General features: G+C 59.5%; 46 protein-coding genes. 22 read left to right on the forward strand and 24 right to left on the reverse strand.

The features are described 5' to 3' along the window. Positions 1-119: 119 nt before the first annotated feature. Positions 120-377 (reverse strand): hypothetical protein, encoded by a 258-nt coding sequence (locus HMPREF2692_RS06455; RefSeq protein WP_061920320.1) that lies wholly within the window; start codon positions 375-377, stop codon positions 120-122. Positions 378-921: 544 nt separating this feature from the next. Between HMPREF2692_RS06455 and HMPREF2692_RS13250 the strand changes: the two genes are divergently transcribed. Next, positions 922-1,560, forward strand: coding sequence for a phospholipase A2 family protein (locus tag HMPREF2692_RS13250; protein ID WP_201040627.1), 639 nt, complete (start codon positions 922-924; stop codon positions 1,558-1,560). 32 nt (positions 1,561-1,592) lie between these two features. Then, complete coding sequence (locus HMPREF2692_RS06470) at positions 1,593-1,907, forward strand: hypothetical protein (RefSeq protein WP_062042456.1); 315 nt, start codon at positions 1,593-1,595, stop codon at positions 1,905-1,907. Positions 1,908-2,322: 415 nt separating this feature from the next. On the opposite strand, the gene HMPREF2692_RS13355 is transcribed toward HMPREF2692_RS06470, so the two are convergent. From HMPREF2692_RS13355 to HMPREF2692_RS06480, 3 genes are read right to left on the reverse strand one after another with little or no spacing between them, the layout of a single operon-like run. After that, complete coding sequence (locus tag HMPREF2692_RS13355; RefSeq protein ID WP_160330552.1) at positions 2,323-2,442, reverse strand: SDR family oxidoreductase; 120 nt, start codon at positions 2,440-2,442, stop codon at positions 2,323-2,325. Then, a complete protein-coding gene (locus HMPREF2692_RS12645) occupies positions 2,420-2,875 on the reverse strand; it encodes an SDR family NAD(P)-dependent oxidoreductase (protein ID WP_082778537.1) in 456 nt (151 codons plus the stop codon). The genes HMPREF2692_RS13355 and HMPREF2692_RS12645 overlap by 23 nt, the downstream gene beginning before the upstream one ends. Positions 2,876-2,895: 20 nt before the next feature. Further along, positions 2,896-4,023: a YihY/virulence factor BrkB family protein gene (locus HMPREF2692_RS06480; protein WP_061920296.1), complete on the reverse strand. Its 1,128-nt coding sequence runs from the start codon at positions 4,021-4,023 to the stop codon at positions 2,896-2,898. A gap of 80 nt (positions 4,024-4,103) precedes the next feature. On the opposite strand from HMPREF2692_RS06480, the gene HMPREF2692_RS06485 reads away from it, so the two are divergent. After that, positions 4,104-4,565, forward strand: a complete 462-nt coding sequence (locus tag HMPREF2692_RS06485) for an S-ribosylhomocysteine lyase (RefSeq protein WP_062036065.1) — start codon at positions 4,104-4,106, stop codon at positions 4,563-4,565. 16 nt (positions 4,566-4,581) lie between these two features. On the opposite strand, the gene HMPREF2692_RS06490 is transcribed toward HMPREF2692_RS06485, so the two are convergent. From HMPREF2692_RS06490 to HMPREF2692_RS06500, 3 genes are all read right to left on the reverse strand, one after another. Then, positions 4,582-5,493, reverse strand: coding sequence for an aldo/keto reductase (locus tag HMPREF2692_RS06490; RefSeq protein ID WP_070518601.1), 912 nt, complete (start codon positions 5,491-5,493; stop codon positions 4,582-4,584). A 120-nt stretch (positions 5,494-5,613) separates the two neighbouring features. After that, positions 5,614-6,459 (reverse strand): PDDEXK family nuclease, encoded by an 846-nt coding sequence (locus tag HMPREF2692_RS06495; RefSeq protein WP_061920290.1) that lies wholly within the window; start codon positions 6,457-6,459, stop codon positions 5,614-5,616. Positions 6,460-6,587: 128 nt separating this feature from the next. Continuing rightward, the gene (locus HMPREF2692_RS06500) at positions 6,588-7,697 is read right to left on the reverse strand and encodes a UDP-N-acetylmuramate dehydrogenase (protein ID WP_070432511.1); all 1,110 of its coding nucleotides are present in this window, start codon (positions 7,695-7,697) and stop codon (positions 6,588-6,590) included. Between the two features lie 24 nt (positions 7,698-7,721). Here HMPREF2692_RS06500 and HMPREF2692_RS06505 point away from each other — a divergent pair, with 24 nt between their 5' ends. The 3 genes from HMPREF2692_RS06505 to HMPREF2692_RS06515 are packed head-to-tail and all read left to right on the forward strand — an operon-like array spanning position 7,722 to position 9,918. Continuing rightward, positions 7,722-8,213 (forward strand): DUF2505 domain-containing protein, encoded by a 492-nt coding sequence (locus HMPREF2692_RS06505; protein ID WP_061920287.1) that lies wholly within the window; start codon positions 7,722-7,724, stop codon positions 8,211-8,213. Positions 8,214-8,231: 18 nt separating this feature from the next. Next, positions 8,232-9,044 (forward strand): class I SAM-dependent methyltransferase, encoded by an 813-nt coding sequence (locus HMPREF2692_RS06510; RefSeq protein WP_061920285.1) that lies wholly within the window; start codon positions 8,232-8,234, stop codon positions 9,042-9,044. A 52-nt stretch (positions 9,045-9,096) separates the two neighbouring features. Next, the gene (locus HMPREF2692_RS06515) at positions 9,097-9,918 is read left to right on the forward strand and encodes an LmeA family phospholipid-binding protein (protein WP_062042475.1); all 822 of its coding nucleotides are present in this window, start codon (positions 9,097-9,099) and stop codon (positions 9,916-9,918) included. An 18-nt stretch (positions 9,919-9,936) separates the two neighbouring features. Here the strand turns inward: HMPREF2692_RS06515 and HMPREF2692_RS06520 are convergent, their stop codons facing one another. From HMPREF2692_RS06520 to HMPREF2692_RS06555, 8 genes are all read right to left on the reverse strand, one after another. Beyond that, positions 9,937-10,407 (reverse strand): hypothetical protein, encoded by a 471-nt coding sequence (locus HMPREF2692_RS06520; RefSeq protein WP_062036078.1) that lies wholly within the window; start codon positions 10,405-10,407, stop codon positions 9,937-9,939. 1 nt (position 10,408) lies between these two features. Further along, on the reverse strand, positions 10,409-10,699 hold the full coding sequence (locus HMPREF2692_RS06525) for a DUF2516 family protein (protein WP_062036080.1): 291 nt from the start codon (positions 10,697-10,699) through the stop codon (positions 10,409-10,411). 12 nt (positions 10,700-10,711) lie between these two features. Further along, positions 10,712-11,092 carry a hypothetical protein gene (locus HMPREF2692_RS06530; protein ID WP_062036082.1) on the reverse strand — a complete coding sequence of 127 codons (381 nt, stop codon included), beginning with the start codon at positions 11,090-11,092 and terminating at the stop codon, positions 10,712-10,714. A 12-nt stretch (positions 11,093-11,104) separates the two neighbouring features. After that, positions 11,105-12,391, reverse strand: a complete 1,287-nt coding sequence (locus HMPREF2692_RS06535; RefSeq protein WP_070496988.1) for a DUF445 domain-containing protein — start codon at positions 12,389-12,391, stop codon at positions 11,105-11,107. 156 nt (positions 12,392-12,547) lie between these two features. Then, a complete protein-coding gene (locus tag HMPREF2692_RS06540; protein WP_062036087.1) occupies positions 12,548-12,919 on the reverse strand; it encodes a hypothetical protein in 372 nt (123 codons plus the stop codon). 47 nt (positions 12,920-12,966) lie between these two features. Continuing rightward, positions 12,967-13,716 carry a succinate dehydrogenase/fumarate reductase iron-sulfur subunit gene (locus HMPREF2692_RS06545; RefSeq protein WP_061920270.1) on the reverse strand — a complete coding sequence of 250 codons (750 nt, stop codon included), beginning with the start codon at positions 13,714-13,716 and terminating at the stop codon, positions 12,967-12,969. After that, positions 13,716-15,731, reverse strand: coding sequence for a fumarate reductase/succinate dehydrogenase flavoprotein subunit (locus HMPREF2692_RS06550; protein WP_062036090.1), 2,016 nt, complete (start codon positions 15,729-15,731; stop codon positions 13,716-13,718). Before HMPREF2692_RS06550 ends, HMPREF2692_RS06545 begins: the two co-directional genes overlap by 1 nt. Before the next feature lie 16 nt (positions 15,732-15,747). Continuing rightward, the gene (locus HMPREF2692_RS06555) at positions 15,748-16,503 is read right to left on the reverse strand and encodes a succinate dehydrogenase cytochrome b subunit (RefSeq protein ID WP_070432506.1); all 756 of its coding nucleotides are present in this window, start codon (positions 16,501-16,503) and stop codon (positions 15,748-15,750) included. 391 nt (positions 16,504-16,894) lie between these two features. Here HMPREF2692_RS06555 and ramB point away from each other — a divergent pair, with 391 nt between their 5' ends. The 6 genes from ramB (at position 16,895) to HMPREF2692_RS06585 (ending at position 21,413) form a co-directional block, all read left to right on the forward strand. Next, positions 16,895-18,301, forward strand: a complete 1,407-nt coding sequence (ramB, locus tag HMPREF2692_RS06560) for an acetate metabolism transcriptional regulator RamB (protein WP_070456770.1) — start codon at positions 16,895-16,897, stop codon at positions 18,299-18,301. Positions 18,302-18,490: 189 nt separating this feature from the next. After that, the gene (locus HMPREF2692_RS06565) at positions 18,491-19,675 is read left to right on the forward strand and encodes an Nramp family divalent metal transporter (RefSeq protein ID WP_011272788.1); all 1,185 of its coding nucleotides are present in this window, start codon (positions 18,491-18,493) and stop codon (positions 19,673-19,675) included. Between the two features lie 20 nt (positions 19,676-19,695). Next, positions 19,696-20,085, forward strand: a complete 390-nt coding sequence (locus HMPREF2692_RS06570; protein ID WP_005292595.1) for an NUDIX hydrolase — start codon at positions 19,696-19,698, stop codon at positions 20,083-20,085. Between the two features lie 62 nt (positions 20,086-20,147). Next, the gene (locus HMPREF2692_RS06575; RefSeq protein WP_005292598.1) at positions 20,148-20,723 is read left to right on the forward strand and encodes a TetR/AcrR family transcriptional regulator; all 576 of its coding nucleotides are present in this window, start codon (positions 20,148-20,150) and stop codon (positions 20,721-20,723) included. Continuing rightward, positions 20,720-21,082, forward strand: coding sequence for a DoxX family protein (locus HMPREF2692_RS06580; RefSeq protein ID WP_005292602.1), 363 nt, complete (start codon positions 20,720-20,722; stop codon positions 21,080-21,082). The genes HMPREF2692_RS06575 and HMPREF2692_RS06580 overlap by 4 nt, the downstream gene beginning before the upstream one ends. Positions 21,083-21,170: 88 nt before the next feature. Next, complete coding sequence (locus HMPREF2692_RS06585; RefSeq protein WP_005292604.1) at positions 21,171-21,413, forward strand: YlcI/YnfO family protein; 243 nt, start codon at positions 21,171-21,173, stop codon at positions 21,411-21,413. A 203-nt stretch (positions 21,414-21,616) separates the two neighbouring features. On the opposite strand, the gene lpdA is transcribed toward HMPREF2692_RS06585, so the two are convergent. Beyond that, complete coding sequence (gene lpdA, locus HMPREF2692_RS06590) at positions 21,617-23,029, reverse strand: dihydrolipoyl dehydrogenase (RefSeq protein ID WP_061920262.1); 1,413 nt, start codon at positions 23,027-23,029, stop codon at positions 21,617-21,619. A 598-nt stretch (positions 23,030-23,627) separates the two neighbouring features. On the opposite strand from lpdA, the gene HMPREF2692_RS06595 reads away from it, so the two are divergent. From HMPREF2692_RS06595 to rfbA, 7 genes are all read left to right on the forward strand, one after another. Then, positions 23,628-25,040, forward strand: coding sequence for an alpha/beta hydrolase (locus tag HMPREF2692_RS06595; protein WP_070823083.1), 1,413 nt, complete (start codon positions 23,628-23,630; stop codon positions 25,038-25,040). Between the two features lie 39 nt (positions 25,041-25,079). Next, positions 25,080-26,165 carry an alpha/beta hydrolase gene (locus HMPREF2692_RS06600; protein WP_070823086.1) on the forward strand — a complete coding sequence of 362 codons (1,086 nt, stop codon included), beginning with the start codon at positions 25,080-25,082 and terminating at the stop codon, positions 26,163-26,165. Between the two features lie 61 nt (positions 26,166-26,226). Next, entirely contained in the window at positions 26,227-27,579 is a 1,353-nt protein-coding gene (locus tag HMPREF2692_RS06605) for a M1 family metallopeptidase (RefSeq protein ID WP_070823088.1), read from the forward strand. A gap of 109 nt (positions 27,580-27,688) precedes the next feature. After that, complete coding sequence (locus HMPREF2692_RS06610; protein WP_070823090.1) at positions 27,689-29,119, forward strand: HNH endonuclease signature motif containing protein; 1,431 nt, start codon at positions 27,689-27,691, stop codon at positions 29,117-29,119. Between the two features lie 100 nt (positions 29,120-29,219). Then, the gene (gene rfbB / locus HMPREF2692_RS06615; RefSeq protein ID WP_201040630.1) at positions 29,220-30,218 is read left to right on the forward strand and encodes a dTDP-glucose 4,6-dehydratase; all 999 of its coding nucleotides are present in this window, start codon (positions 29,220-29,222) and stop codon (positions 30,216-30,218) included. Positions 30,219-30,271: 53 nt separating this feature from the next. Continuing rightward, positions 30,272-31,615: a dTDP-4-dehydrorhamnose reductase gene (gene rfbD / locus HMPREF2692_RS06620; RefSeq protein WP_061920254.1), complete on the forward strand. Its 1,344-nt coding sequence runs from the start codon at positions 30,272-30,274 to the stop codon at positions 31,613-31,615. A gap of 10 nt (positions 31,616-31,625) precedes the next feature. Further along, on the forward strand, positions 31,626-32,492 hold the full coding sequence (gene rfbA, locus HMPREF2692_RS06625) for a glucose-1-phosphate thymidylyltransferase RfbA (protein ID WP_070823092.1): 867 nt from the start codon (positions 31,626-31,628) through the stop codon (positions 32,490-32,492). 27 nt (positions 32,493-32,519) lie between these two features. Here rfbA and HMPREF2692_RS06630 read toward each other — a convergent pair whose 3' ends face one another. From HMPREF2692_RS06630 to HMPREF2692_RS06640, 3 genes are all read right to left on the reverse strand, one after another. Further along, positions 32,520-33,140 carry an MBL fold metallo-hydrolase gene (locus HMPREF2692_RS06630; RefSeq protein ID WP_049146096.1) on the reverse strand — a complete coding sequence of 207 codons (621 nt, stop codon included), beginning with the start codon at positions 33,138-33,140 and terminating at the stop codon, positions 32,520-32,522. A 19-nt stretch (positions 33,141-33,159) separates the two neighbouring features. Next, entirely contained in the window at positions 33,160-34,275 is a 1,116-nt protein-coding gene (locus HMPREF2692_RS06635; RefSeq protein ID WP_061920252.1) for an S-(hydroxymethyl)mycothiol dehydrogenase, read from the reverse strand. Between the two features lie 110 nt (positions 34,276-34,385). Next, positions 34,386-35,198, reverse strand: a complete 813-nt coding sequence (locus HMPREF2692_RS06640) for a GDSL-type esterase/lipase family protein (RefSeq protein ID WP_062036107.1) — start codon at positions 35,196-35,198, stop codon at positions 34,386-34,388. A 232-nt stretch (positions 35,199-35,430) separates the two neighbouring features. Here HMPREF2692_RS06640 and HMPREF2692_RS06645 point away from each other — a divergent pair, with 232 nt between their 5' ends. Further along, positions 35,431-37,080 (forward strand): AMP-binding protein, encoded by a 1,650-nt coding sequence (locus HMPREF2692_RS06645; protein WP_070823093.1) that lies wholly within the window; start codon positions 35,431-35,433, stop codon positions 37,078-37,080. A gap of 141 nt (positions 37,081-37,221) precedes the next feature. Here HMPREF2692_RS06645 and nagE read toward each other — a convergent pair whose 3' ends face one another. From nagE to HMPREF2692_RS13360, 5 genes are all read right to left on the reverse strand, one after another. Then, positions 37,222-39,357 carry an N-acetylglucosamine-specific PTS transporter subunit IIBC gene (gene nagE, locus HMPREF2692_RS06650; RefSeq protein WP_070823095.1) on the reverse strand — a complete coding sequence of 712 codons (2,136 nt, stop codon included), beginning with the start codon at positions 39,355-39,357 and terminating at the stop codon, positions 37,222-37,224. A gap of 53 nt (positions 39,358-39,410) precedes the next feature. After that, the gene (nagB, locus tag HMPREF2692_RS06655; RefSeq protein WP_070518615.1) at positions 39,411-40,175 is read right to left on the reverse strand and encodes a glucosamine-6-phosphate deaminase; all 765 of its coding nucleotides are present in this window, start codon (positions 40,173-40,175) and stop codon (positions 39,411-39,413) included. A 33-nt stretch (positions 40,176-40,208) separates the two neighbouring features. Further along, positions 40,209-41,366: an N-acetylglucosamine-6-phosphate deacetylase gene (locus HMPREF2692_RS06660; RefSeq protein ID WP_070823098.1), complete on the reverse strand. Its 1,158-nt coding sequence runs from the start codon at positions 41,364-41,366 to the stop codon at positions 40,209-40,211. Between the two features lie 177 nt (positions 41,367-41,543). Then, complete coding sequence (locus HMPREF2692_RS06665; RefSeq protein ID WP_235590987.1) at positions 41,544-42,227, reverse strand: alpha/beta hydrolase family protein; 684 nt, start codon at positions 42,225-42,227, stop codon at positions 41,544-41,546. Next, positions 42,206-42,421, reverse strand: coding sequence for a hypothetical protein (locus HMPREF2692_RS13360; RefSeq protein ID WP_235590986.1), 216 nt, complete (start codon positions 42,419-42,421; stop codon positions 42,206-42,208). The genes HMPREF2692_RS06665 and HMPREF2692_RS13360 overlap by 22 nt, the downstream gene beginning before the upstream one ends. Positions 42,422-42,667: 246 nt before the next feature. On the opposite strand from HMPREF2692_RS13360, the gene HMPREF2692_RS06670 reads away from it, so the two are divergent. Both HMPREF2692_RS06670 and HMPREF2692_RS06675 read left to right on the forward strand, forming a co-directional pair. Next, positions 42,668-43,906, forward strand: coding sequence for an MFS transporter (locus tag HMPREF2692_RS06670; RefSeq protein WP_061920243.1), 1,239 nt, complete (start codon positions 42,668-42,670; stop codon positions 43,904-43,906). 136 nt (positions 43,907-44,042) lie between these two features. Continuing rightward, positions 44,043-44,624, forward strand: coding sequence for a hypothetical protein (locus HMPREF2692_RS06675; protein ID WP_080986250.1), 582 nt, complete (start codon positions 44,043-44,045; stop codon positions 44,622-44,624). The last annotated feature ends 477 nt before the right edge of the window (positions 44,625-45,101 follow it).

Consider the following 45,101-nt stretch of genomic DNA (forward strand, 5'->3'; position numbering starts at 1 on the left):
AGGCGAAGAACCTGGTGTGGCTGCGTTCGCCGCTCGACCTGGGGGCCGCTGGCCGTCCGGTCAAGGCCGCCGCCTGCCGCACGCCGACACCAAAGTGATGATTGACGGCTACGTTTCAGCTAACGCTCGACCAACTTTTGCTTCTCAGGGTCATAAACGACGGAAACGATATCGCCAGTCTGAATCATCTGAATCGCTTGATTGATCACCGGAAGCAGCGCGACGAACCACTCATGTGGATTGTAGGTGCGCCCATCGATCCCAACCTGAGACACCTTCAACCGCACGACCACAAATACCTTGTGCAAGAGGTTTTCCAATGCCGAAGAGCGCAAGTTGTAAACACGATAATCAGCCCCAATCTCTACTGGGGCCATAAGCTAGGTCGGTTCTCTCAATGCAATCGCAACCCGCTGTTTCACCGGATCGCTGATCAATAAGGCCTTCGATGACACGAATGTTCCGTACCAACCCCTCGTAGAGGATTCATGGCGACTAAACAGTCAGGATTCACAAAGTCGCATGGATACAGCGCTACGCCTCTATCGCAAGCGAGACGCTACGACCGCTGACAAACGAGCGGCCTGCACAAACCTGGCGTACATTCTTGGGGATAAGAGACAATTGTTGAAGACCCATCTGCTCACTAACGGCGAAGCCGCCCCCTTCCAACGTGCAAGGTCCCATATAAGTTTGATATTCGACACAGCAATGACCCAAACAAGGTGATCATGATGGAGCATTTCGCGATTGGGTTTTGGTGGTATCGCGCCACGGTACAGCTCATCGAACGGCTGCTGGAACGATAAAGCAACACACTACAAGACAAAAGTTCATGAAAATTTGGGTAAAAGTATTGCCATCTCTTGAATTCTTCAGTAATTTCCTCAACAAAACCAGATTGACAAGAGAATTAAGGAAATGAAGTTGAAGAATACATTCCAAAAAGTCTTTCCCGTTCTTGTTGTAGCCGCAACAATATTCGCTACCCCCACCGGAAGTTTTGCTCTGGAGACCACCCCAACAGTATCCGCCGCATCCCCAGCTGATAGCACGCAAGACAAAAACTTAGTTGGCAATCAAGCTTTAGCAATCCCTGCAAGCGAGGTATCAGAGTCAACAGATTTTGATACTGCGATGGCCACACTGTCTCACTACCTCGTATATCGGGCGGACGGACAACGCCATTTCGACACCGAAAAAGCCAAAGAAGAAAATGCGTCGCATTATTTACTCGTCGCAGGAGAAAACCTCAACCGCGTAGCCGACAATAACGAGGTCATGATATACAGCCTTGAAACGCGCGACATGCCTGGGTATGGAAACTGGTGCGGCCCAGGGCACAGTGGTCCGGGTGCCCCAATCAATACTCTCGACTCTCTCTGCCAAAAGCATGATAAATGCTATGGCTCGCGAGGATACTTCGCTTGCTCATGCGACAGGGAGCTGGTTCAAGGAATTCGTAAAAACCGGGGCAAATTCAATGGAGTCGGAGAAAACGCGATGGCCCTTGCTATTGCTACATATTTCAATTCCGCCCTGTGCAATCCATTAGCATAGTGGATCCCCAACGGTCCGGGAAGGAGAAAGAAATGAACAGGCACAAAAGCAACAAGAGCCTAAAGTTAAGTAAACTTCTCTCAGCTTTACTCTCAACAACTGCGATTGCGTTCCCGTATCTTTTTCCTTCCATTTTTCCGGAAGGGACCATGCCGTATTTCATCATTACCGTACCCATAGGTGTAGCAGCTGGAGTCCTTGCATACAAAAGCCAATCGTGGTTGCTGGTTGCATTCTCTATTCTTTCCGGATTATCCCCTCTACTGTTCGCTTGGATAATTTGGGGTGTTATCAAGATCATATATTTCGTCACGGGCGGTCGCTTACCCGGCGCTGAATGGCTCTAAAGAATTCAGAGCCGCAGCACACCCTCGGCAAACAAAATATGCATGAAATTTCCAGATCCCGCGCCCCCTACTGCGGTGCGGGCTTTCCGCAGCTTTAACCGTAAAGGTGTCAAAGTGAACTACTCCCCATAATCCGGACTGAAAATCAGAAACCAGATTGTGGGGAGTTTTTCTATGCATCCAGCAGCAAGTTAAGCCAGGCTCAGCGTGAACAAGCAGTGGAACTATTTGAGCAGGGGGCTATGGCGCTAGAGCGGTCTCTAATCCTCTCGTCTCATACGCTTCGCTAGGTCTATCCTCCCCGGACGCGGCTGCCCTACTTTCGCCCTCATCACCAAGCTCTGGCGAACAGCACATGTCATGTCAGCGCACCTAAGTTTTCCAACGATCATTTCACTGATAGTCGACCTGCGTTTTAGTGGAAGACCATGCCGCCGTCGACGATGATGGTCTGGCCGGTGATGTAGTCAGAGTCGGAACCAGCGAGGAAGCCGATGATCTTGGCAACATCCTCAGACTCGGAAAGGCGTCCCAAGGAAGTGTCCTTGGTGAACTGCTCCCAGCCCCACCTCGGCGGGCTTGCCAGCGTTTTCTGCGAGTTCCTCAGCAAGACCCTTCATGAGCGGAGTCTTTACGATACCCGGCGCGTAGGCGTTGACGGTGATGCCGTCGTCCGCAAGGTCACGGGCGGTGACCTGGGTCAGGCCGCGCACGGCGAACTTGGGGGAGCTGTAGAGTGGAATGCCCTTGTTGCCCTTGATGCCGGCCTGGGAGGTGGCGTTGATGATCTTGCCGCCGTGACCGAGCTCCTTGAACTTCTTGGCCGCAGCCTGCGTGCCCCACAGGACACCCTTGTAGTTGACGTTGAAGATCTTGTCGACTTCTTCTTCGGTGATGTCCTCGAGCGGGATCTGCGGAGCGATGCCGGCGTTGTTGACGATGACGTCGAAGCCGCCCGCCTCGGCCAGGACGGCATCTACCCCGCGGTTTAGTCCTCGGCGTCGCCGCCGTCCTCAGCACCGTGTCTGAGGATGGCGTCGCCTCGCGCCTCAAGGTTTTTCTGGGTCTTAGCCTGGGCGCGCGCGGCGACGTCAGAACGCGGCGCTGCCTGGATGTAGTGCTGCGACTCGAGGCCTATCTGCAGCTCCTTCGCCCGCAGAACCTCGGCGTCGAGCTTGAGCCCCAAGATCAGCACGGTATTCATAATCCAGACTGCAACGAACAAAGCCAGCACGGTGCTCAGCGCGCCATAGGCGCTCACGCCTGCAAAATGGCTCAGGTAGAGACCGAAGAGCCACCACACCACGACGTTGACAAGCAGCGTCACCACAGAGCCCAAGGTGATCCAACGGAAGCGCGGTGGGCGCACGTTCGGGGCATAGTGATAGAGAACCGCAATCAGCACCATGACCATCACCACCGTCACCGGAAAGCGCAGCCAGTTCCACACAGGAAGGAAAATGCGCAGCAAGAAATCCACGGCGGATTCCAGATGCAGCGGACGCGAGACGGGTTCAATAAGCCCAGTGATGACGGTATCGCGCAGCAGGTTAGCAAAGACCAAAATCACCGCGCCGACCACCAAGAAGATGGTGAGAACCCACATCATCGCCCAGGTACGCAACAGCCCGCGGCCCTCCACGCGGCCATAGACCATGTTGGCGGTGCGCGAAAAAGCGCGGACGTAACCAGAGGCCGAGAACAAGGAAACCAGCACGGATAAAACCAGCGCTATGGTGCCCTTTGCACTCGAGCCAACGATGGTATTCACGATGTCCGTAGCCTGCGCCGAAACGTCCTGCGGCAGATAATCTTGAATGAGCTGCTCAGTCAGCTGCTCCACCTCTTGCTTCCGATTGGCAAAAAGCAAAGTGGCAATCGAATAAACGGCCAGGACGGTCGGGGCAAAAGCCATAAGCGTGAAATAGGTCATCGCCGCGCCGCGGTCGCCCAGCCCCTCAAGGAAATAGTCCGACCATGTCCGACGCAGCACAAGACCCCAGCTCTCCTTGCGCAGGCGGTTTTTACGCGAGAGCGGGTTTCTCTCCGTTTGGTCGATGTCCAGCACCTCAGTGCTGTGCGGGGGAAGAATCTTGGAAGGCTCCTGCTGGCTCATTTCGCCAGACTAAGCACATTCAGCTAGCTGCCAGAGAAGTGACACCCGTGGCACGCCAAGTAGATACTAGGCTGTTATATATGACTGAACGCAGCAATGTTGAATCCTTCGAGCTGGACCACCGCAACGTCAAGGCCCCTTATGTCCGCGTGGCCGGCCGTACCCCGCTGGGAGGCGGCGCCGAGATCATCAAGTACGACCTGCGCTTCTGCCAGCCCAATGAGGCTCACCTCGAAATGCCCACTGTGCACTCCATCGAGCACATGATGGCCAACTTCATGCGCGATTACACCGATAAACTCATCGGTTTTGCGCCGATGGGCTGCCAGACCGGCTTTTATGCCATCACCAACGGCATGGAGCAAGAGGAGCTGCTCAACGCACTCGAGCACGGCCTCGAGGATATCCTCCACGCCACCGAGGTTCCCGCCGCCAACGAGCGCCAATGCGGCTGGGGCGCCAGCCACTCCCTCGAAGGCGCACAGGCAGCCGCCCGCGAGTTCTTGTCCAAGAAGGACGAGTGGCTCGAGGTTATGGCCTAACCTTTATCCGCGGGCCTTATCTACGGCCCTTATCCACGAAGCCTTCATGCTGTTGCGTCAACCGCGCGCCCTGCACGGGCTTTCGGCTTAGTACCTCGTCAACGGCCTCGCACTCCTGCGCGCTCAGCGCAGTGACTGCGAGGTTTTCTTTGATCCGTGCGAGGTTCGTCGAACCGGCAATCGGCACCACGTCCTTGGCCAGCAACCAGCCCAGCGCTATCTCGGAGACGTTGCGGTCAGACACTGCTGCCGCCACTTCCTGCGCCAGCTGCTTGTTGGCCGCGAAGTTCGCAGAGTGCAAACGCGGCGAGGAAGAATCATCATCTGGCTCGCTGCGGCCTGCCAAAAGCCCCTTCGCCAGCGGTGAATAGGCCATAAACTCCGCGCCCAATTCGCGGGCTAGCGGGATGATTTCTTCTTCTACGTCGCGGCTGAAGATGGAGTATTCATACTCCAGATACGTCACCGGGCAGACCTTGTTCGCGCGGCGAATGGTCTCCGGGCTTGCCTCGCACAGCCCGAAAGCGGCCACGTCACCTGCATCGATAAGTTCTTTTACTGTGCCCGCTACTTCCTCAATGGGCACGTCTTGGTCCACGCGATGCTGCATATACACGTCCAAGCGCTCCCGTTTTAGTCGGCGTAACGAACCATGGGCGCTCGCGCGAATAACCTCCGGGCGCGAGTTCAAAGCGCCGGTGGGCTTTCCTTCCTTAATCTCCCATCCGAACTTGGTGAGGACGCGGGCGCGGTTGCCCAGGGCGTCGCCAAGCATTTCTTCGCCCGTGAAGGGCCCCTGGATTTCAGAGGTGTCGAAGAGCTCTACGCCTGCCTCCACCGCGCCACGCAGGACATCGACCATCTCGGCGCGACGCGGGGAATCGGGATAGGAGTGCGGAGTCATTGAGGTACAGCCAAGCGCAATCATGGACACCACCGTAGCTGCTTCCCTCGTGTGCGTGTACCTCCCTGTGTAAATAGCCCCCTCAAACCGGCCCTATTTCCTGCACTAAATACACACAGAAGTACGGTGCCGCGGGCACAGCGCTCACCGCCACACGTTCTCGTAGCGGAAATAGTGATGCCACTTCCACGCTGGCGGCAGCAACTGCCCTCCCCCGCGGGCCACGGCGATGACCTGGTCGATGGCAACCTGCAGATGATGCTCAATCATCCCCGCCGTGAAGTGCAGCGGCTTCCACCCGCGCTGCACCGCGTCGTTGAGCTTCTGGCGGTCCAGCTCGAAACGTTGGATGCGCTCACCTTTGTGGTACTCGTAGCCATCTATCTCGATTGCGACCTTCTCCTTGGCCAGCACGATATCCCAGTAATACGGCCCGATGCGTTGGTTGTTGGCCACTGCGAGGCAGGCATCGGCAAGGGCTTGGGTGAGAAGACGCTCGTATTTGCTATCACTGCCGATGACGCTACGCTGCATAATCCGCCGCGTGCGCGAGGGAAAGCGCTGGAAATCCTCCTTATAAAAGGCCAGCCGTTGGTGGCCATCCTTGCCGTTGCAGAAACGCTCCAAGAACTCGATGGCTTTGTCTTCTTCCACAACCTCCAGCGCTTGCAGCGGATTGCACGCGTTTAGGCCGTTGACCATATATGGGCCCTTGGGCATGGCGCGCCGCGTGGAGAAATACGCGCAGGTGCGAGCGTGACGTGCCGCCATGAGCTGCAGCGGAAACTCCAGCTTGCGCTCTGTATAGACCGCAACGGCCGAGCCTCCATCCAGCACGGTGCCAGGATAACGCTCGTTCAAAATCCCCGCGAGTTCGCGCGGGGTGGGTTGGCGCGGCAACGCCAGGCCCGGCGTGATGCGCACGGCTTTGCCCTTCGCCACGAGACGGTCAATGGTGCGCGAGTGTTTCCCCCGAATTGGTTGCAGCATCCTCTACTTCCCCCAAGTGTGCGTGCTCCCCCAAGCACACGGATACCTCTCAATGTAAATAGGCCCTCCAATTCGCGCAATTGGAAGGCCGTATTTTCACACAGCGGTACGTCCTGGGGCAGGACGCCCTAAATGGACACCCCAATCCAGACCGGCTCCGGCACGAGCTCTACGCCGAAGCGCTTGGCGACGCCCGCGCGAATCTCGCGCGCCAACGCCACGATGTCGGAGGCCGTCGCGGCCCCACGGTTCGTCAGCGCGAGAGTGTGCTTCGTGGACAAGGTAGCCGGACCAGCACCCGGATAGCCCTTGGCGAACCCGGCGCGCTCGATGAGCCAGGCGGCCGAGAGCTTTATTTCCTCGCCGTCCGAGCCTGCGAGGACGGCGTGGCGCGGCATGCGGTCTGCGTCCTCGGCGCCGCGTTCGGTGCGCACGATTTCCTGGATGTTATCGGCAACCGCAGAGTCCACGATGGGATTGGTAAAGAAGGAGCCGGCGGACCAAGTGTCGTTGTCGGTTGGGTCCAAGACCATGCCCTTGCCGCGGCGCAGCTGCAGCACCTGCGAGCGCACCTCCGCGACGGGACGGCGCTCGCCCGGGGTCTGTGTGAGCTGGCCAAAGCGCAGCGGCTTGGAAAGCCCATCCGTAGAAAGCTGCAGTTCCACCTCGAGCACGACTGCACGGTGGGTGAACTTCAGGTTGGAGTAGCGATAAGCCAGGTCCAGGTCGGAGGCGGGAACCCACTCATCGGCACCGGTCTCGCGGGTATACAGGCGCACGCGGTTAAGCACGTCCGAGATTTCTGCGCCATACGCACCCACGTTTTGTACCGGCACAGCGCCCGCGGTTCCCGGGATTCCGGACAGGCACTCGATGCCGCCGAGGCCCGCCTCCACGGAAGCGGCAACCACTTCGTCCCAGTTCGCGCCGGCTTCCGCGCGGACCACGCCAGTCTCCGCGTCCACGCTCACCTCAGCGAAGTCGAGGACGAGTGCTACGACATCGATGCCCTCATCGGCGACCAAGAGATTAGAACCGCCGCCCACCACGACGAAAGGAATAGAAGCTTGATCCAGTGCCTTGACAGCGGAAATGGCGGCGTCGGCAAGCGTGGCCCGCAAACACAGCTCAGGTTTGCCGCCTACGCGCAGGGTGGTCAGGTCTGCGAAGGTGGTCTCCGTGTCGAGGACGAGGCCGTCGATCGCGGAGAGCTTCTGGGTCATAAATTCATCAAGCACGTCTACCAAGGTAGTCTGTAAAGCATGTCAACCCGTAGCGAAAACACCGTAACGATCAATCAGCCCATCGAAAAGGTTCACCAGGCGCTGCTCACGCAGGGTTACTGGGAGCACATTGTTGCTAACCTTTCTCCGGATCCGGGCCAGGTTCATGATTTCACCAACAACGTAGCCATCCTCTTCGAGGTGCTGCCAACCACCCTGCTGCCTGAAGCTGTCCGCGCCATGGTTTCTCAGGACCTGAAGGTCAAGCGTGTCGTCACCATTGGTGAGCTCAACGGCAATGCTGCCGATGTTAAATACACCGCAGACGTCAAGGGAACCCCTGTTGACTTCGGCGGCGACATCGCCCTGACCGGCGAGGGTGATACCACCACCCTGTCCTACGTCAACGAGATCTCCGTGAAGATCCCGATGATGGGCGCTGCCATCGAGCCGAAAGTTGCCGATGCCCTAGGTGAGCTCTTCAATAACGAGGGCAAGCTGACCGAGCAGTGGATCGCTGACAACCTCTAAACGCTACTTTTAACAGAAATGGCCGATCACGCACATAACCTGCGCGCAAGCGCGAGTGCGGGTCGGCCTTTCGGCGTTATTACCCGCGGTACCACCAATCAAAACAGGCTTCGTCGCTGCGATAGGTGGGTCGCCGCACACCCCTCCATCACGGCTTTGCTGCGGTCCGTGGAGGAGCCGCTGGCTCTCGACGTCGGCTATGGCGCGTCCCATTTCACCACCGTGGAATGGGCGGGCTGGCTGCGGCGGGTCAATCCCCGTGTGCGGGTGACCGGCCTGGAGATTGCGCCGGAGCGCGTGCTGCCGCCTCGCGACGGCGTGACCTTCGAGCTGGGAGGCTTCGAGCTGGCGGGGTATCGCCCGCAGCTGGTGCGTGCTTTCAATGTGCTGCGCCAATACGATGTCTCCCAGGTTCCCGAGGCATGGGAAGAGGTTACCTCGCGCTTGGCCCCTGGTGGTTTCTTCGTGGAAGGCACCTGCGATGAGCTGGGCAGGCTATCCACCTGGATCCTGCTCAACCGCGAAGGCCCGCAGAGCCTGCATTTGGCATGGGATCCCTTCAACGTGGAGCGTCCCTCTGACTTAGCGGAACGCCTGCCCAAGATACTTATCCACCGCAACATTCCGGGCGAGCCGATTCATGAGCTTTTGCAGGCCGCCGACCGCGCATGGGATCACGCCGCGGGGTGGGCTCCCCACGGGCCTCGTGTGCGCTGGCGAATGGCGCAACAGGCGATGATTGATGCGGGGCTGCCCGTGCATCCGGTGCGCAGGAGAATGCGCGATAGCGTCTTGAGCGTTAACTGGGAAGTCGTTGCGCCAAAGCTGTGAAGCAGGTTGCCCTCATTGGCGCTGTGAGTTCACATAAGTAACACTGGTAGGTATGGCTCAAAAGAAGACGTCTCTGGCTTGGAAAATACTCATCGGAGTGCTCGTGGCATTCCTCGTTCTCATTTTGCTGGCGGAGTTCGGCCTGCGCTGGTTCATGGGCAACCAAATGAAAGACCAGTTCGCCCAGGCCGCCAAGGACCAAGGAATTGAGTCCCAGGAGGATCCGAACATTAGCTTCGGCACCACTCCTATCCTGCTTGGACTATTCGGTGGCAAGCTCAGCGAAATGAACATGGAAACGCCGTCCACGCTGCAGATCGACGGCACCGAGATCAAGGGCCAGCCGGCTACCAACGTCCACATCGAAGACATGACGCTGTCCGATGACCCGGTGGCAGGCTCCCTCCGAGCTTCCACCAAGGTTCCAGATGATTACCTGTTGGCCACCTTCCAGAAGGGCATCGCAGACGAGTCCGGTAGCGAACAGGTCGGCAACTTGGTGGTCACCAACATCACGGCTAACGACGCCGAGAATCTTCTCGACGTCGAGTTCGCTGGCGGCCTCGCCAATCTCGCGTTGGAGCCGAAGGCGCAGGACGGAAACCTGTCGATCACGGCAAAGAACGCCTCCCTGCTGGGCTTTGACCTGCCAAAGGAGGCAACCGACGCCATCTCTACTGCGCTGCAGAAAGGCATGAAGGATCAGTTCATCGGCGAGGGCTTGAGCGTCGACGAGGTGGATGTGGCAGACGGCGAGCTCAACCTCACCATCACCGGCCAAGACGTGCCGATGAGCGAGCTGGGCAGCGCCGCCAATGCGGCGGGCAAAGGCGCGAAGGAAGGCACCCCAGCACCCGCGCAACAAGGCCGTTAAAAGGCGTTTGCACTTAGGCTAGCTCGCGGGCCAGACCTCGGCAGGCAACAAACCTGCCGGCTGGCCCGTGAGCTTTTCTTGTAATTGCTCGGCTTGGGCAGGCGAGGAATAGACGAGCTTATCGAAGCCCGCCTGCGCTGCCGCTTGCGCCGCGGCGAGAGCATTCTCGCTCGCGGGAAGGATAAGCCCAAGCTGGGCCGGCTGCGGGCAGGCCTCGCGGACGGTGATGAGATCGGTGAGCAAGCTGGTGGCGTCGCCAAGCAGGGCGTCTACCGCGACCCATACCTCCGCGGCGCCAGACTGCACCGCCAGGCGCGCCTCGGAGGCCTTGATGAGGCTGTGGTGGCGGCCGGTGGGATAGCCGGCGACGGTGACCACGTGGGCGGCGCCCTGTGCAGCCAGCACGTGCGTGGGCGCGACGAGCAGGGCCTCATCCGGCTGCGCGGCGGCGCGGACGTCGTCGAGAGCAGCGTTTAAGAGATTGCGCATCTTAGTAGCTGTAATCGCCGTTGACGATGGCCTTGAGCTGCGGGCGGACGTCGAACCAGTAGACGCCGGTCACGACTGCGCCAATCCACGGCAGGAAAGAAAACGGCAAGTTCAGCGCCAGCGCGGAAGCTGCCAGCATGCCCACCCAGGTCCACTTGCTCTTGCGGTCGCCGGCACGGTAGGCATCCTCGCGAGTGGTGGCGGCGAGGATGGCGCCAACAATGGCGAAGATGCTCAAGATGGTAAAGAACCACCCGGCTGCGTGGTTGAGAAGGTAAATGATGATGTCCATAGGTATCCCAGCCTAGCGGGCCGGGCCAAACGGATTTTCTTCGCCTTCTGCAATGACCTCGCCGTCGATGATGTTGCCGTTTGCCGAGGTGGAGCCGGAGCGCTTTTCCTTCACGCTGGAAATCGCACTCTCGACGCCCTCGCGGCCTTCCTCATAGGCCGCATTAAAGTCCTTGCGAGCGCGGGCAAAAGCCTCGGAGTCACGCACCTCACCGGCGGCGTTGCTGACGCTTTTTCCAAGGCCGCGGGCGGTGCCGGTGACCTTGTCGAGGAAAGAGCCTTCCGGTTTCGGCTGCTGCGCGTGCTCTGCCTTCACGCGGCTAGAAAAATCCTTGGCGGCTTCCAAGCCAGAAGCGCCCGCGGTCTTCAAAGAATTAACGAAGGAATTAGCCATTATTTTTCTCCTTTAAGCACCAAAGACGAGGTGATTTACGGTGTAGATCACCAATCCTGCCAGTGTTCCCACAACCGTGCCATTCAGGCGGATAAATTGCAGATCCTTGCCCACCAAAAGCTCGATATTTTCGGCGGCTTCGGTGGCGTCCCAGCGCTTGATGGTCTCCGGGATGATGCTGATGATGTCTCCGGCGAAATTCTCCGCCGCCCAGCGCGCGGCCTTATCCACGATTTCATTCGCCTTGTCACGAAAACGCGGGTCCTGCTGAATGCGCACGCCGAAGTTCTGTGCTTCGGTCGCAATTTTGGTGCGCAGGAAGGATTGCGGTTCGCTCGCCTGCTTGGCGACGCCCGCCCTAAAGGCCTCCCACGCCGCCCCCGGCATGGCTTGTACCTGCTCGGAGTTCATCATCTCCTGCTTGATGCCCTCAACGCGGGCGACCATCTCGGGGTCGTCCTGCAAGCGCCGTGCAAACAGCTCCAGGTTGCGACGGATAGACTGCCGCACAGCATGGTTCTTGTCATACTTGACCTCGGAGGCCCACTCCACGATGGCGACGTAAACCTTGTCACCGGCCATGCCGCGGGCGAAGCGGGGAAGCCAAGCCGGCATCTTTTCGTCGACAAGCTCGATGACTTCGGTTTCAAGGGTGAGGACTTTGGCATGCGCCCAGTCAATGAGGTCGTCGACAAGCGGCTCTGCCTTGCCATCGGCGATGTAGCCTTCCAGCAAACGTCCCACCGGCGGGCCCCACTCGGGCTCCAGCATGCGGTCGAGGATTTGGGTGCGGATGAGGTCCTCGGCCTCGGCGGAATCGAAGCTATTGACAGCGCGTGCCAGGATATCGGCCGCCTTCTGCGCGGCTAGCTGCGAGTTAGGCTCCTGGGCCAGCCAGGCGCCGGCCTTTTCGGGAATGTTGTTTTCCGAAATCTTCGCCGAGAGGGCGTCCGGGGTGAGGAACTGCTCCTCCACGAAGGTGCTTAAGGCCTCGCCGACCTGATCCTTCTTCTTTGGGATGAGCGCCGTGTGCGGAATCGGAATGCCCATGGGGTGGCGGAAGATGGCGGTAACCGCGAACCAGTCAGCCAAGCCGCCGACCATGCCGGCCTCCGCGCCCGCGCGCACAAACCCCACCCAAGCCGGAGCATTCGCGTCCTGATGCTGCCACCAGGAACATGCGAAGAAGATGACGGCAGCCAAGATCAAAAGGCCGGTGACACCCCACTGGTACTTGCGTAGCGTGCGGCGACGCTCGGCGACGTCGGCGGGATTGGGGCCTGGTACGGCAATGCTCATGTTGGCTGTGACTCCTTTTGTTGCTCCGTATAACTGTACTAACGGATTCAGCGCGCGGCCTCTTCCCTGGTGCAGATAGGCAAATGAAAAGCGCCCCTAGCCTCCATCGAGGATGGCTAGGGGCGCTTGTGGCAGGAATGCTAAGTTCGCACCAGCTTAGTTGATACGACCGGTCTCAGAACGGTACTGACGATAGTAACGACGACCGTAGTGGATGAGACCAACGCAAGCGACAGCAATGACGACGAGCAGGGCAGCACCGACGATGATGGAAATCTTGGAGCTTTCCTGGCCCACGCCGTACTGGAAGGCACCAGCGCCGAGGCCCCAAATCAGGGTGCCGGCTGCCGGCAGCAGAGAAAGGATCAGGCCCATGCCGACCCAGGTGGAGGTGCGCAGCAAAGAAGAGTGCGGTGCGCCGAAGGATACTGGGTCGTATCCCTCAATGTAAGAGTCCTGGATCTTGCCGGAGAACTCCGGGTAGGTCTCACTTGCGTGATCAGCAACTGCGTGGGTGTTGTCGCTCATGGCTGAAACTTTCTCTCGTTCCTGTTATTCCTGTGAATGACTATATCTTAGTCGTCCTTGCCGCGGAAAGCAGCACGTGCACGTTCGCGGGTAACTGCGGACACAGCGGTCAGCGGAACGCCTGCTGGGCAGACGTCAGCGCATTCGCCGTAAAGGGAGCAGTGACCGAAGTTCTGCTCGAGGTCATCGACCATGTTGCGTGCACGACGGCCACGCTCTTCCTTGCCCAGCGGCATGAGGGAAAGGTGAACCAGCTTCGCGCCGGTGAACAGGTGAGCTGCACCGTTCGGGCAGGATGCCACGCAGGCACCGCAGCCGATGCAGGCCGCGTGGTCGAGGGAGTACTCGGCGGTCTCGTGGTTGAGGTGCAGGGTATCGGCATCCGGAGCGGTGCCGGCGTCCATGGAGACGTAGCCACCCTGCTCCATGACGTGGTCCAGCTTGGAGCGGTCCACGATCATGTCCTTGATAACCGGGTATGCGGCAGAGCGGAATGGCTCCAGCTTGATCTTGTCGCCATCCTTGAACTGGAACAGGCGCTGCTGGCAAGCCGGGGTGTTCTGGCCTGGGCCGTGTGGGCGGCCGTTGACCAGCAAACCACAGGTGCCGCAGATGCCCTCACGGCAGTCAGATGCGAATGCGAAAGGCTCGTTGCCAGCCTCGACCATGCCCTCGTTGACGTGGTCGAGCAGCTCCAGGATGGACATCTGCTCGGCGGCGTCGTCAACCTGCACGGTCTCGAACTTGCCTTCTTGCGTCGGTCCGGCTTGACGCCAGATCTCAAGTGTCAGTTTCATTACTTGTAGTTCCTTGTCATCAGCGGGATCGAATCAAAGTACAGCGGCTCTGCGTGGCGAATGAACTCACCAGCGTTTGCGCCTGGCTCCCAGGCAGAAACGAAGCACCAGTTCTCATCGTCACGCTCAGCCTCGCCATCCTCGGAGAGGTGGTCGTCACGGAAGTGCGCACCACAGGACTCGTCACGGTCCAGGGCGTCAACACACATGAGCTCGCCCAGGTCGATGTAGTCAGCAACGCGCAGACCGTACTCGAGGACCTGGTTCATGTCGTTGGCGTTGCCGGTGATGCGGACGTTAGCCCAGAATTCCTCGCGCAGATCGCGAATCTTCTGGATAGCGACCTTGAGGTCCTCGACGTTACGGGAAACGCCGCAGCCCCAGTAGAGAATCTCACCGAGCAGACGGTGGTAGTGAGCTGGGCCGTGCGGGTCATTGCCACGCACTCCCATCAGACGGTCGATGCGATCTTGTGCGCGCGCAACAGCCTTCTGTGCCTCGGCCGAATCCTCAGCCAGCTTGTCCTCACCGAGGTGCTTAGCCAGGTAGTTAGGAACCGTAAATGGCAGGGTGAACCAGCCGTCGACGGATGCGGACAGCAGGGAGTTAGCGCCCAGGCGGTTCGCACCGTGGTAGGTCCAAGAGCACTCACCGGCGGCGAACAGGCCGTCGATAGCGGTCATCTCGTTGAAGTCGGTCCACAGGCCACCCATGGTGAAGTGGCAGGTCGGTGCGATACGCATCGGGGTCTCGTATGCGGACTCGCCGATTGCCTCTTCGTACATCTCGATGAGGTTGGAGTAACGCTCACGGATCTTGTCCTTACCCAGACGCTGAATTGCATCGCGGAAGTCCAGATAAACGGAGTTGTGCAGTGGTCCGACGCCCAGGCCCTTGTTGATCTGCTGGGAGATCGCACGGGATGCAACGTCACGCGGAACGAGGTTGCCGAAGGCCGGGTAACGGCGCTCCAGGAAGTAGTCGCGCTCCTCCTCCGGAATCTCGTTGGCGGGGCGGTCGTCGCCTTCCTTGATCGGGGACCAAATGCGGCCGTCGTTACGCAGCGACTCGGACATGAGGATGGTCTTGGACTGCCACTCGGAGTTGACCGGAAGACCCGTCGGGTGGAACTGGATGAATGCCGGGGAAGCCAGGTATGCGCCGTGCTCGTAAGCACGCATCATGGCGCCAGCATTGGAGTTCTTAGCCAGGGTGGACATGTGGTAGACGTTGCCGTAGCCGCCGGTACCGAGGATTACTGCGTGGCCGGTGAAGGCCTTCAGCTCGCCGGTAATCAGGTTACGGGTAACGATGCCGCCCGCGCGCTTCACACCATTGTCGTTGTAGGTGATGATGTCCTGCATGTCGTGGTGAGCGAACAGCTCCACGTTGCCCAGGCCAATCTGGCGGTACAGCGCCGAGGTGGTGGACAGCTGCAGCTGCTGGCCTGTTTGACCACGGGTGTAGTAGGTACGGGAAACCTGAACACCACCGAAGGAGCGGGTTGCCAGGGTGCCGCCGTACTCGCGGGCGAAAGGAGCACCAATGGCGTTCATGTGGTCGATAACGCGCACGGACTCATATGCCAGGCGCCAGCAGTCGGACTCGCGGCAGCGGTAGTCGCCGCCCTTCACGGTGTCCTTGGTGTGGCGGTATGCAGAGTCGTTGTCCACCTTCTTGTGGCGGGAGGAGTTGACGCCGCCCTGCGCAGCGATGGAGTGCGCACGACGTGGGGAATCGTGGTAGGTAAAGACCTTCACGTTGTAGCCCAGCTCGCCGAGGGCGGCAGCTGCGGAACCGGCCGCCAGACCGGTACCAACAACAACGATCTCGAACTTGCGGCGGTTAAGCGGGGAGACCAGATCCATATGATCCTTCTGGTAGCTCCACATTTCCTTCATCGGAACGCCGTGCGGCTCGTGGGACTCCAGGATGCGACCTGCGGTGACGCCCGGGACAATCGACGTCGGGTGCGAGAACTTCGGATGCTCGCGCTTGAGTTCAGTGTTAGTCATTTTTTAAAAAGCTCCTTTAGCTGACCCAACCCAGGGCGACGGACAGCGGCATAACGATGTTTGCGATGCAAACTACAGCCGGGATGATGTAGGCCAGAATCACGAAGACCTGACGCCACTTCGCACCGGTGATACCCAGGTCAGAAGCAGCCAGACGGATGCCGTGGGTCAGGTGCAGGAACAGGCAGCACATCGCCAGAACGTAGAAGATGGTGACTGGCCAGCGGCTGAAGGTGGCAATCATGTTTGCCTTGACCTCGCCGTGCACGAATGCCTCAGGCGCAACCGGCTGCACACCCATGGTGAGGTCCAGCAGGTGGAAGACGATGAACAGCAGCAGGACTGCACCGGTGACCAGCATGGTCTTGGTTGCAAAGGAGTCGAGGCCACCCATCAGATTGGTGCGCTTGAATTTGCCGCGGGACTGCTTGGAGCGAGCGGTAAGTGCGAATGCACCGTAAATATGTGCAATAACGCAAGCCAGCAAAACAATGCGGATCATCCACAGCAGGTGGCCGTGCGGGATGAGCGGTGCGCCCAGATCACGCAGGAACTCGCCGTAGATATCGAGTGCTTCGTCGCCGTCGTGCGCCGGCAAGTAAAGCTTCAGGTTGCCGGCCATGTGGCCGACTACGAAAAGCGCAAAGAACAGGCCGGTGATGGCCATCGTAATCTTCAGTGCCCAGGTGGGTACGGAAGGCTTAGTACGAATCGTTTCGTTAGTGATGCGGCCGTGAGCGATTGCCTCACGGTCAGGATTTTTTACAGACATGACACCTCCATAGTCGCTATTACCTTACGCAGCCTTATCCGCTGGCAACTAGTCAAATTCGGGCCAAAGCAGTCTCTTCTTAAGGGCCTAAGCAGTCCGTAGAAATTTCATTAGGTAAGGATCGCCTAAAACGGAGTATTCGAAAAGCCGTTTACCTTGCACGCTGCTTTTTACGCAATACTCACGTTGCGAAATTCCCAGCGTCTATGAGGTTCGTCACAGCTAATTTTCGGAGTGACTAGCTCACCCCTTTATGTGTCAAACTTTCGCAGGAGTCACACCGCCCACACTCCACACATTTTTACCCCTATTCGCAGGGAGGTTAAGAACCTTCACACAGTCTTTGCAAAAATCCTGTTACAGGATGGCAGGGGCCGGTAATCTTTTTCACATGAGTAAGACTTACGTGGGTTCACGCCTGCGCCAATTGCGGCGCGAACGGGATCTAAGCCAAGCCTCTCTAGCCTCTACGCTGGGGCTTTCGGCTAGCTATGTCAATCAGATCGAACACGACGTCCGCCCTTTAACTGTACCGGTACTGCTGCGCATTACTGAGGTATTTGGCGTCGACGCCACCTTCTTCTCCCGCGATGATGACTCCCGCCTACTGGCTGAAATCCAGGATGTCATCCAGGACAAGGAGCTATGCCCCTCCCCCGTTGAACTGCAAGAATTGTCCGAGTTGGTTTATAACCACCCCACCGTGGCCCGCACGCTGGTGGAGATTCACCGCCGCTACGGCAATGTTCGCGACAAACTGTCCCTTGCCACCGATACCCGCCGCTCCGCAGGCACACAGGCGCTTTCCATGCCACACGACGAAGTCCGCGACTTCTTCTATGCGCGCCAAAACTACCTGGATGAACTAGACGTTCACGCTGAGACGCTCGCTTCTGAGCTGGACGTTTCGCAATTCCGCATCCGCGATACCGAGGCCGCCCTTTCAGCGCGGCTGCGCGACAAACACGGCGTCGAGATCGTAACGACACCACAAATGGATGGCACGCTTCACCGTTTCGACCGCGAAAGCGGAACGTTCCGCCTCGCCAGCCGCCTCTCCGAGGGGCAGCGCGCCTTCCGAATGGCTGCTGAGCTGGGATTTCTGGAAGCTGGCGAGCTCATCGACTCCCTTGTCGACGAAGAGCCCTTCACTTCCGACGCCTCGCGCAACCTTGCTAAGCGAGGCATCGCCAGCTACTTTGCGGCAGCCACAATCCTTCCTTACACCACTATTCATTCTGAAGCAGAGCAATCGGGCTATGACCTGGAATACCTATGCCAGGTCTTTGGCGTGGGCTACGAAACGGTGGCTTCGCGCCTTTCTACCCTGCAGCGCACGAACAAGCGTGGCATTCCATTCACGTTCGTCCGCGTGGACCGCGCCGGCAATATGTCCAAACGTCAATCAGCCACCGGCGTCCACTTCTCCAACTCGGGCGGTACCTGCCCGCTGTGGAACATTTATGAGACCTTCTCTAACCCCGGAGTTATCTCCCGCCAGCTCGCGCAGATGCCCGATGGGCGCAACTACCTGTGGATTTCGCGTTCGGTTCAGCACCACCAGGGCCGCTACGGCGATACAAATAAGCTCTTCGCCATTGGCCTGGGCTGCGAGGCTCGTCATGCTGACCGCACGGTATATGCCGAGGGTCTTGATCTGGGCGACCTATCTGCCGCGACCCCGATTGGCAACGGATGCCGCACCTGCCCGCGTGCCAGTTGCGCCCAGCGCGCCTTCCCCGCCATCAACGAAACGCTGACAATCGACGCCCATCGCTCTGCAGTGGCGCCGTACTAAGCACGCGACATCCCGGGCTTGCGGCGTCGCGCTTCGCTGCCGGAACGCAAATACCCAGCCCCGAAAAACCAGACCTCGTGGTCGCACAAGCATCCCGTTTGTTCTCGCGGGATCGCCACCCCCCTGGCTTGAACATATGGCGATGAAAACTAGACTTCAAGTAGTTGAACTTTTGGTATGGAGATGCCTATGCGTAAGACCTTAATCAGCCTCACCGGCCCCGCCTTCGTTGCTGCAGTGGCTTACGTCGACCCCGGCAACGTAGCCGCCAACATCAGCGCCGGCTCCCACTACGGCTACCTCCTGGTGTGGGTACTCGTCGTGGCCAACCTCATGGCCATGTTCATCCAGTACCACTCCGCCAAACTGGGCCTAGTCACCCACCGCTCCCTGCCGGAAATCATGGGCGAGCGTCTCTCCCGCCGCGCGCGCCTAGGCATGTGGGCCCAGGCCGAGCTCATCGCCGCGGCCACCGACCTCGCCGAAGTCATCGGCGGCGCCATTGCCCTGCAACTCCTCTTCAACCTCCCCCTGTTCGCGGGCGCGCTCATCATCGGCGCGGTCTCCATCATTCTCCTCATCTTCCAGAAGAAGAACCAGTGGTTCGAGGGGCTTGTCATCGGCCTGCTCCTGGTCATCTGCATCGGCTTCCTTGCCGGCCTCGCCATCGCCCCGCCCGACCCCGCCGACGTGGCCGGCGGCCTCATCCCCCGCCTAGAGGGCAAGGACAGCATCCTGCTGGCCGCCTCCATGTTGGGCGCCACCGTCATGCCGCACGCCATTTACCTACACTCCTCCCTGACCAAGCAGCGCTACCCCGACCTGGAAATCCCCCACGTGCTGGCCGGCACCCGCGCGGACATCGCCGTGGCGCTGTCCATCGCCGGGCTCGTCAACGTGGGCCTGCTGGTCCTGGCGGGCTCGGCCCTCTACGGCGTGGACGGCACAGAGACCATCTCCGGGGCCCACACGGCGATTGCCAGCCACCTCGGCCCGCTGGCCGGCGTTCTCTTCGCCATCGGCCTGCTGGCCAGCGGCCTCGCCTCGACGTCAGTGGGCGCCTACGCCGGCTCCGAAATCATGGACGGCCTGCTTCACATCAAGGTCCCCCTACTAGTCCGCCGCCTGGTCACGCTCATCCCGGCGCTGGTCATCATCGGCTGCGGGGTCGACCCCACTATGGCACTGGTGGTCAGCCAGGCACTTCTTTCCCTGGGCATCCCCTTCGCCATCATCCCGCTTTTCCGCTATGCCGGCTCCCGGGACGTCATGGGTGAGTTCGCCGCGAAACCCTGGTCTATGGCCGTGGGCTGGACGCTTGCCGCGCTGGTCATCGCACTCAATCTCGCCCTCGTGCTCCTGCCGCTGCTCTAGGCCGCCTACAATCAGCAGCCATGATTGAAGTAGCAGCCGTCGTCATCCGCAACCCACAAGGCCACGTGCTTACCGTGCGCAAGAAGTCCTCCACCAAGTACCAACTGCCCGGCGGCAAGCCCGAGGCGGGCGAGGCGCTTGTCGACGCCGCCCTGCGCGAAGTTGCCGAAGAAGTAGGCCTCACCCTCGACGCCGAGAGCCTCAACAAACTCGGCACCTTCGACGCTCCCGCCGCCAACGAACCGGGCGAGGTCGTCGTCGGCACCATCTTCACCTACACCCGCACCGTCACCGCCGACGAACCCCATGCCGCCGCCGAAATCGGCGACACCGCCTGGGTCAACCCAGCAGCCCCCGACCGCGAGCTTGCACACCTGCTGCGCGACCGCGTCTTCCCCACGCTGGCCTAGCGCCAACTGTCAACACTTCGGCGTCATTGACCTCGAAACCATCAAGAGCTACCCTTTTGAACATGTTCACTGAACACGTTCACTCATCGCGCTCGGCCGCCAAAGCTGGCACCGTCAGCAAGGTCCTAGCCACCGCCTACGAACTCTTCCTCACTCAGGGCTACGCCACCACCAGCATCCGGACTATCGCATCCGAAGCTGGCGTTAGCGTGGGAACCGTCATGGGAGTCGGCGACAAACAAACGCTGCTCATCCGCACCATTGGCCAACACATTTCAGAACTCCACGATGACATCCGGGGACAATCCGATAGCCTTCTCGATGTCCTGAGACCTTTCCTCCAGATGTTTACCGGCCACGAAGAGCTCTCCCGCGCCTTTGGCGCAGCACTCATCCAACAAGGCAATCAAGGCGAAGCGCTCACCGCACTCAAAACGCTCCTGACCGATGAAATCACCCTGCGACTCGGCACCAGGCTCAGCAGCGCCGATGCGGCCGAGTACGCCGACCTGCTGTACAACGTCTACCTCGGCTTACTCATCGGCTGGGCCGCCGGAATCTACGACACCGAGCACCTCACATCCCAAGCCGCCTCATCGATCGAACGCCTCAACACCGCATTCGGAGTAACCCAATGATCCTAGAATCTTCCCCAGCCTGGCCCTCCCTTCTACTAGCAGCCATTCTGCTTGGCGACGCCGCCCTCTCCCTCAAACCAGTCCCCTTCATCGAAGCCTGCCTCAGCGGCGTCAAACTCCCCAAGGACTGGTGGTGGGCGCTCATTGTCATCAAGTGCCTCGCCGCCGTAGGACTCATTGCCGGCCTCTGGTTCCCCGGCGTAGGAATCACAGCCATGATTGGAGTCATCGCCTATTTCTGCGCGGCCGCAGCAGCCCATGTCCGCGCCCACTTCCTCGGTAGCGCATTCTGGATCAACTGCTTAGGCATGCTCGCGTTCTCCATCGGAGTACTGATCCTGACGCTCGCACTGAATTAAGACACCAGTCAACCTTTCACGGCTTCCTGAAGGCAGATACATCATTGCACCTCTTGAATGATGACTTGATGCTTTCTACCCTAAAGGTATGCGCACGACGATAAACCTCCCGCCGAAACTCCTTGAAGAAACGAAGGTCCAAGCCAAAGCCAACAATGTCACTTTGAGCTCATACGTCGAAGAGGCGGTCCGCGCTGCCCTCAAGAAGGAAGCCCGCATCAGTACCGAAGACACCCCCGTTAACCTGCCCTCCTTCGATTGCGGCGGACCGGCTCTAGTTGATCTCAGCAACAAAGAAGCTGTGTGGGCGGTACTCGATGATCATTCCTGATGTCAACATTCTCGTTTATGCCTTCCACTCCGCTGCACCGCAACATAAACCCGCTCAACAATGGCTAAGTAGTGCTCTAAATCGGCATGAAACAATTGGACTCCTGGATGTTGTGGCAACGGCAGGTCTGTGTTTCCAGGACTGGGTATTTGCCAGAAGATGCAGAAAAGGCCCCCTCGCGGGGGCCTTAACGCGAAAAGCGCTTAGAGGTTAATCATGTGGCCGCCGATGCCCTCGGCGGCTTCCTTCATTGCCTCAGAAAGCGTTGGGTGGGTGTGGATATTGCGTCCGATTTCCTCAGCGGTGAGGTCGAAGCGCTGCGCCAGCGTCAGTTCCGGCAGAAGCTCGGAGACGTTGGAGCCAACCATGTGTCCACCAATGAGCTCACCGAACTCACCATCAGCAATGAGCTTGACGAAGCCGGCGGTCTCGTTAAGGCCCGCTGCCTTGCCGTTTGCGGAGAACGGGAAGGTTGCGACCTTGATGTCGCGGTCAGCAAACTTCTCGCGTGCCTGCTCCTCGGTGTAGCCGAAGGAAGCAACCTGCGGGTTGCAGAAGGTAGCACGCGGCATGTTCATGTAGTCACCCAGTAGCTGGGTCTCAGCGCCAGCGATAACCTCAGCAGCAACCACGCCCTGTGCCTCAGCAACGTGTGCAAGCTGGAGCTTTGCCGTGACGTCGCCAATTGCGTAGATGCCCGGAACGTTGGTGCGCATGTAATCGTCGATTGCGATAGCGCCGCGCTCGGTGAGCTCAACGCCGGTGTTTTCCAAGCCGAAGCCCTCAACGCGCGGTGCGAAGCCGATGGAGACCATGCAGCGGTCAACGGTCAGGGTGTCGGTCTTGGAGCCGTCCTTGGACTCGACCTCGACGGTGACATCGTTGCCATTGTCCTTGATGGAGGTGGTCTTGAAGCCGGTCAGCAGCTTCACACCAAGCTTCTTGTACTGCTTAGCAATCTCCTTGGAGACGTCCTTGTCCTCGTTCGGCAGGACGCGGTCCATGAACTCGACGATGGTGACGTCCACGCCGTAGTTAGCCAGAACGTATGCGAACTCCATGCCGATTGCGCCGGCGCCCACGATAACCATGGACTTCGGAGCTTCATCCTTGAGGATTTGCTCCTCGTAAGAAACGATGTTGCCGCCGATTTCAACGCCTGGGAGGGAGCGAACGACGGAACCCGTTGCGATGATGCAGTTTTCGAAGGTGACGGTCTTGCCCTTGTCATCACCCTCGGTGATTTCGATGGTCTTTGCGTCTTTGAAGGAGCCAAGGCCGTTGATCTCGGTAATCTTGTTCTTCTTCATCAGGTAGTGGACACCCTTGACGATGCCCTCAGAGACCTTGCGGGAGCGCTTGTGAGCAACACCGAAGTCGAAGGAGACATCACCAGAGATGCCGAAAGCCTTAGCTTCATGGTTGAAGGTGTGTGCAACCTCGGCGTTCTTCAGCAACGCCTTGGAAGGAATACAGCCAACGTTGAGGCAGACGCCTCCCCAGTACTGCTTCTCAATGACAGCAACCTTCTTGCCAAGCTGGGCTGCGCGGATGGCGGACACGTAGCCGCCTGGGCCCGCGCCGAGTACTACAACGTCATAATGTTCTTGAGTCACGCGTACAAGAATACGGAAGATTATCCGCGCTGTCTCACTCTCCCCCAAGATTGAGTACCTTTTAACTTTCTAAGACGAAAACGCAGCCCTCACAGGAATTAAAAAATCTCCCTTTCCTGCCTTAAAAGCAAGGTAGGAAAGGGAGATTGCTTCAGCCGAAGCAATATCTTAGAACAGACCCATGCCCAGCGCAGCCTCGGAGGACATGGAAGAGCCAGCGTGTACCCAAGCGCCGAGGACGTTGTTGATGGCGACAATGAAGGAATCAAAAGCGTTCATGAAGTCTTACTTTCTGTTGTTGCTGCACAAATGCAGGGAGGGGGAAAGAAACCTGCTGGTGGGGATGGTTTCCTGCGAGCAAATTGCACTCTTTATAACGGCATCTTAGGCACATACGTTACGCAGTGCGCTAATTCCAGCCGAAATTATGACACAAAAGCCACATGTTCACCAGCATTCACTTTTGTTACTTGATAGTTTGACTGTAACTCCCTCTCTCCTACCTCTTGCCTTTGGCGAGGACACAAGGAAATATAGTCAAAGAAAATGCGAGGACCCTCTCACGCATTACCGACTCCCTCTAAGGAAGCAAACCTAAATGAAGACTCTCCACTCATTGGTCAAAGTCGCCGCCTCTGCAGCGCTGATTTTGGGGTGTACGATCATTCCGGCCACCGCATCTGAAGTGCCTGCTGCCACCGTGGCAGGCGCCGCCACCCCTTCCACCATCACCGAGGATTCCGCCTGGAAAGTCCTTAACGCGGATCCCTCCATTCAGGGCCTTTTGGTCTCCGAAGACGAATACCGAGAAAGCATCGAAACCTACCGTGCAGCCGCAGCGGACGGCACCCTCGATGCCGCGAAGTACAAGGAGCTGACCTTCGACCTGGATCTGGCGAAGTTGCCAGACGAGTTGAAGTGGTACGGCTACGTTTACAAGTACCCGGACTACCGCGCCAAAATCGTCACCATGCAGGCCTCTTCCCCTGCCATGAATGGCCGCGAAATCCCGCTCGCCGTCATCACCCCTGACGGCAAGTTCGATTCGCAGCGCCCGACGCTATACCTGCTCAACGGCGCAGGCGGCGCTGACCAAGGCATGGATTGGATCGTCAGCACCGCTGGCCGCGACCTAGATCCGGAAAAGCCGGGCACCCAAGACATCGATGACTTCTACGGAGACCGCAATGTCAATGTCGTCATCCCGCAGGCCGGCGCATTCAGCTACTACACCAATTGGCTGGAGGAACCGGACGGCAAGTACGGGCTTAAGGGCCCACAGAAGTGGGAGACCTTCCTAACCAAGGAGCTGCCTGGCCCGCTGGAGGATCACATCAACGGCAACGGGCAGCGCGGCATCGCTGGTATGTCCATGTCCGCCACCTCTTCGCTGCTGCTGGCTGAGCACAACCCACGCTTCTACGACGCAGTCGGTTCCTACGCCGGCTGCGCCGCTACCTCGAGGCCGCTGCCGCACTTCTACCTCCAGCTAACCCTGGGCCGCGGCGGCGCTACCCCAGAACAGATGTGGGGCGAAATGGGTGGCGAGTACAACCGTTATAACGACGGTCTCATCAACGCGACCAATAACAACCTGGGTGACACCGACATCTACGTGTCCGCCGGCTCCGGCCTCGCGGGCGCAACCGATTTGGGCTCGACCAAGTCTTCTTCCACCCTCGTGTTTGAAGGTGGTGCCATCGAAGCCGCAATGAGCGCTTGTACCCATGACTTGCAGGCAAAACTCAACCACGAAGACGTGCCGGCTACATTCAACTTCCGCAACACCGGCACCCACTCCTGGCCGGGCTGGTTGGAAGACATCAACGCTTCCTGGAAGGTCTTCGGCACGGCATTCAACGCCCCAGAATCGGAGGCTCACGTCGCCGAGGCAAACAATGCTGATGAAGTACTTGCTAACGAAAAGCTTGACGACGCCGATATCCCTAATGTTGAGCAGCCTGCCCCCGCTGACTCCCTGCCGGTAGACCCAGCAGCGCCAGCACAGTAAGCTCTCCTTAAAACTCTCGACACGTTGGGAAAGAAGTTAATGAAGCGTATTAGCTCTATTATCGCCGCAGCCGCAATCGCTGCTGGCGTACTCGTTGTACCTTCTGCTGGTGCTGCTACCGTTGCACCAGCAACCATTGCAGGTGACACTGCGCTGTCCACCATCACTGAGATCGACCCAAGCGCCGTTCCTGCTGATGTGGCAGGCACCAAGTGGTACAAGAAGTACAAGGATGACGGCCGCGTCGAGAAGCTGCTGGCTCATTCGCCTTCCATGGATCGCGATATCCCGCTGGCTGTCATCAAGGCTAATGACGCTAACCGCCCAACCATCTACCTGCTCAACGGCGCTGGATCTGCAGAGCAGGATTCTGACTGGCTGAGCTTGTCCAACGCGGTTGACTTCTACCACGAGAAGAACGTCAATGTTGTCGTTGCGCAGGCTGGTGCTTTCTCCTACTTCACTGACTGGGAGCAGGAGCCAAACGGTAAGTACCTGCAGGGCCCGCAGAAGTGGGAGACCTTCCTGACCAAGGAGCTGCCAGGACCAATCGAGCAGCGCCTCAGCGCTTCCGACAAGCGTGCAGTGGCTGGTATGTCGATGTCCGCTACTTCTTCCCTGCTGTTCGCAGAGCACAATCCAGGCTTCTACGACGCAGTCGGCTCCTTCGCGGGCTGTGCCGCAACCTCCTCCCAGATCCCTTATGAGTTCCTGCGCCTGACCGTCAACCGTGGCGGCGGCCAGCCAGAGCAGATGTGGGGCCCAATGGGCAGCGACTACAACCGCCACAATGACGCCCTTCTGAATTCCCACAAACTGAAGGGCACCACTCTGTACGTCTCGTCTGCCTCCGGCCTGGCTGGCAAGACCGATATGCCTTCTTACTACACCGCACAGGGCATGAACCCGGCCGCCGCATTCGTCGGATCCGCACAGCTCCAGGTCGAGGGCGGCATCATCGAGGCTGCGGTTAACAGCTGCACCCACAACCTGAAGGCCAAGCTGGACCAGCAGGGCATCCCGGCTACCTTCAACTTCCGCAATACCGGCACCCACTCTTGGCCGGGCTGGCGCGAGGACATCGAGAAGTCCTGGCCCGTATTTGCATCGGCTCTCGGCGTATAGGCCTATAAGGCCTCAACGCGAATAGGGTTTCATCCTTAAAGGGCGGTAGGATCGCAGCATTATGAAGCTGCTTTCCACCGCCCTTTCGCACGTCGCACCCACCGCCGGTCAACTATCTGAACAGCGCGATAGCTACACAGGTGTCGCGTTCAACTTAGGTTATGAGGTCACCCATTATGACCTGGACCTTACCTACCGCGTTGAGCCCAACCTTTTGCAAGGTGAAGCGGTGCTGCATATCCGGGTGCTAGAGGACGTCGACAAGCTCACGCTCGATCTCGGCGGCGCCATGGTAGCCCGCCGCATCACCGCCAAGGGCGCACCGCGGGTGGCGAAATTCCGCCAGTCCGTGGGCAAGCTGCGCCTGATTTTCGCGGATACCATCGCAGATGGAACCGAGTTTGAGCTACACATCCGCTACGGCGGCTCCCCACGCCCCATCCGCACCCCGTGGGGCGAACTCGGCTGGGAGGAAACCGAATCCGGCGCTCTAGTAGCTAGCCAGCCCAACGGCGCCCCGAGCTGGTTCCCATGCGACGATACCCCGAGCGAGAAGACCACCTTTGACATCAAGATCACCGCAGATAATCCGTTCCGCGTGATTTCGAATGGAAAGCTGGTTTCCCGCAGATCCGCCAGCGGTTCGATGACGCGCTGGCATTACCGCACCGAACACCCCACGGCTACTTACCTGGTTACGGTTCAGATAGGCGAGTTTAGCGAGGTCAGGCTTGGCGACTCGGTGCGCGCCTGGGTTCCGCCGGCGCTCAAAACGCCTGTCCAAGAGGTCTTTGCCCAGCAGCAGGAGATGTTGGACTTCTTCTCTTCCTGCTTCGGCGCCTATCCGTTTGACGAATATCAGGTTGTCATCACCGAGGACGAGCTGGAAATCCCGCTGGAAGCCCAGGGCCTTTCGATTTTCGGCTCCAACCATGTCTCGCCTACCTTCGTGCGTCTCATCGCTCACGAGCTTTCCCACCAGTGGTTTGGCAATGCGGTGGGCCTTAGCGAGTGGAAGGATATTTGGCTCAACGAGGGTTTTGCCTGCTACTGCGAGTGGTTGTGGATGGAGCACGCGCATGGCCGGGCGGTGCATGAGTCTGCGCGTTCGCACTACAACGTGCTCGCTCGCAAGGCGCAGGATGTGCTGCTGGCAGATCCGGGCACTCAAGACATGTTCGATGATCGCGTATACAAACGCGGCGCGCTCACGGTACATGCGGTACGCGTACTGCTTGGCGACGCCGCCTTTTTCGACGCCGTGCGCTCCTACCTGGCAGAAGGCCGCCACGGCGTGGTTACGCCGGAAAACCTGCTTGCGAAGCTGCGCGAGCGCGCGGAAGATACGGCCGCGCTCGATGGCCTGCTGGAGCAGTGGCTGGAACAAGAACAATTGCCGCACTTCCCGGCTTAAGCACCACCCCCCCAAACTTTCGAACTTATTTTCCAATTTACCCTTGACAGGTCGTTGCATGTGGATAAAATAGAACATGTAATCGAAACGCCGAGGGGGGTGGGGCGCCATGCAAGACAAACACGAAGCGATTATCTCCACAGTCAACGAAATTGCCACATCGCTAACAGAACTGCGGGAACTTATGAAAGAACCCGCGGACCTATACTTCGGCCGTCTGCACCCTGCTTTCGAGCACCTCGAGAATGCAATGGGAAAGAAGACCACCATCGATGCCGCCTTTGCCTTCCTTGCTGCCCGAGATGACGCTGGCCGTACAGTCGGCTCCAGCAAGCCGGAAGATTATCTCACCGCACGTTTGGGCCTGACCTATCCGGAGGCACAGGCGCGCATAAAGACCGGGCAATCGCTCTTTGCCCCGCTTTCAGAGGAAGCGGCCGCAGATGCGCCAGCTTCTGCCCATTCAAGCGCGACGGGCAGTGATAGCGAAACGGTAGAACAAAAGCGTGAGGACGCCACCCCAGAACGCGCCCGTCGGGAGCGGGAAGCCGCAGAAAAGCGCCGCCAGCAAATGCTTGAAGAAGAAGCCGCACACGCGCGCACTATCGCACTCATCGAACAGGAACTTGAGCACCTCACGGAGGGCGCGCTCCCTGGCCCACAAGAGCTTAGCCAGCGCGCTTTGGAGAAGTCTCGGGAGATGTCACATACTGCGCTCCGAGCCTGGCTGCGCGAGGCCATTCGTGTAGCAAACAAAACAGTCTCCGATACAGACGCAATCATTAAAAAACGTCGCTTGCGCATCTCCCAGCCAGATGCTGATGGTGGCGTCTTCATCAGTGGATACGTCGATGCCGCCACGGCAGCAATGCTAAAAGCCGCATTTGCCCCAGCTCGCCATCAGGGAGGGCCAAATCTTCCGGCAGAGGAAGACTCCCGCACATACTCCCAAAGAATGGCAGACCAGCTTTCTGCCATTGTCCACAGCTATCTCGAGTCTCATCAGCACGGCACTGGTGGTGTGGGTTCCTTGCTTATCACCACCACGCTGAATGAGTTGGAAGAGATGGATTCTTCCACCCGGTTCGCCACCAACGCTGGCGTGGAGCTCTCCCCGCTGGACCTGCTACGTATTGGAGCGGCATCACACGATTTCATCTGTGTGGTTGATGATAAGAAATTCCCGCTGGAATTGGGCCGCTGCAAGCGCAGCGCAAGCCTTTATCAAAAGATAGCCTTGGCGGCCTCGGAGTTGGTATGCACCCATCCCGGCTGTGACCGCCCTTGGGTCGAATGCGATGTCCACCACCTCCATGCGTGGGCAGCAGGTGGAGCAACGGATCTCAAGAACTTAACGCTCCTCTGCAGAAGACATCATGCGGATAACAATGACCGACGTGACGGTTTCCGCAACATGGGGCATGCAGAGCGAGACCCAATAACTCGAAGAGTTGGTTATCGTCCGGCAGGGTCGGAAAGGATCCATTTCAACGACAGCCCAGCTGCACATAAAGCCCCGGCCCACAAACTCAGCGCCTAATCGCAGGATACTTGTGCCCTGCGGGCGGATTGCGCTTGCGTTTTATCGCGAGGTGAAAATAGTGAAGGTAGGTAGCCTAAAATTGTTATCCATGCGCAGAATGCTAGTTACTGGCGGCGCCGGATTCATCGGCGCCAACTTCGTCCGCTTGGTCGCTGCCACGCGCCCAGAAGTCTCCATCACGGTGCTTGACAAACTCACCTACGCGGGTAACCGAGCGAACCTCGAAGGCGTAGAGTGCCGCTTGGTTATCGGCGATATTGCCGATGCCGCGCTGGTGGATGAACTGGTGGCGCAAAGCGACATCGTGGTGCACTTCGCAGCCGAGTCCCACAACGATAATTCGCTGCAGGATCCCTCCCCGTTCATCCAGACCAACGTCGTAGGTACTTTCACCTTGTTGGAAGCCTGCCGCAAGCACGATGTGCGTTTCCACCACGTCTCTACCGACGAGGTCTTCGGTGACCTCGAAATCGGTGCCGCTACCAAATTCACCGAAACCACCCCTTATGCGCCTTCCTCGCCGTACTCCGCGTCGAAAGCCAGCTCCGATCACTTGGTGCGCGCCTGGGCGCGCAGCTTTGGGTTGCGGGCAACCATCTCGAATTGCTCCAACAACTACGGCCCTTTCCAGCACGTAGAAAAGTTCATCCCGCGCCAAATCACCAACCTGTTAGACGGCCAGCCGGCCAAGCTATACGGAACGGGTGAGCAGGTCCGTGACTGGATTCACGTCGACGATCACAACAGCGCGGTCCTCGCCATCCTCGATCGCGGCGAAATCGGCGAGACCTACAACATCGGCGCTGACCAGAAAGACATCAACAACAAAGAGGTCATCGAGCTCATCTGCGAGATCATGGGCGCGACCAATGCTGCAGGCGGCGCGCTCTACGAGCACGTAGCTGACCGCCCCGGCCACGATCAGCGCTACGCCATGGACGCTTCCAAGCTGCGCCGCGAGCTGGGCTGGCAGCCGCACTACACTGACTTCCGCGAAGGGCTGGCACAGACCATCCAGTGGTACCGCGACAATGAGAAGTGGTGGCGCCCGGATAAAGGCGACGTCGAGAAGCATTACGCCCAACACGGCCACTAAACCGGCAGCGCAACCCCATTAAACGAAACCTAGACAGGAAGAAACGAGCACACGTGCAGGTAACCAAGACGGCCATCGAGGGCCTACTGTTCATCGAGCTTGACGTCCACGGAGACAATCGCGGCTGGTTCAAGGAGAACTGGCAGCGCGCAAAGATGGTTGAGGCCGGGCTGCCCGATTTCCAGCCGGTGCAAAACAACGTCTCTTTCAACGCCGCGGCGGGCGTGACCCGCGGTCTGCATGCCGAGCCCTGGGACAAACTGGTAAGCGTGGCCCACGGCAAGGTCTTCGGTGCGTGGTGCGATCTGCGCGAAGGCTCCGAAACCTACGGTGAGCTGGTCACCCATGAAGTAGGCCCCGATACCGCCGTCTTCGTCCCGTGGGGCGTGGCCAACGGCTTCCAGGCACTTGAGGAAACCGCGTATTCCTACTTGGTCAACGATCATTGGTCACCTGACGCGGAGTACACCTTCGTCAACCTCGACATGGTGGACTGGCCGCTCGAGCCGACCGAAATCTCCGACAAAGACCGCGCGCACCCGCAGCTAGCGGACGTCACGCCCATGGCGCCGCGCAAGGTGCTGGTCACCGGCGCCAACGGCCAGCTGGGCCGCGCGCTGCGCAAGGTGCTACCGAACGCGGAGTTCTGCACGCGCGAGGAATTCGACATCACCAATCCGCCGCCGCGTCCTTGGCGCCGCTACAGCGCCATCATCAACTGCGCCGCCTACAACGACGTCAACGGCGCAGAAAGCGACCGTGCCCGCGCCTGGGAAATCAACGCGCTGGCACCTGCCAAGCTGGCGGGCATCGCCGCCGATAACAACTTGACGCTTGTACACGTCTCCAGCGACTACATCTTCGACGGCGAAACCGAATTACACACCGAGGAAGAAAGCCCTAGCCCGCTGAGCCTGTATGGGGCGTCGAAGGCGGCGGGAGAGGCGTCGGCAAGCGTGGCGCCTAAGCACTATGTGGTGCGAACCTCGTGGGTCTTCGGCGAGGGCAACAACTTCATCAAAACCATGGCTCAGCTGGCAAATAAGGGCATCGAGCCGAAGGTCATCAATGACCAGCGCGGCCGACCCACCTTTGCAGAGGACCTGGCCAAGGGCATCGCGCACCTGCTGGAAACCCAGGCGCCTTATGGCATCTACAACCTCTCCTCCGGGGGCGATACCGTGGGCCGCGATGAACTCGCCATGGCCACGTTCATCGGCATGGGGCACGACCCCGCCGAGGTCCACTCGGTCAGCACCGCGGAGTACGGCGTCGAGCCTGCCCGCCGGCCCAGCGAATCTACGCTGGATCTTTCCAAGATTGAGGCCACCGGCTTTAGCCCGATGAATTGGCGCGCCGCGCTAGCGCTCTACCTTGCGCTTTATCCTTTGGATTAGGCTTTCAAGCATGAAAGGCATCATCCTCGCGGGCGGTTCAGGCACACGCCTCTACCCCATCACCAAGGGCATCTCGAAGCAGCTCATGCCGATCTATGACAAACCCATGGTCTATTACCCGCTCAGCACCCTGATTCAGGCGGGGATTCGGGAGATCCTCATCATCACCACCCCCGAGGATTCGGCGTCTTTTGAGCGCCTGCTTGGCGACGGCTCCCAACTAGGCCTCATGCTTTCCTACGCGGTGCAGCCACGTCCAGAGGGCCTGGCGCAGGCCTTCCTCATTGCGGAGGATTTCATCGGCGATGACTCCGTAGCCTTGGTGTTGGGCGATAACATCTTCGAAGGCCACGGCTTTGCCACCGCCTTGGGCCAGTGCCGCGACCCAGAAGGCGGAATTATCTTCGCCTACGAGGTCTCTGATCCGCAGCGCTATGGCGTGGTGGAATTCGACGCGGCAGGCAACGCGCTGTCCATCGAAGAAAAACCAGCCCAACCCAAGTCCAATCATGCCGTGGTTGGTTTGTATTTCTACGATAACTCAGTAATCGACATTGCCAAGGGCATCCGCCCGAGCGCCCGCGGCGAGCTGGAAATCACCGCCGTCAACGAGGAGTACCTGCGCCGCGGCAAGCTACGGGTGCAGCGCATGCAGCGCGGCGACGTGTGGCTCGATACCGGAACGGTGGACTCGATGAGCGAGGCCTCCGCCTACGTCGAGGTGATGCAAAAGCGCACCGGCACCGTCATCGGCTCGCCGGAGGTGGCGGCCTACCGGGAAGGTTTCATCTCCCGTCCGGCCTTGGCCGCGCTGGCAGAGCCGCTCATGAAGTCCGGCTACGGCTCCTACCTGCTGGCCTCGGCGCGCGAGGACTAATCAGGCGGTTTTAATAGTCAGCCGGGTTTAGTAGCCGCGGGCGACGTATTCGTCGATGCGCGCGGCCTCTGCGCCCACGGTGGTCTCATCGCCGTGGCCCGGCAGCACGCGGGTCTCGGCGGGCAGGTTGAAGACCACATTGCGCAGGGATTCGATGATGACGTCAAAGTCGGAGTACTTGCGGCCGGTGGCACCAGGGCCGCCGTTGAAGAGCGTATCGCCGGAAAGCAGCACGCCCTCGCTCGGCAGGTGAAGCACCACGCAGCCCGGCGAGTGGCCCGGCGTATGAAAGACGGTGATGTCTTCGCCGCTGACCTGGAACTGCTGGTTATCCTCCAGCGGGTGGAACGCGGCGCCGCCGTTGGATTCTTCCCACAGCATCTGGTCATCTGGGTGGAGGTAGACCTCGGCGCCAAAGCGCTCGGCGGCCGCCGGCGCCAAGTCGCAGTGATCGTTGTGCGCGTGGGTGAGCAGGATGCCCTTGACCGGGCGATCGCCCACGAGCTCGGCCACCGCATCCAAGTCGTGGGAAGGGTCCACGACGTACACACCCGAAGCATCGCCTACGACGTAGACGTTATTGTCCACGTCCCACTCTCCGCCGTCTAGGCGGAACTTGCCTTTGGTTACGGCCTTGTCGATCTGCATTAGCTTTAGTTCTCCTAATCTATGCGAATTCAACGACGGAGCGCAGCACCTTGCCGGACTTCATGGTGGCGAAGGAATCTTCGACCTCGTCCAAGGAGATGCGCTCGGATACGAACTTATCCAGCGGGAACTGGCCGTTGCGGTGCAATGCCACATATGCAGGGAAGTCGCGCTCTGGCAAACAGTCGCCGTACCACGCCGGCTTGATGGAACCGCCGCGGCCGTAGAGGTCGATGGCTGGGATATCGACGTGGTCGGTGAGGTTAGGCACGCCCACCATCACCATGCGGCCGGCATGGTCGCGGGAGTAGAAGGCCTGGCGCCAAGTCGGCTGGATGCCCACGGCGTCGATGGAAACGTCGGTGCCGAAGCCGCCGGTTAGCTGGCGTACGGCCTCGATGACCTCATCCTCACTCATGTCCTTGGAGTTGACGACATCGGTGGCGCCGAATTCACGCGCGGTCTCGAGCTTTGCCTCGTCGATGTCGACGGCGATGATCTTGGCCGCGCCCGCCAGCTTCGCGCCGGCGATGGCTGCGGTGCCGACGCCGCCGCAACCAAAGACGGACACGGACTCGCCGAGCTGGATTTCCGCAGTGTTGACGGCCGCACCCAAACCAGCCATGATGCCACAGCCCAAAAGTCCCGCCGCCGCTGGATCCTCCTCCGGATCCACCTTGGTGCACTGACCCTCGTGGACGAGGGTCTTCTCCGCGAAGGAGCCGATGCCCAGGGCCGGGGTCAACTCGGCGCCTGCGTCCTTATCATCTTCGGCCAGGTACATCTTGGTGGAGGCGTTGTGGGTATTAAAGCAGTACTTTGGCTCGCCCTTCTTGCAGGCGCGGCACTCGCCACAGACTGCGCGCCAGTTAAGAATGACGAAGTCGCCCTCGGCAACGTGGGTAACGGCGGAGCCTACGCGCTCGACGACGCCCGCGGCCTCATGGCCAAGCAGAAATGGGAAGGCGTCCTCGATATCGCCATCGCGATAAGCCAGGTCCGTGTGGCAGACTCCGCAGGCCTGCACCTTGACGATGACGTCGTTTGCGCCTGGCTCAGGGATCACGATGTTGACGGTCTCGACCGGTGCTCCCTTGGAGCGGGCAATTACGGCTTTAACAGTGTTGTTGCTCATGCGGCCCCAGCGTACACGGATTTCCAGCAAGGCCACACTAATGAAAATTCATTTCAGCAGATATGCGAAAGCGTGCGCGGGTTACCCCAGCGCACGCCGAAAATTAGAAATTAAGAGCCAGCAATAACGTTTGCCGCATGCTCGTGGCCGCGCGCATTTACGTGAAGCGGCAGGTTGCCGTCGCCAGCAGTGAAGTCAACCAGGCCGGCCCACATGCGGCGATCCGCGGTGGCACACATGCCTTTATCGCGGGTGCTCGGCTTCAGGTCGAGGAACTCGGTCCCGGTACGCGCGGCCAAGTCCACCTGCATCCATTGGGAAGCATCCTCCCAAGCCCGCACATTCGGCAAGAAGGTGTGATCGAGCGGTGCCGGACCCACGTGCAGCAGGCAATAGCTACCAGCAGAGCCGATGGTGGGATACCCGACGATCTGAATGCGCGCATTTGGCGCCGCAGCACGGATGCGGCCGATGAGCGGAGCGTTCGCATCCACGAAGCGGCGGCGCAGCTCACCCTCGCTCATGCCTGGGTTGTTATACGTGTCATTAAAGCCCGTGGCGTAGAGAACGCGGCGGGTATTTGGGCTCAACGCGCCAGTCTGGATAGCGCGATCAACCTGGGCGAACATCTGCGGGCCGCGCGAGAAGGAAACAGCGCCGGAGCAAGAAAAGTCTGCGACCGGCAGGCCCAGCTTCGCGCCAGTGCGGCGGGCATAGTTATTAGACTGCGGACAATTCACGCCGCCAGCACTCTGGGAGCTCAGACGCGCGGTGAGATAAGCACCCGCGTCTGGGTCGGCCAACACGGAATCACCAAAGGCCACCAGATTTGCATCGGCTGCCACCGCTTGAGGTGCCGTGCCCAGGCCTACCGCGATGCAGGTCGCAGCAAAAGCTGCCATTACCTTCTTTTTCAGGTTCATGGATTTCCTCTCAAATTTTGCTGCCCATCATCTTAGCCCAACCTGGACGGTCCGTTTAGAATCAATATATGTTCTAGGTCAAAAATATACTATAGTCCACAGGGGCAACTTCTGTAACATTAGTAACAATCTTCCGAGCCGCGCAACGGTCTGTGCAGCCCACACGATTTACAAGCCGGTAGCCTAACTGTCGCGCTAGCTTTCTCTTATTGACGTAGGACTTTTACTCAACATGCCTTTTAATTTCTCTGATTTAACCTTCCACACCGCTGCCCTGAGCCGCTTTATCCCGCAGCTTTTTAAGTCCGGCATCATCACCCACCGTGATGGCATCACCCCGCTGCTCAAGGCCGGCCCCATCTTAAGCCGCTACCGCTTTACCACTGCCCGCGAGCTCGAGCAGGGCTATATCACCTGCCCAGAGCGCCTCGCGCTAATCGACGACGACGGCACCCTCACCTACCGCCAACTGCGCAACAACGCGCAGACCCTGGCCAAGCACCTACGCAGCCTCGATCTGCCAGAAATCCGCCTCGGCGTGATGGCCCGCAACGGCCGCGGCATCATCACCCCATTAGGCGCCAAGGGATACGCAGGCGCGCATATCTTCCTGCTCAACGTCGGTTCTTCCCCAGAGCAGCTCGCAGGCTGCATCGAGGAAAACAACATCAACGTGCTCATCATCGACGACGAATTCATCGACCGCCTCGATCCCGCCTATCACGAGAGGATCGCCGTTATTATCGGGCATGACTCGGGCGCGGAACATTTCGGGCTGCCGACGTTAGACGGCATCGTCAAGCACGCCGAAGCAGTGCGCGACATCCGCTTGCCAAAGTATCCGAAGCACGGGCACATCGTGCTGATGTCTTCTGGCACCACCGGCATCCCCAAGGGCATCATGCGCCCGGAGCCGACGCTGCCGGTCGTGCTGGCATCCATCGTGGAAAACATCCCCTGGCGTGCCAACCAGAAGGTGCAGATGACCGCATCCATCTTCCACACGTGGGGCTGGGCCTGCCTCAATATCGCGCTGGGACTGCGCAATACCATCGTGACCCGTCGCGTCTTCGACCCGGCGGCCGCGCTCGATGACATCCAGCGCTACCAGCTCGATGGTCTGCTTTCCTCCCCCGTCTTCTTCCGCCAGATGGTTGAGGTTGACCCGGATTCGGCGTATGACACCTCTTCGCTGAAGTTCATTGCCTCCGCCGGGCATGCGCTGACCCCGGAGATCGTGAAGGAAACCCACGAGCGCTTCGGCCCGATTCTCTGCAACGTCTATGGCTCCACGGAGCTGGCGCTGGCGTCGACGGCCAGCATGGAAGAGGTGGCTAAAGACCCGACCATCGGCGGCAAGATTGCCTCCGGCACTAAGCTGCGCATCCTCGATGAGGAGGGCAATGAGGTTCCGCGCGGCGAGGTCGGCGAGATCTACCTGACCAATTCCACCGCGCTCATTGGCTATACCAATCCGAAGATCCCACTCCACAAGGTCGATGGCCTCATTTCCATCGGGGACTTGGGCTATATCGACCCCGAGGGCTACCTGCATGTGGTGGGCCGCGCCGATGACATGATCATCGTCGGCGGCGAGAACGTGCACCCGCAGTCGGTGACGGAGGTGCTCGAGGCCATGCCGGGCATCGCGGAGGTGCATGCCGGTGGCGTGGAGGATGAAACCACCTTCCAGCGCATCGCCGTGTGGGCGGTGACCACGCGGGACGCCCTAGGCAACGCCGTGACTGCCGACGCCATCCGTGCCTGGGTCCGCGAGAACCTGGCGGACCACTCCGTGCCGCGCGATGTCCACTTCCTGGACAAACTCCCGCGCAATGCCACGGGCAAGGTGGTGCCGCGCCTGCTGCACGGCACCGACTAACCCACGCCTATTCCTCTCAAGACGTAGAACCCTCCGAGCCAAAACTGCCCGAGTTGCCAAAACCTTCGCTCCTAACCGCAGGGAACAACGTTGTTTTTGGCAACTCGGGCAGTTTTTGTGTCTGGGATTTAATCCAGCCGGCTAGCTGCTGCGCTTGACGGTTGCTGCGACTTCGCCTGGCAGGGCATGGCCCTCGCGAGCGATGTCGACTCCGGCGACCTGCTTGGCCGTCGGGCACACCACCGGGGTGATGAGGTTGACGCCGCGCTCGCGCAGCTTGCTTGCCTCCACCGCGATGATCGGCGTGCCGGCAGTGACGGTATCGCCCTTCTTAGCCAGGGCGGTGAAACCTTCGCCCTTGAGCTCCACGGTGTCGATGCCGATGTGAATGAGCAGGTCCAGCCCATCCGCGGTCTTCATGCCGAAGGCGTGGCGCGTCTTAAAGATCATGGTGATGGTGCCGTCTACCGGGGCGCAGACGTCGAAGGCATCGACGGCATCAGGCATCACCGCGAAGCCTTCGCCCACCATGCCCTGCGCAAAGGACGCATCCGGGACCTGGGAGAGCTCGACAACGTCTCCGGCGAACGGGGCGCGCACGTCGACGCCAGCGGCATCACCGCTCCCGCTCTGAGCGGCAGCGGCGCTGGCCGGCGCGCTGGCTCCAGCACCTGCCGCGCTCGCTGCACCAGTCGTGGCCAGGGCCGGGGAGCCGTGGCGCAGCTGGTGGCTGACCTCGTCATACATAAATTGCACGGCCGGGCCCACGATGACCTGGACGCTCTTCTCGGAGGGGTGGATGACGCCGGAGACGGCGGCGCGTTTGATCACGGAGTCGTCGACAAGCGCCTGCTCCTTCACGCCGACGCGCAGGCGCGTGGTGCAGTAATCCAATGAGTCAATGTTGTCCTTGCCGCCGAGCCCCTCGATGATGCGGGCGGCATCACGAGCAGTCTTCTCATCGCCGGTGGCGGAATCCTCCATGGAATCTGCTACCGCATCGTCCTCGCCGCGGCCCGGGGTCTTGAGGTTGAGCCAGCCGATGAGGAAGTAGAAGATGACGAAGTACAGGGCGAAGAAGCCCACACCCATGACCAGCAGCATGTACCACTTATTAGCCAGCGGGTTCTGCGAGGAGAGCAACATGTCCACGAAACCGGCAGAGAAGCCAAAGCCGGCGGTCCAATCCATGGCGGAAGCGATGAAGACGGACAGGCCCATCAGCAGCGCGTGCACCACGTAGAGCAGCGGGGCGACGAACATGAAGGAGAACTCCAGCGGCTCAGTCACGCCGGTGAAGAAGGAGGCCAAAGCACCTGCGGCCATCAGGGAACCGACGACCTTGCGCTTGTTCTTATCCGCGCGCAGGTACATGGCGAGTGCCGCGCCCGGCAAGCCGAACATCATGACTGGGAAGAAGCCCGCCTGATAGCGGCCGACGACGCCCTCGACCGTGCACTGGCCGTTGGCCCAAATGCCCGGGCAATCGGCGGCGGAGGTAGCAGTAGCGGCTGCCTCGATGGTCTTCTGACCGGCCTGGAAGTTGCCGATGTCATTGATACCGATGACATCGAACCAGAAGACGGAGTTCAGCGCGTGGTGCAGGCCGGTCGGGATGAGCAGGCGGTTAGCCACGCCATAAATACCGGCGCCCGCCGCGCCCAATCCTTGGATGGAGGTACCAAAGTTAAAGAGCGCGTTGTAGATGAACGGCCACACGAAGTAGAGGATGCCGGAAATCACTATGGCGATGACGGCGGTAAGAATCGGCACGAGGCGCCGTCCAGAGAAGAAAGCCAAAAAATCCGGCAGCTTGGTGCCGTGGAAGCGGTTATATACCCAGGCCGCCATGACGCCGGCGAGGATGCCGAAGAGGACGTTGCCGCCGCCCACGGCGTTCCAGCCTTCCGCGGCCCATTCCAGGGCCTCATCGCCGGTCAGCGCGGTGGGGTCTTCGATGCCGCGGTAGCCGGCCACGGCCTCTGGGCCCAGCAGCTTCATGAAGGTGGCGAAGGCCAGGAAACCAGAGAGCGCCGCGGCGCCGTTGGAATCCTTGGCCAGGCCGAAAGCAATGGAGATGGCGAAGATCCAGCCCAGGTTGGACAGCACCGCGTCGCCGGAGCTGATCAGCAGCTGGGCGGCGAGGTTATCCGGACCAGCCGCGCTGGAGATCCAGTAGCCAACGCCACTGAGGATCGCCGCGACGGGCAGCACCGCCACAGCGCCCATGAGGGCTTTTCCGAGCCGCTGCAGCGGCCCCATGACATCTATTTTCATGTCTGAATCGTCCTTTCGAGTAGAAGAGAAGGATGGAATGAGGAAAAGAAGCTTTAACGCAGGCGGTTCTGGTCCGCGAAGAGGTAATACTCACGGTCTTCCAAGCGGGCAGCGGCGGCTTCATCCACAATCACCGTGGCGTGCTGGTGCAGCTGCAACACCGAGCCAGGACAGCGCGCTGAAAGCGGGCCCTCGACCATCGCGTGCACCGCGTTGGCTTTGTTGCTGCCGGTGGCAATGAGGAGCAGGTGGCGGGCCTCAGCGATCGTCCCCAAGCCCTGCGTGAGTGCATGGCGCGGAACCTCTTCGACAGTGTCGAAGAAGCGGGAGTTATCTTGCACAGTCTGCGGGTGCAGGGCCACCACGCGAGTGCGCGACGTCAGGGAACTCGACGGTTCGTTAAAGCCGATGTGGCCGTTCGCGCCAATACCGAGCAACTGGACATCGACACCACCGGCATTTCGGATGGCCTGGTCATAGGCGGCACTGGCTGCCACGGGGTCGGCGGCGTTGCCTTCTGGACTCTTGACCAAGGCATCATCGAAATCGACGTGGCTGGTGAAGTCACGGCGGATGGTGGCGTAGTAGGACTGCTCGTGTTCGGGGTTAAGGCCAAGGTACTCGTCGAGAAGAAAAGCCCGGCTGCCGGCGAAGCTCACCTCGCCGCGCTCGTGGCGGGCGATGAGCTCCTTGTAGGTAGCCACCGGGGTGGAACCCGTGGCTAGGCCTAGGGTGGCGGATTTGTTGGCGTAGCCTGCGAGGAAATCGGCAGCCGCGGCGGCGACCTCGGCGGGGGTAGAGCGGATGAGGATGTCCATGAGGCGCCTTCCTAATGTGAGTGAGAGTCTTGTTTAAGAGTGTATAAATTCAGTGCCACCGACAATGACGCGCACCGGCTCCAGTTGAGCATTGAGGCCCACCAGGTTGGCGCGTGCACCAACCGCGATGCGGCCTAGCTCCGTCTCCCCCAGCACATCGGCGGCCGTGGTGGAGGTAAAACGCACCGCCTCGCCCAGACCATGGCGCTCGGCGAAGCTGGCGAATTGCTGGGACAATGTAAAGGTGCCGCCCGCGATAGCACCGCTGGGCACGCGCGCGACTCCCCCGCTCACGGTGACAGGCAGCGAACCCAGCTCATAGTCACCGTCGGCCATGCCGGCCGCCGCCATGGCATCAGTGATGGCGAAGGCGCGGTGACTGTGAGCCATGTCCACGGCGCCGTCAACAAGATGCACACCATCTGCGATGAGCTCGACGGACACATCCCCCGCCTTCGCTGCGGTGAGCAAAGCCGCTACCGGGCCCGGCGCGCGGTGGTGAATAGAAGGCATGCCATTAAAGAGGTGCGTTCCAGTCACGGTCAGGCCGAGCTCCTTAGCCTTGGCGATAACGCTCAGCGTGGTGTCATAATCGGCCTCGGTGTGGCCCAGGCTGGCGATGATGCCATGCTCCGCGCAGACGTCGAGCAGCTTGTCGACGTTCTCCGTTTCCGGCGCGAAGGTAATCGAACGCAGGTGGCCGCGGGCCGCGGCGATGACCGCGCGGAAGAAGTCCGGGTCACCGGGCACGATGCGCGATGGGTCCTGTGCGCCGCATTTGGCCGCAGCGATGAAGGGGCCCTCCATGTGGATTCCGGCGATCTCGCCTTCTTCAGCCAGCTGGGCTAAAAGCTCCGCCCGGGCGCAGAGTTCTTCTTGCGTGCCGGAGACCAAGCTGGCCAGCAGTGTCGTTGTGCCGTGCGCGCGGTGGAAGCGGGCGGCGGCTAGGCACTGCTCGTAGTCGCCGTTGGGGAATCCCCCGCCGTTGCCGCCGTGGTTGTGTAGGTCCACGAAGCCGGGCACCCACAGCAACGCATCCGAGTCCCCGGCGCGCCAGGCAGCCTCGGCTTGGGGGACGTCGCCAAGCACTATGCCCTCAATACTCTCCCCGAACGTGACGGCCCCAGCGCGCAGCTCGAAGTTTTCATCAATATAGAGGCCCTCGACGTGGCCTTTCTCCTTTGTCTGCATGGTTCATTCGGTCCCGCTTGTACGGGCTGACGTGGCGCAGCCCGGTTGACAATTCACTTGAAATTTATCAGGGCTACCAATTTTTGTGAACCACACTTCCTCCGAAGGGGGTGTGTGAGCGCAGATGGCTTTTAGCGCGTTAGGTGCACCGCGCGGAATGTCGAAAGGCCCGGCGAGCTACCAGCCGCGGGTGACCACTCGGTCCCAAAGCGCGTTGCTCGCTAGCTCACCGGCGCCCGCTGGTGAGGTGCCAACGAACACATCTCTCGCATCAGGATCATCAGCAAGAATGTAGCGGAACCACGCGGTGGCGTAACTGTCCCCGAACTCTAGAACGTCCTTGTGGTCCGCGCCCAGGCGGCGGGCAATGATTGCCGGACCACCAGCTGATTCAAAGTTCTCCTGCAAGTCTGACCACGGACTAACAAGCCAGCGGTCCGAACGGCCATCGCTCGTCATCAGGAATAGCGGTTCCTCTACGTCAGCCGTGTTGTAGTCCCAGTCATTGGACTGTGCCACTTTGTGGGAGGCCGGGCTCGCCGCATACACAGCTGCTACCTCCGTGTGGGCCGCAGCGTTGATGGCACCCGCACCACCCTGTGAGTGGCCAAAAATGCCGACTCGTGATCGGTCCGCACGAGAATCCAGTTCCGGCAAGCGCTCAATCAAGTGCACGACATTCTCTCCTGTACCTGTGTGGGGAGTCTCATCGCCGACAACCACGAAGCCCCAACTAGCCAGGTGCTCCGCCACGGGCAGGTAGCTGCTCAGCGGCGTGTTCGTGCCATTAGCCATGACCGCCGCCGGAAACGGTCCCGCGCCTGTCGGTGCCGCGATGGTCACGTCGCCATCACGCCGCACGTCGACCTCGTGCGGCCCTCGCCCGCAAACGACGCTTCCAGCGGGCCACCTGTCTCAGCGCTATATCCGGCAGCCACGCCGTCATCACCGGTCACGCTGTCTGCGTCCACCCACTGCATGAATCCCACAAACCCTACAAACGCCACCACAATCACGGCCACCACGGCAATCATGCCAACCACAAGCTTTTTCATGCTCTGTATTGTGTTTCGCACGAGAGCGAAGGTCACTAGCGCTAGCACTACTTTTTCCTGTACACAGTGCAAGAGCTGCCTCCGCTACGCCCTTGAAATGAGAGACTCACATCATTACCTTGTTGTATGTAATCGTCATCACATATGGGAGAAATAATGCTTACCTCCGAAACGCTTTCCGAAGTAGTCACAGTAGGAGGTTCAGGTCCGTTCAGCGGCCAGGGCAACGAAACAGTTGCAGCCTAAATGCATCCCCCTAGAAACAGTGGTGACGAAGGACTTTCATCTATCTACACCTTGACCGCCACATATTTTTTATTGTCAGTGTGCGGGTCAATGACCAGCCTCTCGATTTCACTCCACTTCGCCGAACTCAACAAAGGCGAACTGTTGGTGGCAAGCATCTTCATCTCGGGTACTTGCGCTCAAGTTTTTGCAGTCCCCTTTCTGGCCCCACTCTTCAACAAATTCAACAGCTATCACATTGCGCTTGCTGCACTCTTCTTAGATCTTCTGGGCCTGTTATCAATGGCAGCCTATCCAGAGCCATTGATCCTCATTGTCGGAGATCTCGTCACCGCATGCTTAAGCGGACTGTCAATTCCATCCATTTTCACCATCGCTGACTCTCAGGTCGGCGAAGGACAGCAGGCGAAAGCCTTCTCCCTCTTGGACACAGCCCGACTTGGCAGTGGATTCCTTGGACCACCTCTAGGTGGATTACTACTGGACCAAAGAAACCTGCAGACAGCGCTCTTCGTTGAAGCTTGCGCCGTTGGAGTCTCGCTACTTGCTTTTTATTTCCTTTATAAATCCTCGCCCCCGAAAACACTGCTTCATTCAGAAACCAAAGATTCTTCACCGAGTTTTCTCCAGAAGGTCCTCGAAGCACCTTCCCTTTTGCTGAAGAATAGAAGCGCTCGGTCCGCGTTAACCAGCATTTGGGGAGCAATTATCTGCACCTCGGTTTTCAACGTTTCGCTTGTCTTCTATGCGACACAGACCCTCCACGTCAGCGGTACGTTATATGCCATCATTGCCCAAGCATTTATCGTGGGCCGCATCTTTGGCGCACGGCTTTCAGCTCGCCTTCACTCACAGAACGCTGGGAAAGTCCTGGCCGGGGCAGGATTCGCTATGGGGTGTTTCATAGCTTTACCTGGACTATTTCCCTCATTGTGGCTCTGCATCCCATGTTTCCTCCTGGGCGGAGTCTGCAATGCTGCTCAGGTGGCCGCACTACGCATAATCGTTGTCGGATCCGTACCTGATGAAGTGAAACCCAAAGCCCTTTCTACGATGGGTTCAATTAACAGCTCCGCAATGCTTATTGGATACATCATCGGGGCACCTGTTGTAAGTGCCATCGGCCCAGCTGCGGCCCTTGTCGTATCAGGGTTTGGCACCTCTATCCTCACTCTGGGGCCAATTCTGAAGACCACCATGTACGGTGCCTCCGGTGACCAAGACTACGACAACAAATAGCATTCAATTCTGTAGTAAATCTACTGTCAGATGCGAGTTTTTGGTACCGGTGTTCTGGGGACTCGGTACTGCCGTGTTCCGGGTAGTTGGTACCGGGCCGAGGGGTGCGTCGGCCCGGACGGGCTACAATTTCAGGGTGGAATCACAGCTAGTCGCCTACATCGATGAGTCCTCCGCCCTTAGACCCCCAGACCGGCAGGAGTACATGGTGTGTGCAGCCATCATCGACACTCAAGACTTGGAAAAAATACGCGAGGAGCTGCGTCCACTACGACTTCCTGGCCAGGTCAAACTTCACTGGACCGACGAACGTAATAGCCGACGCCGAAAAATCGTGGACACCCTTTCTGAGATCGACTCCATGCAAGCGATCATCACCCACCAGAGTGAAGTGAGCAAGAAGACGGAGAGGCACCGCAGGAAATGCTTGGAGCAGATGTACTTCGAGCTCTCCGAGATGCACGTCCACAACGTCACTTTGGAAAGCCGGCAAGAAGCACAAAACAGGCGAGACGTCGCCCATATAGTTGCCCTGCAGGGCCAAGGACAAAGTGCTGGTATCCGACTGCGACACGTACGCGGTGGCGATGATCCCCTGCTCTGGATTCCAGATGCCGTTCTGGGAGCACTGAACTCCGTCCATCTAGGGGAAGAGCAGTACTGGGAGAAGCTGCACGAGAAAGTGGTCCTCAACCGTCCCACCCCGGATTCCCTCTAGAGGCAGGCGAAGACCCTGAGTCCAGTCGTCCGGCTGGGATCCCAGGGTCTTCTTCCGATCCTGTCGTAACAGGTGGCAATAACACTAGGGTAGCACCATTTGGCACCATTTAGCACCATTTGACACCATTTGGCACCATTTGGCACCGATAGGCCCCGTCCGTTTCCTTAGCTGGATCGGCGGCCTCATCCTGGTTTCCTGACCAAATCCACATCGACCAAGCCGAACGCAGCGGGCTAAATATCACTCTGCTCAATACCCCTAGACGTTGACGCCGACATGCCCCGCCGAGATACAGCAGGTCATAGGACAAAGACCTCTTACTCCGGCCATCACTGAATCGATCATCAAACCACCCCGGCGGGAGCTGACGGAAAATCTCTGAAGTCAAACCCTCATCAGAGATGACTTTCTTTGCACGGGATACTTCCCGTCGTGAACACCCCAATGCGTGTGTGATCTGCGCCTAGCTAGCAC

It is taken from the genome of Corynebacterium sp. HMSC036D03, from assembly GCF_001836185.1.
Lineage (GTDB): Bacteria > Actinomycetota > Actinomycetes > Mycobacteriales > Mycobacteriaceae > Corynebacterium > Corynebacterium simulans.

Bases quoted from the DNA above. Each gene is read 5' to 3' on its own strand.
- HMPREF2692_RS06455 (WP_061920320.1), bottom strand. From the start codon at position 377: ATGGCCCCAGTAGAGATTGGGGCTGATTATCGTGTTTACAACTTGCGC.
- HMPREF2692_RS13250 (WP_201040627.1), top strand. From the start codon at position 922: ATGAAGTTGAAGAATACATTCCAAAAAGTCTTTCCCGTTCTTGTTGTA.
- HMPREF2692_RS06470 (WP_062042456.1), top strand. From the start codon at position 1,593: ATGAACAGGCACAAAAGCAACAAGAGCCTAAAGTTAAGTAAACTTCTC.
- HMPREF2692_RS06480 (WP_061920296.1), bottom strand. From the start codon at position 4,023: ATGAGCCAGCAGGAGCCTTCCAAGATTCTTCCCCCGCACAGCACTGAG.
- HMPREF2692_RS06485 (WP_062036065.1), top strand. From the start codon at position 4,104: ATGACTGAACGCAGCAATGTTGAATCCTTCGAGCTGGACCACCGCAAC.
- HMPREF2692_RS06490 (WP_070518601.1), bottom strand. From the start codon at position 5,493: ATGATTGCGCTTGGCTGTACCTCAATGACTCCGCACTCCTATCCCGAT.
- HMPREF2692_RS06495 (WP_061920290.1), bottom strand. From the start codon at position 6,459: ATGCTGCAACCAATTCGGGGGAAACACTCGCGCACCATTGACCGTCTC.
- HMPREF2692_RS06505 (WP_061920287.1), top strand. From the start codon at position 7,722: ATGTCAACCCGTAGCGAAAACACCGTAACGATCAATCAGCCCATCGAA.
- HMPREF2692_RS06510 (WP_061920285.1), top strand. From the start codon at position 8,232: ATGGCCGATCACGCACATAACCTGCGCGCAAGCGCGAGTGCGGGTCGG.
- HMPREF2692_RS06515 (WP_062042475.1), top strand. From the start codon at position 9,097: ATGGCTCAAAAGAAGACGTCTCTGGCTTGGAAAATACTCATCGGAGTG.
- HMPREF2692_RS06520 (WP_062036078.1), bottom strand. From the start codon at position 10,407: ATGCGCAATCTCTTAAACGCTGCTCTCGACGACGTCCGCGCCGCCGCG.
- HMPREF2692_RS06525 (WP_062036080.1), bottom strand. From the start codon at position 10,699: ATGGACATCATCATTTACCTTCTCAACCACGCAGCCGGGTGGTTCTTT.
- HMPREF2692_RS06530 (WP_062036082.1), bottom strand. From the start codon at position 11,092: ATGGCTAATTCCTTCGTTAATTCTTTGAAGACCGCGGGCGCTTCTGGC.
- HMPREF2692_RS06535 (WP_070496988.1), bottom strand. From the start codon at position 12,391: ATGAGCATTGCCGTACCAGGCCCCAATCCCGCCGACGTCGCCGAGCGT.
- HMPREF2692_RS06540 (WP_062036087.1), bottom strand. From the start codon at position 12,919: ATGAGCGACAACACCCACGCAGTTGCTGATCACGCAAGTGAGACCTAC.
- HMPREF2692_RS06545 (WP_061920270.1), bottom strand. From the start codon at position 13,716: ATGAAACTGACACTTGAGATCTGGCGTCAAGCCGGACCGACGCAAGAA.
- HMPREF2692_RS06550 (WP_062036090.1), bottom strand. From the start codon at position 15,731: ATGACTAACACTGAACTCAAGCGCGAGCATCCGAAGTTCTCGCACCCG.
- HMPREF2692_RS06555 (WP_070432506.1), bottom strand. From the start codon at position 16,503: ATGTCTGTAAAAAATCCTGACCGTGAGGCAATCGCTCACGGCCGCATC.
- ramB (WP_070456770.1), top strand. From the start codon at position 16,895: ATGAGTAAGACTTACGTGGGTTCACGCCTGCGCCAATTGCGGCGCGAA.
- HMPREF2692_RS06565 (WP_011272788.1), top strand. From the start codon at position 18,491: ATGCGTAAGACCTTAATCAGCCTCACCGGCCCCGCCTTCGTTGCTGCA.
- HMPREF2692_RS06570 (WP_005292595.1), top strand. From the start codon at position 19,696: ATGATTGAAGTAGCAGCCGTCGTCATCCGCAACCCACAAGGCCACGTG.
- HMPREF2692_RS06575 (WP_005292598.1), top strand. From the start codon at position 20,148: ATGTTCACTGAACACGTTCACTCATCGCGCTCGGCCGCCAAAGCTGGC.
- HMPREF2692_RS06580 (WP_005292602.1), top strand. From the start codon at position 20,720: ATGATCCTAGAATCTTCCCCAGCCTGGCCCTCCCTTCTACTAGCAGCC.
- HMPREF2692_RS06585 (WP_005292604.1), top strand. From the start codon at position 21,171: ATGCGCACGACGATAAACCTCCCGCCGAAACTCCTTGAAGAAACGAAG.
- HMPREF2692_RS06595 (WP_070823083.1), top strand. From the start codon at position 23,628: ATGAAGACTCTCCACTCATTGGTCAAAGTCGCCGCCTCTGCAGCGCTG.
- HMPREF2692_RS06600 (WP_070823086.1), top strand. From the start codon at position 25,080: ATGAAGCGTATTAGCTCTATTATCGCCGCAGCCGCAATCGCTGCTGGC.
- HMPREF2692_RS06605 (WP_070823088.1), top strand. From the start codon at position 26,227: ATGAAGCTGCTTTCCACCGCCCTTTCGCACGTCGCACCCACCGCCGGT.
- HMPREF2692_RS06610 (WP_070823090.1), top strand. From the start codon at position 27,689: ATGCAAGACAAACACGAAGCGATTATCTCCACAGTCAACGAAATTGCC.
- rfbB (WP_201040630.1), top strand. From the start codon at position 29,220: ATGCTAGTTACTGGCGGCGCCGGATTCATCGGCGCCAACTTCGTCCGC.
- rfbA (WP_070823092.1), top strand. From the start codon at position 31,626: ATGAAAGGCATCATCCTCGCGGGCGGTTCAGGCACACGCCTCTACCCC.
- HMPREF2692_RS06630 (WP_049146096.1), bottom strand. From the start codon at position 33,140: ATGCAGATCGACAAGGCCGTAACCAAAGGCAAGTTCCGCCTAGACGGC.
- HMPREF2692_RS06635 (WP_061920252.1), bottom strand. From the start codon at position 34,275: ATGAGCAACAACACTGTTAAAGCCGTAATTGCCCGCTCCAAGGGAGCA.
- HMPREF2692_RS06640 (WP_062036107.1), bottom strand. From the start codon at position 35,198: ATGAACCTGAAAAAGAAGGTAATGGCAGCTTTTGCTGCGACCTGCATC.
- HMPREF2692_RS06645 (WP_070823093.1), top strand. From the start codon at position 35,431: ATGCCTTTTAATTTCTCTGATTTAACCTTCCACACCGCTGCCCTGAGC.
- nagE (WP_070823095.1), bottom strand. From the start codon at position 39,357: ATGAAAATAGATGTCATGGGGCCGCTGCAGCGGCTCGGAAAAGCCCTC.
- nagB (WP_070518615.1), bottom strand. From the start codon at position 40,175: ATGGACATCCTCATCCGCTCTACCCCCGCCGAGGTCGCCGCCGCGGCT.
- HMPREF2692_RS06660 (WP_070823098.1), bottom strand. From the start codon at position 41,366: ATGCAGACAAAGGAGAAAGGCCACGTCGAGGGCCTCTATATTGATGAA.
- HMPREF2692_RS13360 (WP_235590986.1), bottom strand. From the start codon at position 42,421: ATGAAAAAGCTTGTGGTTGGCATGATTGCCGTGGTGGCCGTGATTGTG.
- HMPREF2692_RS06670 (WP_061920243.1), top strand. From the start codon at position 42,668: ATGCATCCCCCTAGAAACAGTGGTGACGAAGGACTTTCATCTATCTAC.